45 protein-coding genes, 1 tRNA gene and 1 other RNA gene (1 of these 47 only partly in view) are annotated in these 57,671 nt (G+C 55.4%); 26 read left to right on the forward strand and 21 right to left on the reverse strand.

Annotation, left to right across the window (positions count from 1 at the left end; translation table 11 throughout):
• On the forward strand, positions 1-1,153 hold the 3' portion of the coding sequence (locus tag OHL21_RS19760) for an acyltransferase family protein (RefSeq protein WP_263419026.1). It extends 95 nt beyond the left edge of the window; the window shows 1,153 of its 1,248 coding nt (coding positions 96-1,248); the start codon falls outside the window, past its left edge; its stop codon occupies positions 1,151-1,153.
• A 71-nt stretch (positions 1,154-1,224) separates the two neighbouring features.
• Here OHL21_RS19760 and fusA read toward each other — a convergent pair whose 3' ends face one another.
• From fusA to OHL21_RS19785, 5 genes are all read right to left on the reverse strand, one after another.
• Positions 1,225-3,387: an elongation factor G gene (fusA, locus tag OHL21_RS19765; RefSeq protein ID WP_263419027.1), complete on the reverse strand. Its 2,163-nt coding sequence runs from the start codon at positions 3,385-3,387 to the stop codon at positions 1,225-1,227.
• Between the two features lie 634 nt (positions 3,388-4,021).
• Positions 4,022-5,674: a glycoside hydrolase family 28 protein gene (locus OHL21_RS19770; RefSeq protein ID WP_263419028.1), complete on the reverse strand. Its 1,653-nt coding sequence runs from the start codon at positions 5,672-5,674 to the stop codon at positions 4,022-4,024.
• Positions 5,675-5,890: 216 nt separating this feature from the next.
• Positions 5,891-7,207 carry a right-handed parallel beta-helix repeat-containing protein gene (locus OHL21_RS19775; protein WP_263419029.1) on the reverse strand — a complete coding sequence of 439 codons (1,317 nt, stop codon included), beginning with the start codon at positions 7,205-7,207 and terminating at the stop codon, positions 5,891-5,893.
• Between the two features lie 212 nt (positions 7,208-7,419).
• A complete protein-coding gene (locus OHL21_RS19780) occupies positions 7,420-9,393 on the reverse strand; it encodes an alpha/beta hydrolase (RefSeq protein WP_263419030.1) in 1,974 nt (657 codons plus the stop codon).
• Positions 9,394-9,549: 156 nt separating this feature from the next.
• Positions 9,550-12,996, reverse strand: a complete 3,447-nt coding sequence (locus tag OHL21_RS19785; RefSeq protein ID WP_263419031.1) for a TonB-dependent receptor — start codon at positions 12,994-12,996, stop codon at positions 9,550-9,552.
• A gap of 330 nt (positions 12,997-13,326) precedes the next feature.
• Here OHL21_RS19785 and OHL21_RS19790 point away from each other — a divergent pair, with 330 nt between their 5' ends.
• The gene (locus OHL21_RS19790) at positions 13,327-14,604 is read left to right on the forward strand and encodes a hypothetical protein (RefSeq protein ID WP_263419032.1); all 1,278 of its coding nucleotides are present in this window, start codon (positions 13,327-13,329) and stop codon (positions 14,602-14,604) included.
• A 482-nt stretch (positions 14,605-15,086) separates the two neighbouring features.
• On the opposite strand, the gene OHL21_RS19795 is transcribed toward OHL21_RS19790, so the two are convergent.
• The gene (locus OHL21_RS19795) at positions 15,087-15,767 is read right to left on the reverse strand and encodes a DUF2971 domain-containing protein (protein WP_263419033.1); all 681 of its coding nucleotides are present in this window, start codon (positions 15,765-15,767) and stop codon (positions 15,087-15,089) included.
• Positions 15,768-15,992: 225 nt separating this feature from the next.
• Between OHL21_RS19795 and OHL21_RS19800 the strand changes: the two genes are divergently transcribed.
• Positions 15,993-16,700 carry a hypothetical protein gene (locus OHL21_RS19800; protein ID WP_263419034.1) on the forward strand — a complete coding sequence of 236 codons (708 nt, stop codon included), beginning with the start codon at positions 15,993-15,995 and terminating at the stop codon, positions 16,698-16,700.
• Here the strand turns inward: OHL21_RS19800 and OHL21_RS19805 are convergent, their stop codons facing one another.
• The 3 genes from OHL21_RS19805 to OHL21_RS19815 all read right to left on the reverse strand — a co-directional run bounded on the left by OHL21_RS19805 (position 16,701) and on the right by OHL21_RS19815 (position 19,473).
• Positions 16,701-17,501 (reverse strand): hypothetical protein, encoded by an 801-nt coding sequence (locus OHL21_RS19805; protein WP_263419035.1) that lies wholly within the window; start codon positions 17,499-17,501, stop codon positions 16,701-16,703.
• A 331-nt stretch (positions 17,502-17,832) separates the two neighbouring features.
• Positions 17,833-17,921: transfer RNA gene (locus OHL21_RS19810), tRNA-Leu, on the reverse strand.
• A gap of 145 nt (positions 17,922-18,066) precedes the next feature.
• A complete protein-coding gene (locus OHL21_RS19815) occupies positions 18,067-19,473 on the reverse strand; it encodes a glycoside hydrolase family 125 protein (protein WP_263419036.1) in 1,407 nt (468 codons plus the stop codon).
• A 57-nt stretch (positions 19,474-19,530) separates the two neighbouring features.
• Here OHL21_RS19815 and OHL21_RS19820 point away from each other — a divergent pair, with 57 nt between their 5' ends.
• The 5 genes from OHL21_RS19820 to OHL21_RS19840 all read left to right on the forward strand — a co-directional run bounded on the left by OHL21_RS19820 (position 19,531) and on the right by OHL21_RS19840 (position 25,934).
• Positions 19,531-20,784, forward strand: a complete 1,254-nt coding sequence (locus OHL21_RS19820) for an ABC transporter permease (RefSeq protein ID WP_263419037.1) — start codon at positions 19,531-19,533, stop codon at positions 20,782-20,784.
• Positions 20,785-20,917: 133 nt separating this feature from the next.
• The gene (locus OHL21_RS19825) at positions 20,918-21,865 is read left to right on the forward strand and encodes a carbohydrate kinase family protein (protein ID WP_263419038.1); all 948 of its coding nucleotides are present in this window, start codon (positions 20,918-20,920) and stop codon (positions 21,863-21,865) included.
• A gap of 63 nt (positions 21,866-21,928) precedes the next feature.
• Entirely contained in the window at positions 21,929-23,188 is a 1,260-nt protein-coding gene (locus OHL21_RS19830; RefSeq protein WP_263419039.1) for an ABC transporter permease, read from the forward strand.
• Positions 23,189-23,229: 41 nt separating this feature from the next.
• On the forward strand, positions 23,230-24,330 hold the full coding sequence (locus OHL21_RS19835; RefSeq protein WP_263419040.1) for a beta propeller repeat protein: 1,101 nt from the start codon (positions 23,230-23,232) through the stop codon (positions 24,328-24,330).
• Between the two features lie 179 nt (positions 24,331-24,509).
• The gene (locus OHL21_RS19840) at positions 24,510-25,934 is read left to right on the forward strand and encodes a trypsin-like peptidase domain-containing protein (RefSeq protein ID WP_263419041.1); all 1,425 of its coding nucleotides are present in this window, start codon (positions 24,510-24,512) and stop codon (positions 25,932-25,934) included.
• 35 nt (positions 25,935-25,969) lie between these two features.
• Here the strand turns inward: OHL21_RS19840 and OHL21_RS19845 are convergent, their stop codons facing one another.
• Together OHL21_RS19845 and OHL21_RS19850 are read right to left on the reverse strand one after the other, a co-directional pair.
• A complete protein-coding gene (locus OHL21_RS19845) occupies positions 25,970-26,239 on the reverse strand; it encodes a hypothetical protein (protein WP_263419042.1) in 270 nt (89 codons plus the stop codon).
• 180 nt (positions 26,240-26,419) lie between these two features.
• On the reverse strand, positions 26,420-26,857 hold the full coding sequence (locus tag OHL21_RS19850; RefSeq protein WP_263419043.1) for a hypothetical protein: 438 nt from the start codon (positions 26,855-26,857) through the stop codon (positions 26,420-26,422).
• 309 nt (positions 26,858-27,166) lie between these two features.
• Between OHL21_RS19850 and OHL21_RS19855 the strand changes: the two genes are divergently transcribed.
• From OHL21_RS19855 to OHL21_RS19875, 5 genes are all read left to right on the forward strand, one after another.
• Positions 27,167-27,607 carry a CYCXC family (seleno)protein gene (locus tag OHL21_RS19855; protein ID WP_263419044.1) on the forward strand — a complete coding sequence of 147 codons (441 nt, stop codon included), beginning with the start codon at positions 27,167-27,169 and terminating at the stop codon, positions 27,605-27,607.
• Positions 27,608-27,763: 156 nt separating this feature from the next.
• Positions 27,764-28,114: a transfer-messenger RNA gene (gene ssrA, locus OHL21_RS19860) on the forward strand.
• An 81-nt stretch (positions 28,115-28,195) separates the two neighbouring features.
• Complete coding sequence (locus OHL21_RS19865; RefSeq protein ID WP_263419045.1) at positions 28,196-29,104, forward strand: diacylglycerol/lipid kinase family protein; 909 nt, start codon at positions 28,196-28,198, stop codon at positions 29,102-29,104.
• Between the two features lie 146 nt (positions 29,105-29,250).
• The gene (locus OHL21_RS19870; RefSeq protein WP_263419046.1) at positions 29,251-29,556 is read left to right on the forward strand and encodes a hypothetical protein; all 306 of its coding nucleotides are present in this window, start codon (positions 29,251-29,253) and stop codon (positions 29,554-29,556) included.
• Positions 29,557-29,663: 107 nt separating this feature from the next.
• The gene (locus OHL21_RS19875; protein ID WP_263419047.1) at positions 29,664-30,725 is read left to right on the forward strand and encodes a phosphatase PAP2 family protein; all 1,062 of its coding nucleotides are present in this window, start codon (positions 29,664-29,666) and stop codon (positions 30,723-30,725) included.
• 119 nt (positions 30,726-30,844) lie between these two features.
• Here OHL21_RS19875 and tnpA read toward each other — a convergent pair whose 3' ends face one another.
• A complete protein-coding gene (tnpA, locus tag OHL21_RS19880; RefSeq protein ID WP_263419909.1) occupies positions 30,845-31,285 on the reverse strand; it encodes an IS200/IS605 family transposase in 441 nt (146 codons plus the stop codon).
• A 127-nt stretch (positions 31,286-31,412) separates the two neighbouring features.
• The gene (locus tag OHL21_RS19885) at positions 31,413-32,123 is read right to left on the reverse strand and encodes an AraC family transcriptional regulator (RefSeq protein ID WP_263419910.1); all 711 of its coding nucleotides are present in this window, start codon (positions 32,121-32,123) and stop codon (positions 31,413-31,415) included.
• Between the two features lie 42 nt (positions 32,124-32,165).
• Between OHL21_RS19885 and OHL21_RS19890 the strand changes: the two genes are divergently transcribed.
• The 5 genes from OHL21_RS19890 (at position 32,166) to OHL21_RS19910 (ending at position 37,497) form a co-directional block, all read left to right on the forward strand.
• Positions 32,166-32,294: a hypothetical protein gene (locus OHL21_RS19890; RefSeq protein WP_263419933.1), complete on the forward strand. Its 129-nt coding sequence runs from the start codon at positions 32,166-32,168 to the stop codon at positions 32,292-32,294.
• A 132-nt stretch (positions 32,295-32,426) separates the two neighbouring features.
• Positions 32,427-33,866: a TolC family protein gene (locus tag OHL21_RS19895; protein ID WP_263419048.1), complete on the forward strand. Its 1,440-nt coding sequence runs from the start codon at positions 32,427-32,429 to the stop codon at positions 33,864-33,866.
• Positions 33,863-34,165, forward strand: coding sequence for a YtcA family lipoprotein (locus tag OHL21_RS19900; RefSeq protein WP_263419049.1), 303 nt, complete (start codon positions 33,863-33,865; stop codon positions 34,163-34,165). Before OHL21_RS19895 ends, OHL21_RS19900 begins: the two co-directional genes overlap by 4 nt.
• A 12-nt stretch (positions 34,166-34,177) precedes the next feature.
• Positions 34,178-35,395, forward strand: a complete 1,218-nt coding sequence (locus tag OHL21_RS19905; RefSeq protein ID WP_263419050.1) for an HlyD family efflux transporter periplasmic adaptor subunit — start codon at positions 34,178-34,180, stop codon at positions 35,393-35,395.
• Positions 35,392-37,497 (forward strand): FUSC family protein, encoded by a 2,106-nt coding sequence (locus tag OHL21_RS19910; RefSeq protein WP_263419051.1) that lies wholly within the window; start codon positions 35,392-35,394, stop codon positions 37,495-37,497. Before OHL21_RS19905 ends, OHL21_RS19910 begins: the two co-directional genes overlap by 4 nt.
• 37 nt (positions 37,498-37,534) lie before the next feature.
• Here the strand turns inward: OHL21_RS19910 and OHL21_RS19915 are convergent, their stop codons facing one another.
• Positions 37,535-38,128 (reverse strand): DNA polymerase ligase N-terminal domain-containing protein, encoded by a 594-nt coding sequence (locus OHL21_RS19915; RefSeq protein WP_263419052.1) that lies wholly within the window; start codon positions 38,126-38,128, stop codon positions 37,535-37,537.
• A gap of 174 nt (positions 38,129-38,302) precedes the next feature.
• Positions 38,303-39,352: a PI-PLC domain-containing protein gene (locus tag OHL21_RS19920; protein WP_263419053.1), complete on the reverse strand. Its 1,050-nt coding sequence runs from the start codon at positions 39,350-39,352 to the stop codon at positions 38,303-38,305.
• A gap of 532 nt (positions 39,353-39,884) precedes the next feature.
• On the opposite strand from OHL21_RS19920, the gene asnB reads away from it, so the two are divergent.
• The 4 genes from asnB (at position 39,885) to OHL21_RS19940 (ending at position 46,064) form a co-directional block, all read left to right on the forward strand.
• Complete coding sequence (asnB, locus tag OHL21_RS19925) at positions 39,885-41,840, forward strand: asparagine synthase (glutamine-hydrolyzing) (protein WP_263419054.1); 1,956 nt, start codon at positions 39,885-39,887, stop codon at positions 41,838-41,840.
• A gap of 17 nt (positions 41,841-41,857) precedes the next feature.
• Positions 41,858-43,540, forward strand: coding sequence for an ArnT family glycosyltransferase (locus tag OHL21_RS19930; RefSeq protein ID WP_263419911.1), 1,683 nt, complete (start codon positions 41,858-41,860; stop codon positions 43,538-43,540).
• A gap of 308 nt (positions 43,541-43,848) precedes the next feature.
• The gene (locus tag OHL21_RS19935) at positions 43,849-44,910 is read left to right on the forward strand and encodes an acyltransferase family protein (RefSeq protein ID WP_263419055.1); all 1,062 of its coding nucleotides are present in this window, start codon (positions 43,849-43,851) and stop codon (positions 44,908-44,910) included.
• 296 nt (positions 44,911-45,206) lie between these two features.
• A complete protein-coding gene (locus tag OHL21_RS19940; protein WP_263419056.1) occupies positions 45,207-46,064 on the forward strand; it encodes a class I SAM-dependent methyltransferase in 858 nt (285 codons plus the stop codon).
• Positions 46,065-46,076: 12 nt separating this feature from the next.
• Here the strand turns inward: OHL21_RS19940 and OHL21_RS19945 are convergent, their stop codons facing one another.
• Genes OHL21_RS19945 through OHL21_RS19955 form a run of 3 tightly spaced genes read right to left on the reverse strand, consistent with a single transcriptional unit; the run spans position 46,077 to position 49,295 of the window.
• Complete coding sequence (locus OHL21_RS19945) at positions 46,077-47,228, reverse strand: glycosyltransferase family 4 protein (protein ID WP_263419057.1); 1,152 nt, start codon at positions 47,226-47,228, stop codon at positions 46,077-46,079.
• Positions 47,225-48,175 carry a glycosyltransferase family 2 protein gene (locus tag OHL21_RS19950; RefSeq protein WP_263419058.1) on the reverse strand — a complete coding sequence of 317 codons (951 nt, stop codon included), beginning with the start codon at positions 48,173-48,175 and terminating at the stop codon, positions 47,225-47,227. The genes OHL21_RS19945 and OHL21_RS19950 overlap by 4 nt, the downstream gene beginning before the upstream one ends.
• Positions 48,162-49,295 (reverse strand): NAD-dependent epimerase/dehydratase family protein, encoded by a 1,134-nt coding sequence (locus OHL21_RS19955; RefSeq protein WP_263419059.1) that lies wholly within the window; start codon positions 49,293-49,295, stop codon positions 48,162-48,164. The genes OHL21_RS19950 and OHL21_RS19955 overlap by 14 nt, the downstream gene beginning before the upstream one ends.
• A 195-nt stretch (positions 49,296-49,490) precedes the next feature.
• Between OHL21_RS19955 and OHL21_RS19960 the strand changes: the two genes are divergently transcribed.
• The 4 genes from OHL21_RS19960 to OHL21_RS19975 all read left to right on the forward strand — a co-directional run bounded on the left by OHL21_RS19960 (position 49,491) and on the right by OHL21_RS19975 (position 53,142).
• On the forward strand, positions 49,491-50,030 hold the full coding sequence (locus tag OHL21_RS19960) for an acyltransferase (RefSeq protein ID WP_263419060.1): 540 nt from the start codon (positions 49,491-49,493) through the stop codon (positions 50,028-50,030).
• Positions 50,027-50,614 carry an acyltransferase gene (locus tag OHL21_RS19965; RefSeq protein WP_263419061.1) on the forward strand — a complete coding sequence of 196 codons (588 nt, stop codon included), beginning with the start codon at positions 50,027-50,029 and terminating at the stop codon, positions 50,612-50,614. The genes OHL21_RS19960 and OHL21_RS19965 overlap by 4 nt, the downstream gene beginning before the upstream one ends.
• A 105-nt stretch (positions 50,615-50,719) precedes the next feature.
• A complete protein-coding gene (locus OHL21_RS19970; protein WP_263419062.1) occupies positions 50,720-51,589 on the forward strand; it encodes a hypothetical protein in 870 nt (289 codons plus the stop codon).
• Positions 51,586-53,142 carry an MATE family efflux transporter gene (locus OHL21_RS19975; protein WP_263419063.1) on the forward strand — a complete coding sequence of 519 codons (1,557 nt, stop codon included), beginning with the start codon at positions 51,586-51,588 and terminating at the stop codon, positions 53,140-53,142. The genes OHL21_RS19970 and OHL21_RS19975 overlap by 4 nt, the downstream gene beginning before the upstream one ends.
• 11 nt (positions 53,143-53,153) lie before the next feature.
• Here OHL21_RS19975 and OHL21_RS19980 read toward each other — a convergent pair whose 3' ends face one another.
• The 3 genes from OHL21_RS19980 to OHL21_RS19990 form a co-directional block, all read right to left on the reverse strand.
• The gene (locus tag OHL21_RS19980; RefSeq protein ID WP_263419064.1) at positions 53,154-54,401 is read right to left on the reverse strand and encodes a GumC family protein; all 1,248 of its coding nucleotides are present in this window, start codon (positions 54,399-54,401) and stop codon (positions 53,154-53,156) included.
• A gap of 65 nt (positions 54,402-54,466) precedes the next feature.
• A complete protein-coding gene (locus OHL21_RS19985; RefSeq protein WP_263419065.1) occupies positions 54,467-55,582 on the reverse strand; it encodes a glycosyltransferase family 4 protein in 1,116 nt (371 codons plus the stop codon).
• Positions 55,583-55,783: 201 nt separating this feature from the next.
• A complete protein-coding gene (locus OHL21_RS19990) occupies positions 55,784-57,040 on the reverse strand; it encodes a hypothetical protein (protein ID WP_263419066.1) in 1,257 nt (418 codons plus the stop codon).
• Positions 57,041-57,671: the final 631 nt, after the last annotated feature.

Below are 57,671 nucleotides of genomic sequence, written 5' to 3' on the forward strand. Positions count from 1 at the left end.
TGTAGCCGTCGATGCCTACCGCGGGCTGGTCATGTTGCTCATGATGGGCGAGGTTATGCGCTTCGCGGATACCTACGCTGCCCATCCCGGCAATCTGTTCTGGCGTATTCTCGCCTACAACCAAACCCACGTCGAATGGGCCGGCATGAGCCTGCACGACATGATTCAGCCGTCGTTCACGTTCCTCGTCGGCGTTGCACTTCCTTACTCGATTGCTTCGCGTACGCGCAAAGGCCAGACCTTCGGCCGGCAACTAGGTCATGCTCTCTGGCGTTCGTTGTTGCTTGTCTTCCTGGGTATCTTCCTGCGCTCCATCGGCCGCCCTATCACGTACTTCACGTTTGAAGACACACTCTCGCAAATCGGGCTGGGCTATACATTTGCCTTCTTACTGTATTTCTGCCGACCGCGTATTCAGTGGATAGCCTTTGCCTCGATCCTCTTCGTCTATTGGCTTGCCTGGGCTCTCTATCCCGCGCCCGCTTCCAGCTTCGATTACGCCACCGTCGGCGTACCTTCGGACTGGCACCACAATTTCACCGGCTTCGCTTCCCACTGGAATAAGAACTCGAACTTCGGCAACGCCTTCGATGTTTGGTTCCTGAATCTTTTCCCGCGTGAGTCACGCTTCGCCTTTAACCGTGGAGGCTATCTCACCCTCAGCTTTGTTCCTACATTGGGGACGATGCTCCTGGGCCTTATCGCGGGCCGCTGGTATCGCGAATCCCCCGAGCGCGTTCCCCTCAAAAAGTTCTTGTTCGCCGGCGTAGGTCTGGCCGTGCTGGGACTCGTCCTGCACTTCACCGGCATCTGCCCAATCGTGAAGCGCATCTGGACCCCTGCCTGGACGCTCTGGAGCGGCGGCATGTGCTTCTTCTTTCTCGCTGCTTTTGCCTGGGTCATCGACATCAAAGGATTCCGCCGCTGGGCATTCCCTCTCGTCGTCGTGGGCCTGAACTCAATGGCCGCCTATCTTATCGCGCATCTATGCGAAGAGTTCATTCTGAGCTCGCTCCACACCAATCTTGGCGTTGCCCCGTTCCGCATTTTAGGACCTGGCTATGAGCTCTTTCTCATCGGCGTGGCGGTGATGCTCATCTATTGGCTCATGCTGTTCTGGATGTATCGCAACAAGATCTTCGTCCGAATCTAAATCGAAACCAAATCCCTCCGTCAAAGCACGTGCCGGCCATGCTAAATGGCCGGCACGTATCTACGGCAGCTCTATTCTTCCTCTTCTTCGACTGGCCGCCTGGCTGTTGCCACGATCTTCTCCGCCACCGGTTGCGGAACGATATCGTAGTGATCCATCTCCATACGGAAGCTGCCCCGGCCCTGGGTCAGAGAAGTAAGGGTCGTGCCGTAGCTAAGCATCTCCGCCATAGGAACCTCGGCTCGAATCAAGGTGTGTTTTCCGTGGCTCTCCATGCCCTGGACGCGTCCCCTGCGTCCATTCAAGTCGCCCATGAGCGCTCCGGCAAACTCCTCCGGAGCTTCAATCTCTACGTGCATGATTGGTTCCAATAAAGCAGGCTTGGCTTGTTCCATGCATTTGCGGAAGGCTAGTCTTCCCGCCATCTTGAAGGACATTTCGTTGGAATCGACATCGTGGTAACTGCCGTCGTACAGAATCACCTTAAAGTCGACGACCGGATAGCCGGCCAGGTAGCCGCGAGCTGCTGATTCCAGAATGCCTTTCTCCACGGCGGGAACGAATTGCCTTGGGATTGAGCCACCAAAGATGTCGTTCACGAATTCAAATCCGCCTCCACGAACCAGGGGCTCCATTTTGATTTTGCAATCGCCGAATTGGCCGTGACCGCCAGTCTGCTTTTTGTGGCGACCCTGAGCATCCGCCCGTCCGCGAATGGTCTCGCGATAAGGGACCTTGGGAGCCTTCAGCGTGACCTCCGTGTGGTAGCGCCGTTTGAGCTTGGAGACGATGGCCTCGATATGCGGCTGCCCGGAGCCGGCCAACAGAAATTCGTTCGTCTGTGGGTCACGGAAGAAGCGAATCAGCAAATCTTCTTCCATGAGCTTGTGAATAGCCGGAGCCAGCTTATCTTCGTCGGCACGCGTTTTTGGTTCAATGGCATAGGTCATCGCCGGTTCGGGCATGGTGAGGGGTTGGAGGAAGATGTCCTGCCCCTTCGCCCCCAGCGTGTCTCCGGTAAGAGTGACACGCAGCTTAGCAACCGCGCCAATATCTCCGGCATGGAGTTCGCTGACTTCGACGGCCTTTCGGCCCTGCATGATGCTTAGGTGAGCCAGGCGCTCCTGTTCCTTGCGGGAATAGTTTTCAACCGTAGCGTCGTTCTTGACCATTCCGCTGATCACCTTGAAGAAAGAGATTCTGCCCGAAAAGGGATCGGTCATGGTCTTGAAAACGTAGAGTGCCAATGGCTGCTGGTCATCGACATGGCGCACAACCAGCTCATCCGTGGCTTCGCCGCCATTGCTGTTACCGTCGCCGTTGGCGTGAACGGCAACAGCCTGTTTTTTAAGGGAACGTGCCGCCACCGGCTCGCGCTCGATCGGAGCAGGAGCGTAGACCTTCAGAAAGTCGAGCAGATGGTCCGTGGCAACATTGCGGCCTCCACTGGTGTAGAGCACCGGGAAGATCCGGTCTTCGCGAATGGCTTCATGAAGCGCAGTAATCAGGTGCTGCTCCGGGATGGTGCCTTGGCGGAAGAACTCTTCCATGAGTTCGTCTTTGCCTTCCGCGACCAGTTCGACCAAGGCCTCGTGGGCTTCCTTCGCCCGGGTATGCAAGGGGCCGGGAATCTCGCCGATCTTCCCTCGTCCGTCACCATCTGGGGTGTAGTAGAAGGCCTCCATGGTGACCAGATCGACGACTCCGTGAAAACCCGATTCATCGACGATGGGGAGCTGAACGGGAACGAGGTGACGTCCCCAGCGCTCACGCATGTCTTCCAGCATGGCCTCCCGTCCGCTGTAGCTATCGGCTTTGGGATGGTCGACCTGATTGATGACGACAACGCGAGGAAGATCGAACTCCTCCGCGTATTTCCAAACGCGTTCCGTAACGGTTTCTATGCCATTCTGCGCATTGATCACCACGACGGCCGATTCGACCGGCACCATGGCCGCGCGTGCTTCGTGACAGAACATGTGGAACCCGGGAGTATCGAGAAAATTGATCTTGACGCCTTGCCACTCCGCGAAGGCAACGGCATTTTGCATAGTTGTTCGTCTGGCAACTTCTTCTTCGTCGTAGGCGGTAACGGCTGTTCCGTCTTCAACCCGTCCTGGCTTGTCGGTCATTTTGGCGGCATGCAGCAACGCGGAAATCAAGGTTGTCTTTCCACTGTGCGCATGCCCAACTACAGCTACGTTGCGGATCTCACTTCCCTGGTACGTTTTCATGGATGTTCTCCTTTGCATGGATCAAGTTCTTCCACCGCTGTGCATAGCCAGACTGGCCATGCAGTATATGGCGGCTGCGCGACGGTGGGGTGGATTTTGCCGGGGTCAAGACGCGAGGAACGAACTGTACAGAACGTACTAGAGAGACGAGCAACGAAGAGATCGGGAAAATCCGCCCCGTCCCTGCGGGTTGTGGCAAAAATGAGGCCATACTGCACTCCCCAAAGACACCGTCCATCGCGGGCGAACCATGCTTACACAAAAGCCGGTTCATTGGAATATAAGCGTCAAGATTTGGAGCGCCCCACCCGGCTTCCCAAGGGAGACCGACCGAGGCAGATCGCTGATGGCGTGCCAGCTATAACGCTGTATCACTGTGGTGCCCAGAGGCGAGTTGCCTCACAAACCTTTCGGGTCCGCGGATTTCAACTTCGCCAAGTCTGTCGATTACCCTTTATTTTCAGTTATTTACTTTCGAAACATGTAAGAGAAATATGCCCATCCGAACGGACACACGGCCTGCGGAAATGGCCCGAACGAATTGGGTGACTATGGCGGCGAACCGTTGACCGGATTCACGCGATGATTAGACATTCTGAACGTTGTGGCCAGTTCCCGATCGATATTGTCGTTTCTATGTGGACAGGTTTCCGCTTGCGAACACAGCACTCGGTAGCACGCTGCCATCAATCTGAATTCCCTTTTCTGCATGATGGAGGTCACAATTTGAAACCACGAGTCCATCTGTGGCTGCGCCCTCGACCGCAAGAAAGAGGCCGGTTTTGGCGGGCGCCGATGCTCCGGATATCCACGTATCTTTTGTGTTCGTAACCTTGATGAGCGGTTCCGCTCCGACGATCGCAGCGCTTGTGAATCCGGTGATCCGTGCGCCGTTCACCTGGTCAAACATAATAGCCGGTCGAGTTTCTCCTGCAGTTGCCGCGAGCGATATGTCTGCTAATTTGAGCCCACGGACATGACGCGCATAGAGTCCCGAAACCGGTAGCATTCCAAACATCCGCGCCTCCGGATATCCACGTTCCATCTCAGGAACAACATGCCCTATCCACTCCTGTCGAGCCGGCAATACATTTTCTATTCGAATATTTGAGAGCGACACATCCTCAACCATAAGCTCCGGAACCCCAGTGATGGAGCTCGCTAAAACCGTCTCGGATGCCTGAATACCATCGATCATTACCCCGCGCAAACGAGGCCGCACAGACGTACGCGGTTGCGAACGCTCGCCGAGGCGTATAAAGATCGGTGTTCTCGTGCGTTGCATCTGAATCCCTGAAATGGCTACCCCTTCGATCCATCCGCCATCAACAACTTCCAGGGCAATTCCAGAGATCACTCTATTTTTGAGAGCGCCGGGATCGCTATAGACCGCGGAGTTGGAAAAGGTAATGTTTTCAAAACCTCCAATCGATCCGATTCCGATCTTGAAGCCGTTACAACATGTTGTTAGAACGCAATTGGTAACAGTGATATTTCGTGCTAACCGCGGGCCTTCTCCGGTAGGGTCCTCGCTTTTCAAACAGATGGCATCATCTCCGGTTTCGATCGAGCAGTTTGAAATAAATACATTCTGACAACCGTCCATATCCAAACCATCTGTGTTGATACCGGTTATTGGGTTCTTTATTGTTACCCCCTGAATCGACACGTTCTCGCAATTGATCATGCTCACAGTCCAGCCGGGTGAGTTTTCGATGCGAAGGTCCTCGATTTTCAGCCAGCGACATTTGACAAACTGCAGCATCGGACTCGGGCGGCCGGAATCCTTGGGCCTCCACGCAAGCGAAGCCACTTCCGCCCATTCGTTGTCTGCGCTTGCCGGCGGCCTACCGGAAGGCTGCCAGAAATGGGAGCCTTGACCGTCAATCCGCCCCGGGCCGGCGAGGCATACATTGTCAGCTTCTTTGGCGTAGATCAAAGATCTTGGCTTCGTATTTCCAGTGCGAAAGATCTCACCAACCTCATCGTAGTCATTCAGCTCTAAGCTTCCTCGAATCACAGAGCCGGCTTCGAGATACAACGTGACATTGCTTTTGAGATGGAGCGTGCCAGATCTATAGACGCCGGGCCGAAGATAGACGACGCCACCACCGGACCGCGCGCAGGCATCAATCGCAGCATTGATTGCGGATGAGTCGAGGGTCCTACCATCCCCCGTTGCGCCGAAATGCATAGGATCGAAGAGCGAGGGGACTACTCCACTGTGTGGTGTTTCGGACGCAACTGTGTGGCCCTGTACAGTCGATGCGAAAGCACCTGTCAACATGAGCATCTGTCTTCTATTCATCACAATCTTTCAAATGGCGGCAATAGAGCATTTTCCCTGTTGCTGGGTTTTCGGAAGTGTGTGCGGCGGCGTTTTCATTGCGGAAAACACCCATAGATGCGGATGCTCTGGACTACCCTCACAGGGAAAATACTCCAGCCTGCGTGGGATTTGATGCCCCACGCAGGCCATTCTGAAGAAATAGTCGCGAATCTCCTATTTTGTAAAGTAGCTATTCCACTGGACAACGTTGCCGGAACCACCCAGCAGTATGTCGGTTCCCACAACATAGCCATTGGTATCCTTCTGCGTCAGATTGGGGTAATTGATAGCAGCGGAATTGGGCTGAATGCGGTTGTTACCAAAATTATTGCTCCAGGTACCGTTCTGACCAGGCCCGCCTACCGTATAGTTCGCGGTCCCCGACCCTAACTCCACACCATAGTGACCGTTCTGAAAGAAGGCGTTGCCATAGACCGTTCCAGTGTCGATGACTCCGTTGGTGCCGACCTGGGTTGCGATACCATCCCAATCGTTATAGGTAAACAAACAGTTAAGAATGTTCACATTGGTGATGCTGGTGCCGACTGCATATAACTGAATGCCATCGCTTGCATTGCCTCTGAGAACGCAGTTGTCAATCGTGACATTGCTTACATTGTCTGTTCCCTGCGGTTCAATATCGATGCCATCTCCGGGAGCTGTTCCGCTGGTATAGCTGAACTCCGAGTCATAGACGGAGATGGAATCGCCTGCAGTGATACTCAAACCCTGCCGCCGATTCCCCGTAGAAACCACATCGCAGAGAACGACGTCAGACGGGGCAGCACCGCTGTTGCTACCAATACAGATGCCATCCCCGGTGCAATCTGAAACCATTGTTCCTCGGATCGTTACGCCAGTCACTCCGAGAAGCTGGATTCCATGGCACCACTCATCCGTTCCGGTACTAAGACCAGAATAGACATGGGTATAGCGCTCTCCAACAAGCCATCCATTGGCAATCTCAACATCGTGGACTCCAACACCATACATCATGTATGCCCGGTTAGTGATCTTGCTGGGGTCTCGATTGATTGTCATCGCCTGCAACTTCACGCCCGGTTTAAATTGAAGACGTACATTGGAATTCAGCCGAATCCCATAAGAGGTCGAGCCGCTTACGACTACATTCGCCTGCGGATCGATCATGTAGATGCAGCGATTTTTTCCTGCCGTCTTTTGCCAGGGGATGATGACCGTTCCACCGTTCGATCCCAAACTGTCAATCGCAGTCTGGATAGCACCCGAACAATCTAATTGTTCCGTAGTATCGAGACCACTGACGATCACGGACGCCGTTCCAATTGCCCGCGACGGCAGCACTCTGTTGGGGATAGGCTGGCGGACGTCTTGCTCTGATGCTGCTTCCACTTTTGTGGGCGATGCGACTTCTTCTACCGCAACGGGGATTGCCGCCGCCAAAGGTAAGGTCAAAGCCAATGAACCGGATTGGCCGAGGAACTTTCTCCGAGATGTTTCAAGCTTCTTCATTTCTGCGTCTCCTCTTGGATGAAATGCGTATTTGCATGAATCATTCGTGCTATGTACGTGCCGTCTTTGTCAGATCGGAAAAGCATTTGTGATGACATCCGGTGATGCACATTACTTACAAGCAGCCAAAGTGAAACAAGGCCTTCGCCGAGAGGTACAGATTTCGCTTCACGGAAATCCTGTGTCATTGAGCGCGGTGAATTGAGATGGGGTCAGGGTTCGATGCGGACCCGTGAGCCAAGGGCGCGTGTGAGATCTGGAACGTCAAAGTCGCGCAACACACCGGGAACAATCACTTCGGGTGAAATCTTGAAGAGCGGCAATTGGGTCATTGCGAGATAGGACATCGGCTGCTTATCGCACGCTACTGTATGGATGTGCGGTTCAATCGTCGCCGCGAAAAGTCCGACGTTGCAGGCAAAACCCGAAGTGTGTAACGAAATCGCGTTCGGATCGACGTCCGGTCTCGAGCTGAGATAGCGAAACGCGCTCAACACGTCCAGCGTCTGCATGCCTGGAACCGGCTTGCCTACCAGGATCGCGTGCATCGCGAGCTGGTAATCGCTCCGATAACCGGAGATCATTCGGTTGGGCGTCGCGCTTTCGCCCCAACCGCGCGGATCGATTGCCAACACGACATTGCCCTGCTCAACCATTCTCTGAATGGGGCCCTCGGTCACGGTATCCGCCATCATGCCGGAGGGATTGATGTAGAGAATTGCAGGCCTGCGCGCCGCCATCCCTGAAGGCTCGAACAAAAGAGCCGGTACGGTGATGCCAGGCTCTGTGTGGATCTCCAGCTTCTTTCCCGTCAGAGTCCCTTGCGTGTAGGTGCCTGTCGTTTCCACATCCGGCTCCTTCACGAATTCTGGAAGGCCCAAGCGCTGTCGCACCCGTTCAGCAAGCTCTGCCGGGCTCCCTTGAAAAGGCCTTGACCGTAGGTGTTCCGCCAGAGAGGCATTCAGGGATTGCACGGTCTGGGCATCGGGATAACTTGTGAGAACCTGGCCGGTCACAGTGGCATTCAGAGCTGCCGGGCTATCCACCTCCACGTCTGCTTCTTCCGAAGAACCAGGGCTCCCCTTCAGCCAGCGCGAGAGCCATGTGTATGCGGCAATGCGCCGCGGCTTCGACCATCCATGAGGATCATCCGCTTCGAAGAGTGCAAGATTATCCGTCTTACCCAAGAGGTCGAATGTGTGCCGTGCTTCGTCAAACGTTGCGTGCGCCCCTGCGATCGGGAAAAAGTCACGTGTCGCAACTTCCATTTCAACGGGCCGGGGAGCGATGTTCGTCAGAAAATCTGCATAGTCGAGATGGTCAGCTAGAAAATGATCGAATACTTGTTCGGAATCCTGCGGTCCTGGATCCGCCCACATCGCATCCCAGGCACTGAGATAACACGAGATGATGGAAGTGGCGACTCTCTCATCGAGCGTGGAGATATACGCAGACTGCGTGCCGCCTCCGGAGTTCCCTGCGACGCCAATTCGTGTTTTGTCCACATCCTCCCTGGACTGGAGATAGTCGATGCCACGCATGCCATCCCAGATGAAATACCGTGCAATGTTCGTGCCTGTGAGCAGCACAGGCAGGCCGTCAGCCATGTGCTCCGGTGTCCCGCCAATCTGTAGCAACGGCCGGCGGGTTGTTGGATCGAGATGCTCGATGCGCTCGCCCTGTCCGACAGGATCAATGGCCAAAACCAGAAATCCTCTCCTTACAAGGGAGACCCATACCGTCTGATACCCGGCGAAGGATTTACCATCTCCACTGTGCCCCGCGAGTCCCAACACCGCTGGGAATGGCTTCTTCGCGTTCTTTGGAACATAGACACTCCCGGTCACGTAGAAGCCAGGCAGACTTTGATAAACCAGCTTTTGCACCACGTAATCCGGATGTTCGATGGTTCCGGTAACCTGGGCGTGCAGTGGCGTCCTTTCGGGAAGCCCACCAAGTTCCTGAAGCAACATACGCCGGATATAGGCTTGTCGGGCGATTACGCCCTTTCCATCCTTGATGTTGCTCACTTCTTTACGGCGGGCTGCAAGATCCTGCCTGGCGATGTTGGCAAGATAGGCATCGGTTTGCGCGGAATAGTCCGGCGCGGTTTTTGCCGCTGTCTGACCGCACGCCGAGATACCTATCATCACACCAAACAGACAACCTACGAGGGTACGGATCATCACAAAGGTCCTCATCTTAGGTAAGTGGTTTTCGAACCGATCGATCGCAAAGTGCCCATAAGCCATTCGAGCTATGGCCGCCGTTCTTCTCAATTCCCCCTCCGGTGCATGGCAAACAATCTTTCCGCCACGCCCGGAGGGGCATTCGTTCTCGGCTCAGAACTTATACTTCGCCGAAAGCTGTATGTTCCTCGGCGCAGACCGCGTGCTTGTGATTTGGCCGAACGTATTGGCGCCAACCGTTGCCACAGGGTTGCCGTAACTGGGGATGTTGAACACATTGAATGCCTCGATACGGAACGAGAGAGTCTGACCGTGCTCCGTAGCAAAGTCCTTGAAGGCGGCAGCGTCATACTGCTGATAACCGGGGACGCGCTCGGAATAGGGATGCGCCGGGGAGATCGTACCCGGTGCAGGTACGCCGTACGCGCAAGTACCGTTGTCCGCTCCCTGCGTGCTGCAGCCCGTAGCCGAAGGATCATCGCCGAACCAGTTATTGAGCGTCCGGTGATGGATAACGAGGCGCCGATAATGCAGGGCGCGCTGCTGTGGCGAATTCACACCGGCATTATTTGTGTAGCTGATTAACGTAACCGGGAAGCCCGAATAGGCGTACCCGGAGACGGAGACATGCCATCCTCCTGCGACCTCGTCCAGAGCACGGTTCATATTGCCGCCAAAGCGCTGGCTGCGGCCAAACGGCATGAGATACGTGAAATGGAAATTCACGCTGTTTGTGCTATCCGTGGGAGCAGGGCCATATTCCAGGCTCCTGTTGGCAGGGTCTTCCGGGAACGAAGTGTTGTTTTGAATATTAAGGTTGCTGCCAAAGAATCCCGTCGCATTGGTCATCGCTCGGCTGTATGTATAGTTCGCCGTAGCCTGCAGGTTATGAGCAAGACGTTGCCGGAAAGTAGCCTGCAGGGCGTTGTAGTTCATCATGCCTTCAGAATCGGTAATACGTACCAGCCCGCTCTGGCCGACCAACTGATAAAACGGAGCCTTGTTGACCGCAAAACAGTCTGCGCTGTTGTAGGCCAGCAGGGTGGAACCAGAAAAACATGGATGGCTAAGCTGGTTACCGTTGTTTGCGCTGATGAGGTGCACGCCGGTCTCGCCGACATAGCCGATCTGGAATGATGCCGTATTGCTCAGCTGATATTCCGTCGTCAGGCTAAATTCGTTGATCGTGGATGGCCGCAGAGTCTGTGTCCAAACGCGAAATGTCTGGCCGCACGATGGGTTGGTTGCGAACGAACACGCAGCGCTGTTCGATGAAAACGCAGTCTCGGCAGTCGTAAATGCTCCAGTGCTGGTAAGGCTGGCCGGCGCCGCGCCTGTGTAGGTAATGGAAGGCTGGAAGGGTGGATTGATAATGAGGCGAAGATTCGCCCCCGTCCCTTCCATGAAGATGGTGCTGCCGAAGCCGCCGCGCAGAACAAACCGTCGCAGTGGGTTGTACGAGAACCCGATGCGAGGCATGAAATTCGTCCAGACCGAGTTGTAGAGCGCACGGCTATTTCCATTCTGCCCTGCGATCTCCACCTGCCCGGTCTGCAGATTCAGGTTTGACTGCTTGTTATTTACCTCGTAGATTGGCTGATCCCACTCCCATCGCATGCCGAGGTTGAGCGTGAGATTCGGCAGCAGTTTCCAATCATCTTGCGCAAACATTGCATCGCGCCATTGGCGCTGACCAACATAGCCGGCTACGGAGCCTCGGCCCACCGAGTACACACGATCCATATTGAAGTCGGCCAGACCGTAGCCAGTGGCGAGTGGCGTGTTGTTGTTCGAGGGCAGGAACGGATTCGATGAGAAGACACCACTGTAGGTCAGCACGCCTTCCGCTCCACTCACGCCGCTATAGATGATGTTCTGCTGATAACGGAAGAACTGTGCACCGAATTTGAATGTGTGCCTTCCCTTCTGCCATGTCAGGTTGTCTCCATAGGTGAAGTTGTTCATCACGTTATCGGAATAGGTGCCGTTATTTCCCGGGCTCGTGATTCCGCTGACGGCCTGCTGCGCAAACCCAGGCGCCTGATTGCCTCCCAGGATGCCAACCGTTGCATCGCCATGATTTCCAAACACTCCCGTCGTGTCATTTGGAACACCCTGATCCCAGACAATACGGAAGTATCCAACCCGCAATTCGTTCAGGAGATTGGGTGTAAACGTATGGATCGAGTTCACGCTGAAGCCGCGCGTTGGATAGAAGGACGCGCCAAGGAATGTAATCGCCAGAGGACTGGTTCGGGTATCGCCAGCGACGCTCTGACTATAACTACCGAAGAAGCTATCTTTGTCGCTGAGCTTGTAGTCGAGACGAAAATCGAACTGATCGTTATAGGTGCGCGTCTTCGTAGGCCCCATATAGTTATTTGCGATCGGCGTGCCTGGATTCGCTGGATGGTTTGGCAATGGGTAAACCTCGGGATGCGAGTATAAGAATTTCGCCACCGGGTTGGTGAGAGGCACATTTTGATTGTTTACGAAGGGAGCATATCCATTCTGCGAATCGTAGAGCTGTATGTACCGATGAGGGCAGGTCGAAGTCCCAAGGCACATGATGGTGGGATTGAGCAATTCCGAGAAGTCGCCCTGACGCATCAGGGCGTCTGCCACGGTGGCTGTTGCCATCCCGCCGGCGTGATAACGGCTACCTTGATAGTCGGTAAAAAAGAACAGGCGATTCCTTACGATAGGGCCGCCCAGCGTGCCGCCGAAGATGTTGCTCGTGGAGCTTGTCTTCGGAATCCCATTAAAATCATTGGCCCAGGAGTTTGCGGCGAGTCTGTAGTTATTCACGTAGTAGAAGGCACTGCCGTGAAATTCGTTCGTACCATTCTTGAGCAGGGCGATCACATCACCGCCGTTCACGTTGCCGTACTCTGCCTGCGCATTCGCGGAAACAACCCGGACCTGAGAAAGCGCGTCGGGACTCGGGTTATAACCGATGGCATTATTGATCGTTTCGTTGATCTCGACGCCGTCGAGCCTATAGTTGTTCGTTTGTGCTCGATTGCCGTTCACTGAGGTGGACGAGCCCCCAATCGTGTCACGCTCCGTTGCGTTAGCGCCGGTGAAACTCGTCGGGTTGGTCGAAATGGCTCCGGGCGCGAGCAGGGCGAGTGCCGCAAAGTTCCGGTCCGGCAGGGGGATGCTATCGATTGCGGTGGCGTCCAGAATCGTGCCCAGTTCTGCATTTTCCGTATTGAGCAGGGGCACCAGCCCCTGGTTCACAGAGACTGTTGAATTTTCTCCCGTCACGGCAAGCCTGGCATCAAACTTGGCGATCTGACCGGCCTCAAGTGTGAATGGCCCAAGAGTGGCTGAGGTGAAGCCCTGGGCATCAACCTTGACCGTGTAACTGCCCACCGTCAGAAACTGAATGCTATATACGCCCTGCTGGTTGCTCTTCGCAGTGGTGGCTATATTTGTGGCGACATTCACGGCCGTAACCCGTGCGCCGGCGATCACAGCGCCTGACGGATCAGTGATCGTTCCATTCACGCCGCCGGTTATAGTCTGGGCACCGGCTGTCACGCTACAGATGGCAAGAAGTGCTCCAGCCACCCAATCATGTGATTTGAAATTCATCCAGGTCTTGCCTCTCAAAAGAATCCTTCTCCTACTGCATCGAGCTCGATTGAAATTTCGAACTTCTCAGGGTGGTGCTCACAGTAGTGATTGCAGGTATCCGATGAAAGGTGCGTAACGGTAGGCCTCGCGCTTTACTTCGTGCAAGTCATAGATATAATGGAACTTGCAATTTGAGGCACGACAGGTAATTTACCTCTAAGGATGGGCAGGAAAGTCCACTTGACCTCCAATTGCGCAAAGCGGTTTGGCAGCGATATCCTTTGCTCCTTGATGGGACGAGGTTGCAAAGGGGTCGCTCGGCAGACCCTCCGGTGACGAGAAGCCAGAATGGACGACAATGTGATCGCAGCCGTCGATCAGTTAACGGAGCAGGAAATCCGTTCGCAACTGGAACGGATTCTTGTGAGCTCCCCATTCCGAAGCAGCAAGCGTCACCCGAGATTTCTCCGCTTTGTGGTCGATAAGACCCTATCCGGAAACGCGGAAGACATTAAGGAACGCACCATTGGGATCGAAGTCTTCGATCGGGAGATACACTACGATCTCTCCAATGATCCGATCGTCAGGGTAGCGGCCGGCGAGATCCGCAAGCGTCTCGCTCAGTACTACATTCAACCTGGCCACGAGCGTGAACTCCGCATCGAGCTACCGCCGGGTTCCTATGTCCCTACGTTTTACAGGCCACGCGGGGTAGATGACGGGCCGGTCTATGAGATGCCCAAACCGGATCCCGGAATTCAGCTCTCCCCAGTAAGCAATGGCTACACCGCTTCGGAATTCACGGTTCCCGCTTTCGATTCTGCAACGTACGACCTAAAAACGGGGAAACGAAATCACATCTGGATAGCGGTTGCATGCGCAGCGCTTGTTCTCCTCGCGATTTCGGCTGCCTTCCTATGGTCCCATGAACACCGGCGTTCCAACGACCTGGATGTATTCTGGCAGCCGCTATTAAGCAGCGGTTCGGACACCATTCTTTGCATTGGAGATCTCAACTACCTTATCGCTGATCAGTCACCGACTCTGCCTCAAGATGTCAACCGCATGTTGGCCGCTCGCGATCACGTGTCGGGCAAAGATGTCGCGGCACTGGCGCGGATCGTGGGGTACATGGGAGGGAGCGGCCGGTACGGTTCCGTTTTGCTGGCGGACAACGCGACACTCACAGACCTGCGCAGCGAACCCGCCGTCATCATCGGCGCTTTCAATAATCATTGGACGCAAGAGCTGCTCTCGAAGTACCGCTTCCAATTCGTGCGCGATACGGTTAGCCAGGTGGGTTCGATCCGCGACACCCGCAGCCCGACGCAAGCGTCCTGGCGGATTGATCTAAGGTCACCTCCGGCTGAAGTTCATAAAGACTATGCCTTGGTGAGCCGCATAAAAAGTCCTATCACCGAGCAAACGGAGCTCATCATCGCCGGAATCGGACCAAGCGGAACGGTAGCAGCAAGTGAATTCGTTACGAACCCTCGCTACTTCAACGAATTCGTCAAGCTTGCTCCCCCGGGCTGGGAAAAGCATGAGGTCGAAATCGTAATTACGACAGACGTCATCGGTGAGCGCCCCGCTCCGCCACATGTTCTGGCATTTGATGTCCGCTAGAGCAATCGTCGATTTCACTACTTGTGCAAGTCGTCCCATCGCTAGAAATTACCTAGGTTACGTCCCGTCTGTCCCCAAGTTTCGTCCCCAAGTTTCCCTAGTTAGGAGCCTACGCGGCCTCGAGTTCCCAAACGAGACAGGATGCTATCGGCCCGCCCACACCCTCTGGCGCCCACTGAAAGCAGCGCGAGGACGCTTGGCAATCCCATGCCCTCCCATCCTCTGTAACTAACTGGGGTTGCGTGAAGAGGTCTCTTCCATCGGCTGGCCACATTCAAGACAAGTTGGGCGTTGCAATGATCTGTCTCCTGTGAGGCACTTTAGCATTTTCGGACACGCAATCTCGGAGAAACCTTGAAAAGAAAAATGACCGTTCCGGCGCATCCGGGAAACGGCATCGCATCGCCCGACAGCGTTTTATACCCGCGCCCGAGGACGATCAAAGTCGTGCCGGACGACTTTGAGGAGTTTCTCCGACGACTTCACCGGCGACTTACTATCGCATGCCAATATGGCGGATGGTCTTCCTTGATCAAGAGAAAAGCATCTCGGCGCATGCCTGCCCACCAGCACTTCACAGCGTCGCCATAGGGTTTTACTGATTCCTCTACCTTCCGGCTGTCAATTGGAGAGCACTGCGCACCGATGATGACTTCCTTTAGCACTAGGTGCGGACTGAATTCAATCCAGTGAAGCCCATTCGCATCCGGAGGATCGCCGAGGTCGACGAACATCCGAACCTCTTGTTCATAGCTCCAGCTCTCGTGCTTGGTGCGAGGTAGTCGATTCGCGACGTCGAGCACATCCTCCGGGCGACGGATTTGCAGAAGATTCGGCTGGTAGTGGACGTCGGTGTCGTAGTTGCCGTCGGGATCGTCGTCAGAGATGTCGAAACCGAGGCAGATGCCTTTATGAGAATCGCCGTAGTGGCTCCAGAGTAGAAGGTTGTCCCAGTTCCGGCTAAAGCAGAGGATGCCTGTCGTCTTCCAGAAATTCACGGTGACGATATCCACCGCCTCCGAAATCTCCGGATCGGTAGTATCGAGCGGACAAAGGTCAAATGGGTCATTCAGGTCAGCTATCGTTGATAGCTTGAGCCGCTTCTCGTTTAGAGAGCTAATAGCGTGCGTCGCGCGTGTGAATTTGTAAACGCGTTTACTCATGGTCGAGTCCTCTTATAGCACGCCTGACGGCCCGTTCCTTTCCCCACCCTGAAGGCCACTGACGCCACACGGGCCAACGTGGCGCGAATTGGGCAGTCTATGCGACCTCATATCTGGGAGTGATAAAACGATTGGGGGTCCTGCGACGAACTGGAACGGGTGCTCGGGGGAACTCACCAGCCTTCGAATGGCGTCAAAGTTCGATGGTGCGGAGGACATTAGACGATGAACGAACTTTTGCTGGCAGCACCAGGCGTGCTGAAGGAGCTAGCAGTAGAGCTTACGAGACGTGCCGACGAAGAATATCGCAAGGATGAGGAATCACAAGTGTCGGCTTGTTTTTTGTTGGCTCTCAGATCTATTTCCCTACTTTGCGGCATGGGAGGCCTGTTGCAGCCACAAACCCGCGACAGCATGAAGGTGCTCATCCGCGGATTTCTTGAGTCCCGCGATCTCCTGATGACGTTTCGATTTGACGACAAAAGCATCCGGAACAAGATCGCCATTTGGTTTAGAGGGGAACTCGATAGCACGTGGAAAGCCGAGCACAAGCGGAATGAAGCCTATTTTGACAAGATTGGGTTTGCCGGCGCTGAGTTCGCCAAGCGATGGAGCGCGATCACTACGCTCGCTCATCCAACCCGGTATGCGGCGCAGAACTCCGCGGCTTGCATAACCCTGTGGGCCGCTACCCCGCCGCGCCAAGATAACTACGTTTCCATGATGGAGTCCGAAGTTGCCGATTATCTGACGAGCATCGCGTCCTTCATTGTTCTCGCAACCCATGATCTCCCAGGGCTTATATCACTCAATCTCGACCTCAATCGGATGCCGAATATTGACCAATTCAGAGCCACTGTCTATGCCATAGCCGTGCCGATCCTCGACAAGAACAAAGACGGAAGCCTTCCACCGGAGAGCTATCGCGCATAATCAAGGTTTCTTAGCGCCCCGCGGGTCATGATTTCCACGTTTACTTGCCTCGATCATGATCTTCATTGTGGCGTCGAGGATCTTCTCTTCGCAGCTTCGCGCGACGATGACCTCTTTCTCTCCATTTATCAAGCAGGCTCCAGCCAACTGCGGGGGCATTCCTTCCATTCCACTGAGACAAAAATTGAGCCCCCTAGTTTGAAATGTCCAGGTGTATGGCATTTCCATATTCCCTTGGCTCGGCTCATAAAAGACATTTTGAGCATGGTAGTCGGTACAAACATAAAGAAGGATCGCCATTTCCGATGGGAACGGGGCTTCTTCCATGAGGTACTTGCGGATAGGCTCTTCATACATGCCTAGGCGCATTATCGGTTCTTTCTGTTCGGGACGATGCCAAAGATGCACTGCCGCCCGCCAAAAGACACTCATCGCAAAATACGCAAGCTTCCGCCGATCGACTCCGAGTGCTGATGTCTCGTAATAGAACGTGAACCCGCCTGCTGACTTCATATTGGTTGAAGTTTGGAGTGTTTGAAGGAGCTTGAATCCTTCCTTTCGGTTCACTTGCAACATTGTGTATCGTTCACCGTTGCGAGAGAAGCGCTGCTCGCAGTCATGGCAGAAGACGTAATCCTTTATTTGCTTCGAGGTTTGAACCCGACCGCGCAAAGAGATAAGCATGGGATTTGGGTTCGCCGAACCTTCCCAACGAGACATCCGATACAACGCCGCAGGCAGCAGGTGGCTATCTTTGAGTACCCGATTTTGGAGGCACAGCTTGCAGATACTTACCGGCATACATCGTCACCCTTATTTCCCCCAATCCTACCGCAGCTGCAAAAAAAGCTAGACCCAACGATGGTCTTCGCGTTCGTGGACCTGCCGCTTGTCAGCCCGTGATGGACTTCAGGGACACCGCTAACTCCTTCAGGATTGCCAGCTCTTCCGCGTCGGCCCTCGCCGCAACGCAGCCTTCGCAGGAGTCGCCATCGCATTCGGGGCACTCGTCGGTGCAGCTCGCGCAATCGCCAAGCACGCAGTCATCACACTGACAGAAATGCGGCGAATGCAGGGGAATGCGGGGACAGACGGGAATGCGGGGACAGACGGGGCGTTCCCAAAGAAATTCTGGTGCCCGGAGGGGGACTTGAACCCCCACGCCCCGTTAAGAGCTGCGGATTTTAAGTCCGCTGTGTCTGCCGATTCCACCATCCGGGCACGCCTCTTAGATGCTATCGCAACTAGAGCATTTTCCCTGTAGGTCTAGCGTATGGCTTTCGCATCTGCAGATGTTTCCGCAATGAAAACGCCGCTGCAGTCCTCTCCCGGGATACCCAGCAACAGGGAAAATGCTCTATCGCAACTAAGCGATCCAATCCGGATGGTCGTAAACCAGGTGAGCCACCATCTCGCCAAAGAGAGTATTCGCCCAGGCAAACCACGAGCGGGTGAACTTTGCCGGGTCGTTCTTGAAGTAGCTCTCGTGGATAAAGCCGGTCGCACGGGCTGCTGTTTTCAACATTGCCAGCGCACTGACAGCCTCTTCCTTCTTAGTACTGGTCAGTGCATAGATGGTCTGCGACATTGGCCAGATCATGTCATCGCCGATATGCGGTCCGCCGATTCCCTCCCCTGCCGATCCGCGGAAGAACCAGGGATTACGCTCGCTCCACACAAAGGCACGTGTGCGCGCATATATCGCCGCATCCGGAGATGCATTGAGATACGGCAGAGCCAGCAAGCTGGGTACGTTGGCATCATCCATCAACAACTGGCTGCCGAAACCATCCACCTCGAAGGCCCAGATCGTGCCCGTATCGAGCTTCGCCACGGCGTATTGCCGAAGAGCAACTTCAACCTCGGCAGCGAGGCTCTGTGCCTCCTGCGCTGTTGCGCTGTCATGCACGATCGTGTTCATCATCTCGGCGAGCTGGCGTAGTGAAGTCACCGCAAAGAGATTCGACGGCACCAGAAACGGAAAGACACACGCATCATCACTCGGGCGGAAGCCGGAGAAGATGAGCCCCACCGGCTTGATCGGATTACCCTTGCCGGCCCGTGGCAATGTCTCCGTCGAGCGGTCTGACTTACGCAGGAAGGTGTACGGTCCATCGCCGTTCTTGCGCTGCTGTACCCGCATGGTGTGCACGACGGTGCGCATGGCTTCTGCCCAGGCGTTATCGAATGGCTTCGTGTCTCCTGTCGTCTTCCAGTAGCCATAGCTGAGACGGATGGGATAGCACAACGAATCCAATTCATACTTGCGCTCGCCAACACCGCGTTTCATCTCGGTCTGGTCAGAGCGGCCCCACTCCAGCGGCGGATCATCCAGGTTGGCCATAAAGGCATTGGCATACGGATCGATCAGGAGACAGCGAGCCTGGCGACGGATGACGCCTTCGAGCAGAGCGCGTAATTTCTCATCCTGCTTTGCCAATGGAACGTAAGGCCACACCTGAGCGGAGGAGTCCCGCAGCCACATTGCAGGGATATCGCCGGTCAGCACCACCGTATCGGGCTTACCCTCCGCTGTTCCCGGCTGAACAGTCGTATCCAATGTGTTGGGGAAGCAGTTAATGAAAAGCTGACGCAGCTCCGGATCGTTGATTCGCTTCGCGGTCTCGGCGATATATCGCTCTACGGCCTCCGACGTAAACTTCCGGTCTGCCGGCGCCGGCCTGCGATCCAGCACCTCTGCCTGCCGTCCAACGCTCTGCCCTGCCAGTGCAAAAGCCCCCAGCTTCACCACTTCTCTGCGTGTCCAATGCATATCTTAGATTCTGCTCCATCTGGAACTTTCCAGCCATGGACATCGTACCTATCTGGCATGCCGATTCGCGAGATCTTCCTGCAAACGATCGCCGCACTGTGGGCTACTAAGCTTCGCAGCTTTCTCACTATGTTCGGCATCGTGTGGGGCATCACCTCGGTGATTCTGCTGGTTGGATTAGGCATTGGGTTCAGCAAAGACCAGCATGAGCGCATGAAGGGATTAGGTACGGACATCGCCATCATCTGGGGCGGCAAGACCGGAGCGCAGGCCGGTGGCTACGTCGCCGGACGCGATATCCGGCTGGAATATGGTGATGCGGTCGCCATACGAGACCAGGCAGCGCTGGTACAGCATGTCTCTCCGGAGATCAACCGAACCGTCAACGAGGTCTCACAGTACAACGCCGCTAACCGTGCTGTCCGCGGAGTATGGCCGGAGTATCAGGCCTTCCGCTCCATCAAGGTCTCAGAGGGCCGCCTGATGACCGAACGCGATGAGGCTGACGGCGCTCGCGTGGTTCTTCTGGGCGACGACACCAAGCAGCAGCTCTTTCGCTCGAACCAGGCGGTTGGACAAACGATCTCCATCGCGGGCTATCCCTACGTGGTGATCGGCATCCTCCAGAAGAAGAAACAAAACGGGTCGTATGGGTCCGGTCGGGACGGCACACAGCTCTTCGTTCCCTACTCGTCGATGGAACGTGATTTCCCGCCCGCGCGCAAGGGAGTCTTTCCGGGATGGCTGAACGATATCGTCGTCCAACCGGTCTCTCCCGACAAGCATGAGGCCGCAGTCAAAGAGGTCTACCGCATCCTGGGTGAGCGCCACCACTTCAATCCCGATGACAAAGAGGCTCTCTGGGTATGGGACACGCTTGAGGGCGCGAAGTTCGTGGATCGCATCTTTGGCGTGATGACCATCTTTCTGGGAGCCGTAGCCCTGCTTACCCTGGCGCTGGGCGGTATTGGGGTGATGAACATCATGCTGGTGGCTGTGACCGAGCGTACCCGGGAGATTGGTGTCCGCAAGGCTCTGGGCGCCCGCGCCGTCGATATCCACAGGCAGTTCCTGGCAGAGTCGGCCATCATTACCCTGGTCTCCGGTACCATCGGCTTCCTGCTCGGAGCCGGTGTCTGCATTGTGATGCGCTATATCCCGATGCCGGATTTTGTGCCGCATCCGGTTATTTCGCCAATCGCCGTCGTGCTTTCCCTGCTGACACTTACCGGGATAACGCTGTTTGCCGGCACCTATCCCGCGCGGAGAGCCGCAATGCTGAGCCCAATGGAATGCCTCCGAACCGACTAGAGCATTTCTCCTGTTACTGGGTATCCCGGAAGGAGAGTGCAGAGGCGTTTTCATTGAGGAAAACGCCCATAGATGCAAAAGCCCTGCCTTACACCTACAGGAAAAATGCTCTAACGGCGTTTACACTAGAAGGATGGAGAGTACTCGGAAGGTCGACCTGGTTGGTGTTGGCCTGAATGCTACTGACACCGTCCTAACCCTTCCTACCTTCCCCGTATTTGGCTCCAAGGTGGAATATCACCATTCCGTTGTTCTTCCCGGCGGTCAGGTCGCCAGCACCGTAGTTGCATGCCAGAACTGGGGTCTCACCACTCGGTATGTCGGTAAGCTGGGAGACGATCAGGCAGCCGATCTGCACCATCGGGCTTTTGCCGATGCCGGCGTCGAAACCAGGATCGTGACAGTACCCGATTCCCACTCTCCACAATCACTCATCCTGGTCGATCCAAGTGGTGAACGCACGGTGCTCGTCCGTCGCGATGATCGTCTGACGCTGAAGCCGGAGGAGATCCGCCGCGAGTGGATCACCGATGCCCGCGCCCTCCATGTCGATGGGCAGGACACAGCCGCAGCCACCCAAGCAGCACAGTGGGCTCGTGAAGCGAACATTCCTGTCGTTGCGGATCTCGACCTTCAGTTCCCTGGGATTGACGACCTTCTCGTCAACATTGACTACCTGATCGTCAGCCGGGACTTCCCCTCCCGCCTGATGAACGAGCCTGACCTTGAGACGGCTCTCAAGAAGATGCAGCGCCGTTACGGAAACACTCTCGCCGCCGCGACCCTGGGACCAGACGGTGTGCTTGCCTTCGATGGAAAGTGTTTCTGCTACCGCCCTGCCTACCGTGTCCATGCTGTCGACACGACGGGCGCCGGTGACATCTTCCATGCAGGCTTTATCTACGGCATGCTGCAGGACTGGGCTCTGACCCGGCAGCTCGATTTTGCCTGCGCCGCCGCAGCACGTAACTGCACGGCCGTAGGAGCCCGCGGAGCCATCGACTCCCGCGATGCGATTGAAGCTCTGATCACCGCAGATGAACGTTATCCGTCGCTTTCGTTTGATTCCGTAAACGCCTGACTCTCCGTACCACCTTACGAGGGAACTCCTCTCCCCTGATCTGCGTATCCTGCATCACGCGCCATGATGCAGATCAAGGAAACCGTTCAGCAATCGATCCAGTCGCTTCTGCGCAACCGTCTGCGTTCGGGCCTGACCATGCTCGGCATAGCCTGGGGCCTGGTGACCGTCGTCCTGCTCATCAGTTATGGCGCAGCTCTCGGGCAGACGATCCTGATGGGCTTTCTCGGCATCGGCAACAACGTCATCATGGGCTGGGGCGGACAGACCTCCATGCAGGCCGGCGGCGAACGGTCCGGCAAGCGAATCCACCTTACGGCCGAAGACGCCGACGCGGTCCGTGAACAGATGCCGCTAATCCGCGCCTTCTCGGTCGAGAACGACACGTCGTACAGCTTCAAGTGGAACGCCAAGGCGGTGAACATCCAGGTCAAAGCTGTTGAGCTTCCCTACGACGGCATGCGCAAGCTGGTTGTGGAGGAAGGCCGATACTTCGCGCCGGATGACTTCACAGAGCATCGCAAGGTGGCGATCTTCGGACCACATGCCGCACAAAAGCTCTTCAACGGATATCCGCCTGTGGGACAGACCGTCCAGGTGAACGGACAAACCTTTACCGTGATCGGCGTACTAAGGAATAAGATTCAGGACTCCTCCAACAACGGTCCGGATAACGAAAACGTCTTCCTCCCCTTCTTTACACTGCGCGATCTGGAGAACGTCCGCGATCCTTCGTCGCTGGTCTATCAGCCCCTCTCGCCTGAGTTGCACAAGAAGGCAACCAGCGCTGTTCGCGCCATTCTTGCCTCGCGTCACCACTTCAATCCTGCTGACGATAAGGCTTTCTCTACATGGGACACGATTGAAGACTCGGGTGAGATCATGCAGTTCTCTACTGCGCTTGAAGTCCTGCTGGGCATCATTGGAGCGATGACACTCGGCGTTGGCGGCGTGGGTGTGATGAATATCATGCTGGTCTCCGTAACAGAAAGAACACGTGAGATCGGGCTGCAGAAGGCGCTCGGCGCCAGACGGCGCGATATCCTCGCGCAGTTTCTCCTCGAAAGCCTGACCCTGACCTTCCTTGCGGGCATACTAGGAATGCTCGTTGCGATCGCCATCGCCCATATCATCCCGCCCATGCCGCTTTACTCAGATATGTACAAGACGGCGAACAGTGAAGGCGATATTATCCTCCGGCCTAACCTGATGATCGCGCTGATCTCCTTCGGCATCCTGGCGGTTGTGGGTCTGGTCTCTGGCCTTCTGCCAGCCTGGCGCGCCAGCCGCCTCGATCCAGTCGATGCGCTGCGCCATGAGTAGTAGCGTCTGGAGATGAGCCGCGTCTGCTGCTAACGTGGTTCATGCGCTTCTCGCTCGCTCTCGCGCTTCTTACAGCCACAGCCTCCGCCCAGTTCACGCTACAGCAGTCAAACTCTACTGCCAGCTTCCGCGGCATTTACGCAGTAAGCGATAGTCTTGCATGGGCCTCAGGCACAAACGGCACGGTACTGCGCACCGTTGACGCTGGTGAACACTGGTTGGCGTGCGCTGTTCCTCTGGGCGCAGAGAAGCTTGATTTCCGTGGAATTCAAGCCTTTGACGACAAGACAGCCATTGTGATGTCCAGCGGTAAGGGAGACGCTTCACGCATCTACAAGACCGGTGATGGATGTAAACACTGGAAGCTCGCAATCACCAATACCGAACCTGAAGGCTTCTGGGATGCACTCCATAGCGACTCCAGCGATCACGTCTGGGTGATGGGAGATTCGATCAACGGTAAGAGTGTCATGCTGGAGATTCGCGCGCTCGACGATGCTGAACCCGAGCTTGAAATGTCTCTTTCGAATCGCGAAGTGGATCGTGGAATCTCCAGCTTCGCCGCCAGCAATTCAACGTTGCTGATCCTGAAAAATGATGTTCACGAGCCCGGTTGGAAGTACTCGCGTTGGTGGGCCGGCGATACTCCGGAACACGCGTACGTCTATCGCCTCCGCCAAGAGAGCAATGCCATGTGCAGACCATGCCAGGAGTTCACGGACAAGGTTGAGGTTCCGATGGCACAGGGAGTCTCCACCGCAGGTATCTTTTCCCTGGCCTTCCGTCCGGAGAAAACGTTAGTAGCCATCGGCGGCGACTATAAAGCCCCAGAATCGCCGATAAGGACCGCAGCCTGGTCTTCGGACTATGGCAAAACGTGGACCCTGTCGACGAAGCCTCCGCACGGCTACCGCAGTTCGGTCGCATGGTCGAATCGCCTGCAAGCCTTCCTCACCGTCGGCCCAAATGGCACGGACATCTCGTATGACAACGGAAGGACCTGGCAATCGGTTGGCGCCGATCCCGAGAGAAGTAATGACTGGAACGCGCTCTCGCTTCCCTTCGTTGTGGGACCAAAGGGCCGCATCGGAAGACTCAATCCCGCTGACTTTCCCAAGAAGCCGATGCGCTCGGATCGCTAGAGCATTTTCCCTGTTCCTGGGGTATCCCGGAAGAGGCGTGCAGCGGCGTTTTCATTGCGGAAAACGCCCATAGATGCGGAAGCCCCACTCTGCACCTACAGGGAAAATGCTCTGGCGAAGACCTGTCCGTCGCGCATATTTCGCTGCCTTTGCGGCGTGTCACCTGCTACCGTGGGTGCATGCGTTCCCGCGCATTCCTGGCCATCTTCCTTCTGTTGCCCGTTTCCAGGCTGCATGCGCAGGCCCCTGCCGCAAAGTCGCCGCTGGTGCAGTTTTCTGACGATCTTGAGGCACTCTCCTCGCGGGTTATGCCAACCGTTGTGCGTATTACAGCGCACGTCTACGTCGGCGACCACGAAGACAGCACACCGATAAACCCGACAGCAAATAACAGCAATAGCAGCCTGCCCGACACGGGGCTGGTCACGGCCGGCACCGCTCAAGGATCTGGCGTACTGGTCTCGGACGATGGCTACATTCTGACCAACGCTCACGTCATCGCCGGAAGCGCCAATCTGCGTGCTGAGGTTCGCATGGTCTCCGGCAAACTTCGCGTGCTGCCCGCTGCCCGTGTTGGTCTGGATGAAGATACCGACTTGGCAGTCCTGAAGATTAATGTTCCAGAAGGCGAAGAGCTTGCCTTCCTGGACATTACTCACCTTCCCCCGGCGCACCAAGGCCAGATAGCCATTGCCTTCGGAAGCCCCTTCGGGTTTGAACGCTCGGTCACCATGGGCATTGTCTCCGCGGTACGGCGGCAGTCCTCGCCGGATGATCCCAGGTTGTGGATCCAGACGGATGCGGCAGTGAATCCAGGTAACTCCGGCGGCCCTCTTGTGGATGTCCGTGGCCGTCTTCTCGGCATCAATACCCTGATCTACTCCGAAAGCGGCGGCAATGAGGGTATTGCCCTAGCTATCCCTGCCGATACCGCCCGCACCGTTTTCAATGCCATCCGAAAGAATGGCCACGTCACCCGTTCCACGCTTTCGATCACGACCCATTCGCTGTCGCGCGATCTGACCCGTGGGTTGGGATTGACTGGAACTCAGGGTGTATTGGTGGAAGACGTGTGGCCGGCAGGCAGCGGCGAGCGAGCCGGGATTCTTCCCGGCGATATCGTGCAGGAAGTGAACGGCAGGAAGATTACGTCGATCGTGAACTACACCCAGGTGGTCTCCGCACTGGAGCCGAAGAAGCAGGTTCCCATCACAATCGCGCGCGGTGACAAGACTCTGAATCTTATGGTTGAGCCAGACCGTGCCGGTTCGCGGGCCCGCTCCCTGACCTCCGACATTAGTTTTGGGCGTAACCTGATTCCCCGCCTGGAGATCTTCGGCGTGACGGTCGACCCCGATACGCCAAATGAATGGAATCCGATCCGCAGTCCGCAGGGGGTGATGGTTGTAGCGCGATCGAGCGCCCTGCGTGTCGCTGAGAGCAGCCTGCGCCCGCATGACGTGATTCATGCCGTAAACGGAAAGCCGGTTACTTCGGTTGAGACACTACGCCGGGAGCTGGCACAGATTCCAAATCGCGAGTCGCTGGTGCTGCAGATTGAGCGCGATGGAAACCTGTCCTATGTCGTCGTGCCTCCGGGCTAGACTAGTCCGGAGAAATGGCATTGGGGTAAGAGACGTTATTGTGATCGCCTGAAGGCGATGTGGTTGTCCTCGTCCACAAAATACTCGGCCGAGCAGTTATCTCCACCGCAGATCATCGGCTCCAGACCAAAATACTGGCTACGTTTGATAAGGCCCATGCAGCCACAGCGGGGACATGCCAGAACGGCGAAATAAGGGTTTTCCTCTGACCCAAAACGCCCTTCTCCGTCCAGGACAAAGACGGTTCCAGGGGACATCTGCTCAGGGATCCATGCTTCCAGGAATTCCAACTCCGTCACGACCATTGCCTGCCTCTTTCCGTTATTGCAACGTACCTTTGGCTAGCCTCGCTTGCTGCTGCGGGGAAGTGCGGCCGGTGCAGCCACCAAATGCGGGCTGCACCTTGTTTGGTGCAAGAATACAGGCACATCGCTGCCTGTCAAATGAAAGTTGGCTCCTGCAGGGAACCGGCATGGGTTCCGGTTCTATTCCAGGAAATCTGCTTCGCGCTTCTTCGCCCAGATGACAAATGCAATCGATATACCGGTATAAATAACAATCCAAAGCAAGGTTCGAAGACTGGCATTTACGATCAGACCCCATCGCGTCCAGGTGTGAACGGACATATCAATGGTCGCCACCCACCGCTGGTAGGCGGATGCGACCCCGTCGACAACCAACCCGATAAGCCCGGCGTAAAACAATCCCTTCTGCATTTCGTCCGAACGCCGGAGGTTCTGCCAGGTGATGGGGCTTGTAAGAAAAGCTGTGACGAGGGCGATCAGCGCCCAGATGCCGGCAACAACAACAAAATGCTCATTGATATAGTCCCATTTCGTCGCGAATCGAGAGCAGACCGGCCCTAAGGGATTGATAACATAGAAGATATCCGATGCAAGGAACTCGGATACGGCCAGGATCATGGAGAGCGCCAATCGAAAATTCAACTCACTAACCTTCCGAAGCGGGGGGAGGGAGAGCCCGCCTCAGTTTCTATTTTCCATCGCCAGCGAACTTTTCTTTTAGTGTAGACGCAACTTCAGCATTAAATTTGCGTCCTAGCTAATGTAACGCCCACGATGTGCTATTCTCGTTGGGTAAAGGATTTATCCGAACAGATGTTTCGACGTTCGGAAACAAGTTGCGTCACTGGCCTCCCGGCACGAGCAGCGATGTTCGTGCCGTCTTTTTTCCTTGCCTGCCGTCTAACCCCTCAGAGATCGATCTTTCCTATGAAGAAGCGTGTTCTGACCGTAATCGGTATCGCTGTTTTCACCCTGGCTGCCTATGCCCAGTGGTCTAATCCTGCCAGTGACATTCCTGCATACAACGCAGCGCCACCCAAAGGAGCGCTGCCGCCGATCATGGCCGGCAAGCAGCTCACCGGCGAGTACTTCTCGCACCCCTATCAGGTAAAGGCGTATCAGATGGCTGCGAAGGTTTCACCGGTACTGCACCAACTTCCCTGCTATTGCCGTTGCGATCGTTCGATGGGGCATAACAGTTTGCATAGCTGTTTTGAAGGGACCCACGGCGCCGCCTGCTCTACCTGCATGAAGGAAGCCGTCTTTGCCTATCAGCAGACCAAACTTGGCAAAACACCAGCGCAGATAAGGGCTGCCATTGAACGGGGCGAGTGGATGAACCTCGACCTGGAAAAGGCTAGTCTGTAGAGCACCTTTCCTGTTGCTACAGGGAATGCTCCAGGGCGAAGAGAAGTGGTAAAATCAGTAGTTGAGGAGTGATGAGCCAGCCCCTGAACCCTCGGGGCTGGCTTTCGCGTCTCAGGGCAGCTCCCCAGGGAGCACCAGATGGGTCTTTCACAAGATGGGGGCGTCACGGTTTCGACGGGATTGCGTGCGGCTGAGAGGCATGCCGGGGTGTGAACACCCGTAATCGCTCACAAAACTATAAGTGCCAACAACAACCTGGCTCTTGCTGCTTAATTAACTAAGTAGCCGACCGCTTGGGCTTCGCCTATGGGCCCATACCGGTCGTCGCACAGTAGGCTGGCCCAAAGCGTTCCGCCTGGACGCAGAGGGTGAGATCGATCAGGCTGGTTTCGAGCGTATCTTTGTCCGTTCTTAGCGCTCGTTACGAGATTTAGAACAGGAAAAAGCATGAAAGCTCTTCGTCGACAGTAGTTTCGGACGCGGGTTCGACTCCCGCCGCCTCCACCATCCTTACCCTTCAATCGCTTACGACAAAACACCCACGACAATCCATGATTGTGTTCATACCGATATTTTCAATTCACCATCGTGGACGAATCGATCGATACTGGTTTCGGTGTGCGTAAACGATTCTGCGTAGTCCACAATCCCAATGCCGGCACCCGTGGACGCCTGCTGTTTCGAAATACCGTTCGCGAGCTGCAGCGGGCTGGCTGTCACATCTTTATTGTCGATACGACGCAGCATGAACGCGGTGAGCGTATCGCCAAAGACGCAGCGCTAAGTGGACGGTTCGATGCGATCATTGCTGCCGGTGGTGACGGAACGTTGCATGATGTGCTTTGCGGCATTGCCGGCTCAGACATTCCACTTGGCCTGATCCCTTCAGGGACCGCCAACGTCTTCAGCCGGGAGATAGATCTACCAACCACGCCTATTGCCCTCGCGGAAGCCTTGATGCATGGCCCTGCCTTCAATGTCCCCATCAGTACTTGCAATGGACGCCCATTCACGTTCGTCGTGGGTGTAGGCTTTGATGCTGCAGCAGTCCAAATATTCGAAAAATATCGAGCACGCCGCTTCGGAATATTCGGAGTAGTAGCGGCGGCCCTGGCCGCCCTCTTGATACATAACGGACAAGCCATTGCAATTCGGACCGCTGAGGAGGAGTGGATCGCTCACTGGGTCCTCATCACGCGAATACGGCGTTTTGCAGGTCGTCTGAAATTAACGCCGCATGCAGATATAGGGCGATCGGCCTTCCAGATTGTAAGTTTCAAGCAAAAGGGAAAACTTAGCCTCGCCCTTCAACTGACCAGAATGCTGTTTGCCGCGCCTCCTCAGAGCCGCGATATTCGAATCAGCGAATGCCACCAGGTCTTCCTTAAAGGAAGTGGATCAATCCCAGTCCAGATCGACGGGGAACTCATTGAAGGGTTGCCTTTACAGTGTCAATTTCTGACACGTCACGTGCCAATTATTACCGGCAATAAATAAAGCACCTCTCTGCCCAATCTCCGTTGTGCTCCCGGCTGGATCGGCAAGCCGATCTCTCATTTGAGAGCAATCTGGATGATCAGAGAAGCCAGATATTTCCTTAAAGCCCGCCAGGCGCATCCTACTTCATCAACAAGAGGTTAACCATGACGCGGCTTCTCAAATCCGTCGCTATGTTTTTCCTGATAGTGACGTTTCTTACGCCGCTTCTGGAGTGTTTCGATGGTTGGGACCGTCCAGGACTTACCAACGACATCGAGTTCTCAGGCTTCCTCATCGTGGTATTGATCATGCTCGCGTTGCTTGCCGTTGTAGCAACCGCGCGGCGATTCTTGGATGCGCAGTGCTATTTGACAGTAGCCGAACTCCGATGTGTGATGCCTGGGCGCTTCTCCTCTTCAACGAAGAGCATCGTCATTGCTCCTCTCCTCATCCTGCCGTTGCGTACTTGATACCTGGATCGAAGTGTGCCTGCCGCGCTTCATGTGAAGCGCTCAACATGCTGCACCCTGCCCGCGAACTCGCGGAAGGCCCTCTTCTATATCCAGGATCTGAACCGATGCGAATCACAAGTGCTGTGCGTTTTGGCGTCCCGAGTCTTCCGATAGGTGAAGTACTCTCTTCTGTCTCCCTTCCGCAGACCGCAACGAACGGCTTGGCTATCAATGCAACTGCTCTACAGGGCTTGCTCTCATTCGTGATATTTGTTTTGATTTGTGCCGTCCCATCGATCGTCGCACAGGACAATTCATCCACCTCACAATCACAGCAGAACTCGGTTCCGGCCGACCAGAACAAGCCCCCACAGCAGGAAACGCCACAGCCGCAGAAAAATCCAGCTGCCCAAGCCAACCTGCCGAACGCGCCATCTTCGCTTATCACCGCCAAACCGCATGGTCTGGGACAGATTCCGCTCGAAGACGTCCCCCACCCGCCAGTCACGCTCAAGCGAATTCCGCTTAATGTTGTGGGCGATACGTATCGTATCTTTACTTCCCCGATCTACATCCGCAGGACCGATTTCAGGTGGATACTTCCGCTTGCAGCCGCGGCAGCGGTCTCACTCAAGCAGGATAGTCACGTTGCGCGCGATATCGTCAGCCATGATCCGGGATTCAACAACGCTGCCGACAATGTCTCCTACGCTTTGGAGTACGGCTATGTTGCCGGGTCGGCCGCAATGTTTGGGATGGGAATCGCTCGCCATAACGAGCACCTTCAGGAGACAGGTCTACTCTCCGGTGAGGCGGAAGGTGATGCTCAGATCTTTCAGCAGATCGTTAAGTTCGCTTCTTTCCGCGAACGCCCCAATGTCGATAACTATGCTGGCAACTTCTACCAGCTTTCCTCGGGGACGAACTCCTCTTTCATCTCGGGCCACTCCATCACGGCATGGTCCGCCGCCGCGGTGATCGCTGCGGAATATCCGTCACCGTGGAAGCAAGTCGCAGTTTACTCCGGAGCAACCGCCACTTCTCTCACACGTGTTCTTGCCGAAAAACACTTCCCCACGGATGTCCTTCTTGGCTCCGCGGCTGGATGGATGATCGGTCACTATGTCGTCCGAGCCCATCATCACTTTCCGATTTATCGACATCATGGAAACCAGCCGCCAGTCTAGCTTCGACCTCCAAGCCCAAGCTAAACGACCACCGGCTGAAAGCCGGTGGGTTTGATTGCGACTGAAAGTCGCCAGTTTGCGGCTGAAGCCGCCTGAAGGGTGTCCGGCTGAGAGCCGGCTTAAGGCTCGCTCGGCGCTGTGATCTTGAAGTTCTCACCGGGGTCTTCCCACTTCTGAGTTTCGATGTAGCGCTTGACTGTCTCCTCGTCCACCGCGCCTACGCTCGCACAGAAATACCCCCGCGCCCACAGGTGTTGGCCCCAATAACGCTTTTTCAACTGGGGAAATTCCGCCTGCAGCATCCGGCTCGATCTCCCCTTCATGTACTGCACCAGCTTGGCGGGCGCTAACTGCGGTGGCACGCTCACCAGCATGTGCACGTGATCCGGGCTCACTGCTCCCTGCACGATAACCACCTCACGACCTTGGCAGATCTGACGCAGCAGATCTCGTGTACGCTCCGCCACCTCGCCGCTAAGCACCTTGTAGCGGTACTTCGTCACCCAGATCACGTGGTACTTTACATCCCACACCGCGTGCGAGTTTTGTCGATACTCCACCATCCTCGCCATTATCTAGCAAGGAGGCTGGAAGCTATCCGCCTAAAGGCGGAGGGCTTAGACCTGGAGGCGGAAGCTAAAGCATCTGGCGGATCTCTTCTCTCACCTCGACGCTTCAACAAGCAACTCAAGCTTGGGCTGCACGAGCGTACTGGCCAGGAGTAACGCCAAATATCCGCTTGAAGTGGCGCGTGAGATGACTTTGGTCGACAAACCCAAGTGCGCCTGAAGCATCCGATAATGGCACACCCGAGTGTACGAGCGATTTTGCACGTTCCACGCGCAGTTGCAGCAGGTACGCGTGCGGCGTCAGGCCGACAGTCTTTTGGAACACCCGTGTGAAGTGAGATACACCATACGGAGAATGCTGCGAGAGTTCCTCAAGGCTCAGGTTTCGATGACAGTTTGCTTCGAGATATTGCAGCGCGGTATCGACTGCCGTCGCGTCCGCTCTGACATCTAAATCAGTGGGCTTCCTATCCACATATCGATCAGCCAGATCGTGAAAGATAGAGGCAAACGACGATTCGAATTCGAGCCGTTGACCTTTGGACTCCAGAGCAACGTGGAGATGGAATAGTTTGTTGGCCAATTCGCGGTCTTGAACAAAGGCGCGCTTAAAGGTTGCGACATCCGGTCGATTGCCCGGCGAAAGCGCCGTAAGAAACGACGGAGACAGATAGAACATCCTGAAACTCCAGCCCGACTCGCCGGCTGGTGCAGGAGCATGGATTTCGCCGGGATTGAGAAGCAGTACCGTACCCGAACCGAGGACGTGCTCTTCTCGCCGACAGAAGGTTCTCATCGAACCTCGATCGATGACTCCAATCGCAGGAATACGGTGGAAGTGTTTGGCGAACTGGTACTTCCGGTATGAGCCATGAAAAAGTTCTACTTCGCGAAGACTGGTGTGGCGCCAGAGCTTGGCGTGGTCCTCTTTCTGCAGCGGCTCTTCTTCGTGGTCGCGCAGAATCTCGGAAGCAGACGATACGACAGGATGGCTGGATGAGAAGAAAACAGAGGATTTAGCACTACTGTCTGGATCCATATCCATACCTTAATCGTACAGTAGTTTTTCCCGAAAGCTTCAAAAGCGTTTTTGTACAAGACATCGGTGCCGTCCTGTTTCCAAACTGGTTCTGTGCAAAAGTATCGAGCATTTCTGCTGCCATTAGCGTTCCTGTTGACGTCAATTCCGATCGCTTCGGCACAGAAGGCCCCCTCATCCCCAGTTCAGCCATGGCAACCGACCCACAGTCTTTTCGGAAAAGAACCGGTACCTCTCTACCGGCATGAAGCGGAGCTCGACGGCGACACCGTTTACACCCTTGGTCAACTGATCGACTTCGCCGAAGACAACAATCCATCCACCCATGCGGCATGGGCGACAGCACGAGCCGCTGCTTCGTCTCTCGGCATCGCCCGGAGTGAGCTCTATCCGACGGTGATTGCCTTGGCAGGTGGAAGGACTTTCCTCAATCCACCTCTTCTCTATTCATCGTTCTACCTGCAAGACATCGGCGCATTTGAAACCGCATTGAATCTGGATTACACCCTCGTTGATTTTGGGGCCAGGCGCGATGAGATCAATGCGGCGAAGGCTCGGCTCCTGGCTGCGAATCTCAATTTCAATAACGAGCATCTCGTCCTGATCCAGAAAGTATCGGCGGCCTACTACCGGTTGCTCAATGCCATCGGGCTACGTAAAGCAGCAGAAGTCACGCTGAATGACGCCCGGACCGTTGAGAATGCCGTACGTGATCGCAAAGCGAACGGTCTGGCGACATTGCCCGATCTCCTTGAGGCGGAGGCAGCCCGCGCCAAAGCCGAGTACGAGTTGCAGAGCATGATCGGTAATGAAAAAACAGCTTTTGGCGACCTCGCAACGGTTCTCACGGCCTCTCCCGTAAAACCGTTCAAGGTGCAGGAGCTAAGTAATATCTCCATCCCGGATGCATTGGACCATAGCGTAGAAGACGAGATTGAGGCTGCGTATCAAACTCGTCCGGACCTGCTTGCAAATATTGAGCAGGTAAAAGCGTCCGATGCTGAGATCAAGCTTGCGCGCTCTGCATACTTCCCCAAGTTGACCTTCGATGGCTCGAAGGGATGGCTGCGGGCGTGGGGCAAACAGGAAAAGAATAATGGGACCTACGGAAAGACATTTACCTATGACGCCAAGCTGAGCCTGACATGGACCGTCTTTGACGGCTTCAAACGGGAAAATCGTCTGTCCCGAGCTAAGGCCGAACACGACGCGGCGATTGAAGAAGTTCGCGAAAAAGAGGACGCCATTGCCGATCACGTTTGGGCAGACTACGCCAATGCCCAAACGGCGCTCGACCAGAAGAAGGCCGCGGCATCTTTACTTAATGCCTCAAACGAGTCTTACTCGGCGGCCGTTGAATCTTACCGCGATGGCGTTCGCAACATCCTGGACGTTCTTTCCGCAGAACGCGACCTCGCAAATGCAAGAGCTATCGACGTGACTGCTCGCACACAGGTGTTGCAGAGCTTTATGAATCTTGCCTTCAGAACCGGAGCACTTCTGTCTGAACACCCGAAAGGTAACCACCCGTGAATAAGAATCATCCGGAGCGTACGACCGGCACGCCCGTTCCGAAACTGTTGACTGTTTTAACCATCTCGGTTCTCGTGGCCGGGCTGAACGGCTGCTCCTTCTCGCCATCCATAAACGTATTGGGATCGTACTTCCCGGCATGGATCATCTGTTGCGTCGCCGGAATCGCCGTTACGGCGGTAGCGCATTATCTCTTTGCGCGCTGGAAGCTATTGGATGAACTGTGGCCGCTTCCGATCCTTTACCCGTGCCTGATCAGCTTTACAGCCTGCACTCTCTGGCTTGTCTTCTTTCGATAACGAGGACCCACATTGAACGACAAAACGACATCGCACTCTCGTACGCTACGTGGAACCATCATCAGCAGCGTTATCGGAGCGGGGGCCCTCATCACTGCCGCCCTGACGCTCTATACCGTCAACTCATATCCCCGGACCGATGATGCCGAAGTTGTGGCAAACATCATTGGCATGGCTCCTCTTATCGCAGGCCCGGTCGTCGAACTACCTGTACACGATAATGACTTCGTAAAAAAAGGCAGCCTGCTGTACAAGATTGACGACCGCCCCTATCTGTATGCGTTACAGGACGCGCTGGCAGCCCAGGAGCGCCTTGAAGGAGAGATTGAGAATGAAACTCGACGGATCTCCTCTCAGGTCAGTTCGGTGGATGTTGCGAATGCCGGCAAGCAGAATGCGCTTGCCAACGAAACACGCGCGGATGACGAAATCAAGGTAAGCGAAGCCGCGATTGCACAGGCAGACGCTTCGTTGAAGCAATCACAGGCGGATGCGGACTACGCTGTCAGCAATTTGCATCGCATTGAGCCCCTTCTTGCAAAGGAGTTCGTTACCCCGGACGACGTACAGCGTGCAAGATCTTTAGCGGAAGCAAAGACTGCTGCCGTCGAGCAGGCCCGGTCAGCGCTTGCGTTGGCCAAAGGAAAACTTCTCTCCGCGACTGCGCAAAAACAGCAGGCGATCGCACAGCTATCCCAGGCTGATGCTCAGGTCAAACAGTCTTCGCAGGCGGTTCTTGTCCTTGCGCCGCTCATTGCACAGCGCGAAAGCCGGGCAGCCGCTGTTCGTCTTGCACGATACAACTACGAGCAGTGCAGCGTTGTCGCACCGTTCGATGCAATTGTGACCAATCTGACGATCTCAGAAGGGGAATACGCCAAGGTTGGCCAACAGATGTTTACCTTGATCGATACACGTAAATGGTGGGTATTAGCTAACTTCCGTGAGACCCAGATCAAGGACCTTCGTGTAGGAACGCCGGCAAATATCTTTCTGATGGCCGATCTCCATACTCGACTTCAAGGATATGTCGAGAGCGTTGCATATGGCGTTACGCCTGATCCTGATGTCGTTGGCAAGTTGTCTCAAGGGTTGCCCGACGTTCAACGAACGCTTAACTGGGTCCGGCTTGCGTCACGTTACCCCGTGCGCATCAGAATCTCCAATCCGCCGCAACAATCGCTCCGCATTGGAGAAGTTGCTATCGTCGGAATGCGTCCAAAATCATGAACGAGAATGTTGCCGACATTACGCTTTCTGATAGTTTTGAATCGTCTTCCTCGTGGTTCAAATCATTCGGAGAGCTACTTGAGACCGAATTACGGCCGTATCCCGGACGATTGCTCCTGACGTTGCGGATCGCCCTGGCCTGCACCTTCGTCATGTTTTGCATCGTCGTGTTCCGGATACCTGGCGGTGTTCTCGGAGCATATTCTCCTCTACTGATTTCGCGGGATAGCTTCCGGTCCACGAAGCGTTCGGCATCCTGGATCGCGGCGGCATGTACCTTAGGTGCAATCGAAGTGGTGCTCGCGGCAATGTTGTCCGCGGGATCGCCCTTCCTGCACCTGGTGTGGGTCTGGACAAGCCTGCTGGCTGTGTTCTACCTGGTGGCTGTTCTGCGTGTTTATGAAGCATCCCTGGCGCTTGGCCTGTTCATCACGAACACGATCAGTGTCTGGGACCAACCAGCGTCCGCTGATCTCAGGCTGAGACAAACTCTGTTTATGCTTCTTGCCATTCTGATTGGCTGCGGCATTTCGGTACTGATCGAGCTTCTTTTCATCCGTACCCATTCCCGTGATGCTGTGGTCACAGGCATCCAGGAACGGCTTCAACTCGTCCGCCAGACGCTTGAACAGATCTCCTCGGATGAAGGAGTACAACCGAGGTTGGTTAGAGACCTGCGGCGTTATTCCGCTCGGGGAACAGCATCTTTAAGAAACTTTATCTCACACGGCAATCGAACCTTCGAGGAAGAACAGCGCCTCTCCTCGGCAATCGCCTTCACCGGCAGGCTGGTTGACCTGAGCCGTACCGTCGTTACAACAAATTCCTCCCGCAGCCCAGGTGACGAGGCGTTCTGCTCCGCCCTTATCTGCCAGATTGACAACTTAACGCAGCATCTCGCAGATTCCGAACCTTTGGACTGGGTGGAGCTCAACACCATACTTCCCGCAAGCAATCCACTCCTCGTGGAGATAGAACGCACTCTCGAACTCCTGACAGACTGCTTTACTCAAACCGTATGGGAAGCAAACGTCGCCACCGCCCAGCATACTTTGATGGAAAGGTCGGCGGGCCACTTCTTCCATCCTGGATCCCTCAGAAACACGGGGACATTTAAATTCGCGATCCGCGGAGCGCTGAGCGCCGTCCTTTGTTACATGCTGTACATGAGTCTGGGATGGACCGGGCTGAACGCGTCAATTGCAACGTGCATTCTGACGGCACTACCTGAAACAGGCGCCGCCAGGCATAAACAGCTTCTTCGTTTCAGTGGAGTGGTGCTGGGCGCGTGCGTGATCGGGTTCGCCGTACAGATCGTGATTTTGCCGCAGATCGATTCCATCTTTAGCTACATGCTGCTTTTTTCGGCGGTGGTATTGCTTGGCGTATGGATCGCAACCTCTGGCCCACGCATTTCTTACTGTGGCGTCCAGGCTGTGCTGGCATTCGAATTGGTGAATCTTGGAAAATTCTCTCTCAACTCCTCCCTGATACCCGCTCGAGACACAATCCTGGGGATCGCTCTCGGAATCCTGGCCATGTGGCTCATCTTTGACCAACTTTGGGCTACCTCCTCTATCGAATCGATTCGGGAGATGCTGCGCGACACGATCCACCAGGTTGCGGACTTATCAGGCATTGATTCTGCCGAGCCGGCGACACGGGAGGAAAATCTTGAAAGGCATACACGAACAATCTTCGAAAGCTTTGAAAAGATTTGGTCCATGATGGATGTCTCTGCCTTCGAGGCTTTTCCAAAGAAGCAAGCGGACAAGATCGTCTTAGAACGAGCTCGCGTCTACTTACCTCAATTGCGCGCCTTGTTGTTGCTGAAGACAGGTCTGATTCATCACGAAATCGTGTCCGACAAGCCTTCCAGCACAAAGGCTCTTCAAGCTCATGATCGGTGTAAGTGGGCTCTATACAATCTTGCTCATACCGTCAGTGAAAACGAAGGTGCTCTTCGCGAGTCATTCTCAAAACCAGAGTATGCTGGCCACGTGGATCTATGTGATGGTTACGGCCAAGGGACTGTCGATCTAACGGAAAGCCGGCTTATCGTTGGACTCAATGCCCTGATTGACCAAATCGAAGCAGCATAGGCCAAGCCATGTTCGGGGCTGGATTTGATAACGCTGGTCACGTTCTCTTATTCGAGCAGAGAACGCCTTCCACTCCAACAACTTGATCGAAAAGATTCGGTTGCCATTCATGTCTCTTCCTCGGCCGCGTCCATTCCTGCTTGATTTCTTCCATTGTCTTTCCAGTAATACTGTTCGGCTGCTCCAGCAGGATGCACCTGCCTGCCCAGCTTTCGGAAAACTCATCGGCGTGTTTACAAAGCGCCCAGACTGGCCGTGAATCAGCTCTCACGATATTTGTTCTGGTAAGAGTCCAATCGCCTTGTAGCTTCTCTCCGTGCAGCGTGAACCGCAGCCTCCCCTTACGCACACTGGCGCCGACATCCTCACATTCCGGGTAGGCCTCCCAGGTTCCTCGATCCCAGAGCATAATCGTTCCGGATCGATGGACACCTTCGAACTGCAGATATGCCACGCGGTGATCGTCCATCTCCACGGCCTCTCGAAGCACTCCGGCTTGCATGCTAGGTCCCTCACGCAGCGCCCAGCTCAATAACACCCCGTTCCATTCCAGCCTGAGGTCATAGTGGAGGTACGTCGCATCGTGCTTCTTCATGCCGTAAGCACGCTTGCGAAAAGCAGAATGGGTCACCCGCTGCTTTCATCTCGCAGCTCCTCCTCCCTCGGTTGTGTGTCAGGCATCTGAGGACAACTTAGAACATTTTCCCTGTTGCTGGGTATCCCGGAAGACGGTGCAGCGGCGTTTTCATTGCGGAAAGCGCCCATAGAAGCGGATGCTCTGGGCTACACCTAGAGGGAAAATGCTCTAGCGAGATGAACCTGGCCGCAACGACTTCTCAATCTGCGGAACCATTGTCGCGAAGTCTTCATATTGATCGGTTGCAACAAAGTTCACACCCGCGCTAATGGCAGCTTTCCAGCGTGGAAGGACGGCCTCGCGCGATCCGAAGTTGTAGCTCGCACCCCATCCCTGGTTCTTCTGTGGGTCAAAACCATCGAGTGTGTAAAAGCGGATCCAGAAGCCCTTGTTGTGGGCGTGATCCACAATCTCGCGCAGCCGCTTTTCATCCTGTGCGGTCCACTCACCGGCATTGGCTTGTCCCCCCTCTTCCACCACGGCCCAGGAGTTATTCCACCAGCGGCGATAGTTCGTCGGAGTCTCGGTCAGGAGATTCGCGGGTGAGGTTGTGGCTTCCCAATGGGCAAGTTCCGCGCGGGAGAGATTCTCAGGATGGGGAGCACTGTGTGCCGAACCAAAGATCCGCAGCTTTGCGCCCACCGGGACGCGATCAAAGAAAGCTTTCTCCTGTGCGTCATTGTCTTCTGTAATGACCAGAATCGGCTTCTTCTGAATGGGAGAGATCTGATGCGGATCCGAGGTCTTTACCGCCGTCGATAACCATGGCTCATACTCTCCAAGCAGATTCCACACGGCCTCATGCAAGGCGGGCTGATTGTCCTTGAAGTCGAAGTGCAGCACGATCAGAGGCCACTCACTTTGCTTGTTTTCTTTGAGGATCTTCTCGACAACCGGCTTCACCTGTTCAAAGAAGTAAGCCTTGAGCGTCGGCTCCGTTCCGGTTGTCTTGGGAGTGTGCGAAACGACAACGCGCCCTTTGCCCGTCGCCGGATCGGCATACCAGGCCAGGTCCTGCTCGATGGATACCGGGAACCCCGAGTTCAGGGCACGGCTCACGCGGTCCTGCCATTGCCCTTCGTAGGGGTAGCAGTTGTGAGCGTCCAGCATGGAGCGATTGTCATTCAAAAACTTAAGATCGTTTGTCTGCGCGGCGGCAGTTCCCAGAGAGGCGGCAAGCAGCACCTCAACAAAGGCAAGAGCTCTGAACTTCAGCATGATGAATCTTTCTTCCAAGCGCAAAATCTGGTGGAGTTAATATGCCTCAAAAGCTTAACTGAACAGGAGAAGACGTATCCTTCGAGGCCGTTAAAAAATGCGACCGGGCCATCCTGTCTGCGAGACAGACTCGGTCTTCTCTTCCCATTCCGGCAAGCCGGCTGCCTATCTTTCGATAAGTTCGGAAGAAATCCACGCTTTCACTGGAATACTTATAAGAGATCGGTTCTTCCAGTTCGTCCAAGATTTGGAACCGACGGAGACCGCCGCTGCGTCTCATTGCGACGTAGCCCTGAGCTTGCTAATGCCTTTTATTGGTATGGAGACAGGCTTTAGACGTATTTTTCCTAAAAAAGTTTCGGTCAAAAACTTTTTTCGAGCAAAAAGCTGTGACGGTCAGGCATAATGACAGACAACTTTACACGCGCTCCAGTAGTGGGTCTGTGCGATAAGTGACCTTACCTCTTTCTGATGAAGGGTTTGGCCGGACTGTTGTGCATGGCGGGCTGGAGTCGCAGGGGCCTGCCTACTGATGTGTGGAATCGTTGGATACTCTCATGTTCGCAGGCCACTGCCAGAAGGCGTGCTCGCGCGGGGTCTAAGAAGCCTGATACACCGCGGACCAGACAGCCAGCAGGGGTTTGTGACGAGGCACGCATCCGTTGGTGCGACGCGGCTGCGCATTGTAGACGTGGAGCACGGCAATCAGCCGATGCACAATGCCGAGCACCAGTGCACGATCGTCTTCAACGGCGAGGTATACAACCACGGGGAGATTCGTGAGGACCTGGAGCGCCGGGGTTGGGACTTCCGAACGCACTGCGACACCGAGGTAGTGCTGAATGCGTTTCTGGAGTGGGGCCTGGAGAGTTTTGCTCGGTTCCGGGGAATGTTCGCTGTCGGAATCTGGAATGAGCGCGATCGCAGACTGACGCTGGCGCGTGACCGTGCAGGCATAAAACCGCTGTACTACCGGTGCCAGGATGGAGAGATCTTCTTCGGGTCAGAGCTGAAGGCAATTTTTGCGCACCCCGAAGTACCGCGGCGGCTGGATCTGCATGGGCTGAACTGCTACCTGTCGCTGAACTACGTTCCCGGCCCATTCACCCTTGTGGAAGGCATTAAGAAGGTGCCGGCAGGGCATGCGCTCGAGTGGTGCGAAAGCGGGATAGAACTGCGGTCTTATCTCCCGGTTGAGCGGCAGAAGCCAGCGCCCGCGGATCTGGGGGAGGCCTGCGCCGAGTTGGATGGGTTGCTGAGGAGCGCTGTAGGGGAACAGTTGCATAGCGAGGTGCCGTCGGGGATATGGCTGAGCGGCGGTCTGGACTCCTCGACGATCACCCACTACGCCGCACAGATCAGTTCTGAGCCCCTGAGGACCTTTTCAGTGACCTTCCGCGGACGGGAGTTCGACGAAAGCAACTACGTGCGGGCGATGGCCCAACATTATGGAACGAACCACACTGAGTTCGACCTGAATGAAGATGCTGACCTCGCCGACACGATTGCTGAGTTGAGCTTCTACTCGGATGAGCCAAGCGCAGATGCAGGCGCCATTCCGGTCTGGTACTTGGCTAAGATGAGCCGGCAGCAGGTTACAGTCGCCCTGAGCGGCGAAGGTTCGGACGAGCTCTTCGGCGGATATCTGACCTATAAGGCCAACCGGCTGAGGAACTCCATCGCGTGGCTGCCAAGGCCACTTCTGAAGGGAGCTCTGACAGCAGCGCAGCGGCTACCGGCGACGGACCGGAAGATCGGCCTGGATTACAAGCTGAAGCGCTTCCTGGAGGGCTCGCTGCTCTCGGCGGAAGCCGCACACGTATTCTGGAACGGCACGTTCACGGAGCTTGAAAAGCAGCAGGTATCCCAGTTTGCGCGTAAAGGGCCGATGGCGGACCTGCTAAGCACGATGCGGGGCGGAAACGCGATGGAGCGGTTCCTGGACTTCGATCAGCGATACTCATTACAGGACGCGCTGCTGTATAAGGTCGACCGGATGAGCATGGCGCATTCAGTCGAGGTGCGGCCGCCGTTCCTGGATGACCGGATTGTGCAGTTTGCGAACCGGCTCCCGATGAAATGGAAACTGAACGGGCTGGAGACGAAACGCGTTCTTCGGAGGCTGATGCGGGACGCGCTGCCGCAGTCGGTCCTGCAGCGATCGAAAGTAGGGCTCGATATTCCGATTCACGCGTGGTTCCGCGGAGTGTTGCGGCCGCTGCTGGAGGACACGCTGACGGAGGCGTGGCTCCGTGAGTCTGGCGTATTCAACTGGCCGATGGTGCGAACCCTGATGGACCAGCACCAGGAGCGGAAGGCGAATTGGGGGTATCACCTTTGGGGTCTGCTGACGCTAACGATCTGGATGAAGCGGTGGAACGTGGAACTGCCGGCGGCGCTCACATCGGTTCCGTCCGTGGAGGAAGAGCAGGTCGTGGAGGACTCTTCGTCGTCCTGGCAGCCTGTCTCGTGTTCTGTGGAAACGTAATCAGTCCACCGCGGCTGATGGACGATGTAGACGCCGTTCAGGCGCAAATTGCTCGCACCATGCTGGAGTCCGGCGACTGGGTAACGGCCAGGCTGGATGGAGTGGCATACCTGGAAAAATCACCGCTGATCTACTGGATGATGGCGGGCTCGTTCCGTGTATTCGGGGTCCACGACTGGGCCGCGCGCATTCCGCTGGCTCTTTCTGTTGTGCTGCTGTGCTGGGTGACGTACCGGTTCGGCCGCTGGGCAATGGGCGAGCAGGCGGGCGTCTTCTCAGGCGTGGCGCTGGCTACGTCGGTCGGCTTATATCTGTTCACACGAATCCAGATTCCGGACGCCGTCCTGACTCTGACGATCGCGGTGGCGCTGTGGGCCTGGATGCGGCTGCTGGAGCCGGAGGAGGCAAACCCGCGCGCGTGGGCGATGCTGATGGGGTTCGCCCTGGGATGTGGCCTGCTGCTGAAGGGGCTGATTGCCATCGTATTCCCGCTGGGCGCCGGCCTGGTGTATATGGCAGTGACGCGGCAGTTATGGTCCGGCTCGGCGTGGAAAAGGTTGCAGCCATGGCTTGTACTGCTGGTGATGATGGTAGTTGCCGCGCCATGGCACGTGCTGGCAGCGCTTCGCAATCCTCCCTACTTTTCCTTCTCCATGCACAGCGGTCCCGGCGAGTATCGCGGGTTCTTCTGGTTCTACTTTTTCAATGAACACCTGTTGCGGTTTCTGAACCTGAGGTATCCGCGGGACTACAACACGGTGCCCCGAGCTTTATTCTGGGTGCTGAACCTGGCGTGGCTGTTCCCGTGGTCGGCATTTCTGCCGGGTGCCGTGAAGCTGAGCTATAACCGTGAATCGCGGGCTGGACGGCTGCGGCTGATGTTGCTGTGCTGGATCGGCGTGGTGATGGTGTTCTTCACATTCTCGACCACGCAGGAGTACTACTCCATGCCGATCTACCCTGCGCTGGCGCTGCTGGCGGGGGCGGCGATCGCAGAGGGCAGATGGGTCCGCGCAGGACGCTGGTTTACTGTTGCGATCTTTGGCTCACTGGCAGTTGTGCTCGGGACGGTGCTTTTCATGGCGGCAAAGCTGCCGGCGAATGGTGAACTGGCCGACGCACTGGCACAGCATCCGGAGATGTACACGCTTTCACTGGGTCACATGCTCGATCTCACGCTGGGAGCGTTCGCTTACCTGAAGCTGCCGCTGGCGTTGGCGGTTGCAGCATTTGCAATTGTGGCCGTGGGAGTGGCGGTTGCGCGGAGGCGCGCCGGAGCGATGGTTGCCGTGATGGTCGCGGGCATGGTGGTGTTCTTTCAGGCGGCGCGGCTGGCGCTGGTGCGATTCGATCCGTATATGGGGTCGTACCAACTGGCCACAGCGCTGCTGGAAAGCCCGCCGGGCACACTGATCGAGTCAGATGCGTATTACGCGTTCTCATCGGTCTTCTTCTACACAAATCGCAAAGCGCTGCTGCTGAATGGCAGGAGCGCCAACCTGGAATACGGGTCATATGCGCCGAATGCGCCGCAGGTCTTTATTGATGATGCGGAGTTCATCCACAGATGGCAGTCGGGCGAGCGGTATTACCTGCTGACCGATAACGGTGACCTGCCCCATCTTCGCGAGTTGGTAGGCGAAGCGCACCTGCACGTGGTCAAGCAGAGTAGTGGGAAATCCCTGCTGAGCAATATGTAGACACCACGTAATTCGCGCCCGTGCGCCTTACTGGATAATTATCGCGAATATGGTATTAGCCGCTAATTAAGCGGCTCGGCAGCCATCTACATCGTTCGCGGATACGCGCGAGAGAACATCTGCCAGAATCCGATTGAATTGAGTCGTCTGCACCAGTGAAAGGAGATCAAACGCAATCAACCTTCAACATCGCGCTTTGATCATGGAGGCCGAGCCAGCATGCTGATGTTCGGACGATCGCCAGTGCAGGATGCCCTCGTTGCTTAACAAGAATTGGTATTATTTATCGCAAATAGATGCTTATGCGAATGCGACACCACAATAATTTTGATTTACTTCGTCTTGTCTTGTCTTGGATGGTTGTGGGTGCTCATTGCGTTGATCTATCTGGAAGTCAGGCACTTCACTTGATTCGATGGTTTGCGCATTCAAGAGAAGCCGTTGAAGGTTTTTTCGCAATCAGTGGTTGCCTAATTGTCGCCAGTTGGGACCGGTCCAAATCCCTCGCTGATTATTTTCGCAAGCGGGCGCAACGTATCCTGCCTGGCTACTGGTTAGCATTGGGATTCTGTCTCGTTGTCGGAAGTTTTATGACAACCTTGTCTTTGCCTGCCTTTTGGCGTAGCCGGGAAACGTGGCAATACATCTTCTATAACCTGCTTTTCCTTAACTTCAAAAAGCCGGATCTGCCTGGAGTCTTTCAGCACAACTTTCTGACACCGGCAATGAATGGCGCGTTATGGACAATCAAACTCGAAATCGGTTTTTATATTCTTGTCCCGTTGTTGGCATGGTTTGTTCGCAAGATCAATCCTTTCATTGTTATCAGCACAACATTTCTCCTTTCAATTGCATTCAATCTTGTTTTTGAGCATCTGGGAAAGCCTACCTTGGGCAAGCAGCTGCCGGGGCAGTTGTGTTTCTTTATGGTTGGAACTGCCGTCTATTACTACTTCAATCAGTTCCAGGCTCATAAACAATGGATGTGGGCTCTGGCATTGGCCGCAACGATCGCAGGCTCTCTAACTGGCTGGTTATTTCTGGAAGCTGTTGGTATTCCCCTTCTTGTGCTTTGCGTTGCATTCCTGCTGCCGTCATATCGCGGGATCACCCGTTTTGGCGACTTCTCGTATGGCACCTACGTACTTCACTTCCCAATGGTTCAGATGTTGATCGCACTAGGCTTTTTTTCGCGAACCCCCTTTGGCGCGGTCTCCTTGGTCGTATTGATTGTGGCGATTCTTTCCGCACTCTCATGGTTTGGTGTAGAACGAGCATTCTTGCGCCCGACCAGATTGCAACAGCAAGAGTCAGAGGTTCGGAAGCGCAGCACCGATAAAATCGATCAACCAGAACTTTCCAGCCGATAGAGCATTTTCATTGCAGATGCAGTACAGGGATCCCGCATATATGCGAGTTTTCCGCAATGAAAACGTCGCGGCACTCCTCTTCGATGAGGATGAAGATGCCGTCGAGCATCTCTTTGAAGATGGAGTGAGCGCCGAAGAGAAACGCTTAGAGACTTGTTTGCGGTAGATACTCTTCCGGAGTAGTTGCGGCCTACTCGCTCTTGATAGACTGGAAATTACACAAGATAATGCAAATCTCGTGCTACTTTGGGCGGGAGTTGAGGTTGTTTCGCTCCAAGTCATCTAAAGGATAATCAATGAGCATCAAGCAAGCACTCAAGAATACCCTGTCCGCTTCCATCTTTCATTCCGTCAGGGACATTCCATGGATGATCCGGGATTGGAGAACCAAGGCTCCCATCGGGCAAGGGCCCATTCCTCCGTTGCGTCTGATGTTTGATGGGCCGCGAGGCTATGATCTGTTTCTGAAGATGGGTCGCGAGACGCTAGGTTTTTACAAAAACATTGCCGGCATGAAACCCGATGACGTAATCCTTGACATCGGCTGCGGTATAGGCCGAAAGACACTGCCGCTACTGGATTATCTGAACGACAAAGCGCTTTATGTTGGGATGGATCTGGACCGGAGGGGAATTGACTGGCTGCTCCGCAATGTGACGTCGCGCAATCAGCGATTTGTCTTCCTGCATCAGGATATTTACAACAAGTTTTACAATCCAAAAGGATCTCTCATCCCTGGCTTACTGGTGCTTCCTTTCCCGGATGCATCGTTCGACATGGTTGTTCTATGGTCGGTATTTACACATATGTATCCCGGCGATATCGCACACTACCTATCTGAGATCGCTCGTGTGCTCAAACCGGGTGGAACGCTCGCGGCTTCCTTTTTTCTTTATGACGATGAAGTCCTCAGCCGGATGAAACGCGGCGAGACAACAATGGATTTCAAGTATGCATTGAAGGATTGCAGAACGACAAATCCGAATATGCCTGAGGACGCGCTTGCGGTAGGTTCGGAATGGCTAGATTCCGTTCAACATCAAGTCGGCCTTCAGACGCAGCAACGATTAAGCGGAACCTGGACAGGGGCTGCGCCGCATGCGGGACTTGAACTCACGAACTTCCAAGACATCGTGTTGGCAAAGAAGCTCTAGCCTCGTTCCCGGCTAAAACCGCGAATATTTCTCATCGCTGATGACATCTTCATATGATGTCAGCGTTTGCTGCGCGGTCTTACGCCAGGTGAATTTTGCGGCCTGTAGAATCGCTTCTTTGCGCAATCTCTCGTACAGAGAGGAATCGGAGAGAAGACGATCCATCGCCAAACTGATCTGCTCCTTTTGGGTCGGATCGATCAGTAAAGCCGCCTTGCCTGCTACTTCCGGAAGCGAGGAGATGTCGCTTGTGACCGTGGGAATGCCGCAGGCCAAAGACTCCAGAACTGGAATTCCGAAACCCTCATACAAAGAGGGATAAATGAAGATGGTTGAGGCGGCCAGGAGATATGGTTTGTCCTCCTCCGGAATGAATCCCGTGAACTTGACTCGCGACTCCAGACCCGAGTTTGCCACGGCCTCATAGATGCCGTCGTACATCCATCCCTTCATTCCCGCGATCACCAGGGTGAGTTCAGGATGTTTCGCAGCTATCGACACGAAGGCGTCAACGAGTCGAGCCACATTCTTTCGCGGTTCCAGAGTGCCGATGTACAGGGCAAAATTCGTTCCCAGTTCATAGGTTCGCCGAACCCTTTCGATCTGACCCGGTTCAAGATTGGCACGGAAGGCCTCGCTCTTACCGTGATGAATGACCCAACTGCGATTTCGATAATGATTGAAACGGGATCGGAAGTCGCGCTCGGCCGAATGCGAGACGAAGATAAGTCCGTCGGCCAGATGTGCCGAGGCCCAGATAAACAAGCGAAAGTAGAAAACCTTAAATCGATCATGAAATTCAGGCATGTTGTAGAACGTCATGTCGTGAATCGTCACGATTCGGCGTGCCCCGAAGCACATCAGAGGCAACGAATAATGCGGCGAATGAACCACGTCGATACGGTACCAAAGCACCAGGATCGGGAGAATGATCTGCTCCAAAAGAAAGCGGAACGGCAGGATGCGAAAGATTTTCGCGGGCACGCGGATCGTACGCACGTTGGGGCGTCCGCCGAAATCCATCGAGGGGTCGTCATCCTGGACCAGGACAAAGAGTTGAAAGCTGTGCGGCATCGAAGCAAGCTCTCGAAGCAGGTTTGCAACGTAGACACCCACGCCAGCCTTATTCTTCGTCACGCATGTAGCGTCGAACAGAACTTTCATTGCGAAAGCTGCTCCAACGCCACCTTTTTCCCATCGCGCAGTCCCTTTTGTTTTACCTTCCGAGCATGACGGAAACTTTGATGCAGGATCGCGCGTGTTGAATCCTGAAGGATATGGAGCATGATCCAAAATGACGGTACCAGGCCGTGAAAGTGCTTGTGAAGAAAGAGCGCCCGCCCCCGCGCATTGTAGTAAAAGCTGAAGTCGGAGATACCTCCGCCGGTCAATCCACTTACCTTGTGCCAGAGCTTGCTCTGGGGCAGGTGGTACATGACCAGCCCTGCCTGTCTTGCCCTGTACATAAAATCGACATCGTCACCGTAAACGAAATAACGTTCATCCATCAGCCCGATTTTCGCGAAGACTTCCCGTCGAATCAGCACGCAACACGTCGGTGCATAATCGATCTTCTCCGGATGACTGTACTGGCCGCGATCTTGCTCATCGGCCCCCCGGTGGTATATCTGGAACCCGAGCCTCGGCTCGAAGCGACCTCCCGCCGTCCAGATTCTGTCTGGCGGATCCATGTAATAGATCAAAGGCGTGTCCATATCGCAGCCAAGGTCAGCCAGCCCTTGCACTAACTGCGCAAAGAGTTCCGGATTGAATACCACGTCATTGTTAATCAGCAGGACATATTCGCAACCCATTTCAATGGCCGCGCGAATTCCCTGGTTGTTCGCCCCCGCCACACCGACGTTAGTTGGGTTCGCGATGACAAGCTTTTCCACGCCGGAATAGGCGTGGAGCAGGGGAATAGTGCCATCGGTCGAAGCATTGTCTACCGCAATCAGGCAGAACTCACTATGGGTCTGGGCGTTCAACGATGCGAAGAACTCATCCAGCATCGCCGCACTGTTATAAGTCACGGTCACCACCCCGATCTTCCGTTGAACAAAGGCTGAGGGAAGATTGATGGTGGGATCCAGGTAACTAACTCCGCCCATGAAGCAGTCCCTTTTCCGCCATCTCTTTCAAGGACTGTTGGTAAGCGTCCAACTGGGGCTCGTATCGTTCCGCCCATTCCAGGAACTGGCGTAGCCCGTCATCGAAGCGCCATTGGGGTTCATAGTCGAGCAGAGCCTTCGCCTGCCCCAGATCGGCCAGCCCATGGCGAATGTCTCCATCCCGGAACGCGCCGGTGACTTCCAGGGTTGAGGAGCTTTGGTAAAACGACTTGACTTGCTCCGCCACGTGCGCCACCGTAGTGCGCTCGTTGGATCCCACATTGACCACGTGACAACCGTTGGCCGTAACCTCAAGACACCGGGCAGTGGCCCGCACGACGTCGTCGACATAGACGAAGTCGCGGCTTTCCTGGCCATCTTCAAAAATTTCGAGCTTACGTCCAGCCCGAGCCAAATTGCAGAAGATGCCAAGAATCCCGGTGTAAGGATTCTTGAGTGACTGTCCAGGTCCATAGACATTCTGGTAGCGCAATCCGAAGGAAGGAATGCCGAGTACCTGGCCAAACATCATGGCGGTCTGCTCCTGCACCTGCTTCGTCAAACCATAAAAGGACGAGGGCTGCGAAGGCGCCGATTCCGTGGTGGGAACCGTCTCACAGGATCCGCCGCATAGCGGACAAAGAGGATCGAACTTGCCCGCCATCTTATCTTCAACCGATCGCGATGACGGATACACAATGCCATCCTTTTCGCACCGGTAAGCGCCTTCTCCATAGATCGCCCGCGATGAAGCGACTACAATGCGCTCCACCTTATGACGCGGGTTCTTGGCCAGTAACTCATACAGGGTAGCCGTCCCACCGAGGTTCGTCCGCTCGTAACGCATGACCTCATACATCGATTGACCGGTGCCGGTCTCCGCGGCCAGATGAACGACACTGTCCACTCCCTGCAGCGCAACGCTCATCGCGGACTGATCGGCGACGTCTCCGGTAACAAGGCGAACGTGCGGAGCAAGATCAGAAGGCAGGCGCTCTTCTCCGGCATGGACTTGAGAAAGAAAGCTGTCGAGGAGGGTGACTTCTTGGCCCTTTGCCAACAGGAGGCGCGCCAGATGTGTCCCGATGAAGCCCGCGCCGCCGGTGATAAGTGTATTCAAAGATCAACCTTCCGCAGGATGATGTAGGTGTTGAACACCCAGCATATAGTATATAACCTCTGGCATGTGCCGAGGCCGCTGATGAGACGCTTGCAGGAGTTCTTGAATTCTCCCTTTTTTGAAAAATTGACGTTCTTAAAATTCGTTTACCATCACGCTAAGACACGTTTTTTTTACCGCTACGTGGTGGGTTCCATGGGCAAGCGCTGTGTGATCATCCGACCCGCCTCTCTCTATAACGCCCGTTTCGTTCACCTCGGAGATCGGGTGCGCATCAACTACGGAGTGCGTCTCGATGCCATCCTGGACAGGCCATCGCGTGCCCCGGAGTTGCGGATCGGCAGCAATGTGAACATTGAACAGAACGTTCATATCATGTGCCACTCACGCATCTTGATCCGCGATAACGTCAGCATCACGGGTCACTGCGCGATCGTGGACATCACGCATCCTTACACAGACATTCGCGACCCGCGTCCCATCGGACAACGCATCCTTGATAACGATTCCTTCGTAGAGATTGGCGAGGGTTCGTTTCTAGGCTTCGGCACAGTGGTCCTGCCCAATGTCCGTATCGGCAAATACTGTGTCATCGGCGCAAACTCCTGCGTTACGCGGAGTATTCCCGATTACTCGGTCGCAGCCGGCAATCCCGCCGTGGTTATCCGGCAATACGATTTCGCAAGTCACAGCTGGGTGAGTGGAGGGACCTCTCGCGGGATGGAAGTGTCATGATCGCCAACGTAAAAGCCGCATTGAGGAGGCATCTCCACCGGCCTCTTTCCGGGATGCTCGCCGGACAGGATGTCCGTATCGATCGCCCGCACCGCATCTCCGCTCCTCAATGCATCAGCGTGGGCGACCGGTCCTGGATTGGCGCCGACGCGCTCATCACACCGATTGTCGAGTACGCCGGACAGCGCTACTCGCCGCGCATCTCCATTGGCCGCGATGTCTACATCGGTCCGCATGTATATCTTGCTGCGATCCATAGCGTCATCATTGAGGACGAATGTGTTCTGAGCGAACAGGTCTACATCAACGATTGTTCCCATGGCTTACACCCCGATGCCGGACCGATCATGGCCCAGCCTCTGTTGCATGGCGGAGATGTCCGCATCGGCAAAGGCTGTTTCCTGGGCTATCGCGTCGCGATTCTTCCCGGAGTCGAGCTGGGACCACACTGCGTCGTAGGCATCAATTCTGTCGTGACCAAGTCGTTCCCAGCTTATTCCATGCTGGCGGGTTCGCCTGCACGCATCGTCAAGCAGTGGTCCGCCGCGGAGCAGGCGTGGCTGGCACCGGCACAGCCCATGTAGAATTGGGATAAGTCCGCGTCTATTTACGCTGCCTGAATTTATGGCGTTCAAGGTAGAACCTGACCGCTATCGTTACGCTATGGCTGAAGGAGCCTGCAGGGATTCATGATTGATCTTGCTATCGCTTACAGAGTCTACCCGGGTGTTTCCAAAACTCCGGCCGCCTGGAGCGACGACAAGTTAAAACTCTCTGCATACTGCCTCTCCTCGTTCAAGCAATCCCTCGGTTCACTTCGGGTCAAGATTTGGGCACTCCTCGATGGCTGCCCGCCCGCCTACGAAGCGCTTTTCCGGCAATACTTCAGCTCCGACGAGCTGGTCGTGGTCAACCTGGACAAGATCGGCAACCATGCCACCTTTGCCATGCAGATTGACCTGCTTTCTCAACAAACCGAGGCCGAACTGGTCTATTTCGCCGAAGACGATTACGTCTACGCTCCAGGCGCGCTTGTTGACATGGTCGAGTTTGCCCGGGCAAATCCCGATGCTCACTTCGTCACCGCCTATGACCATCTGGGCAACTACGATCTGCCCATCCGCCAGGAACGGCATCTTATCCGGCCATTCGGTTCCCGTCACTGGCGGACCTCCACTGCCACATGCCTGACGTTTCTCGCTACGCGCACAGCCCTCCTGCGAGTTCGCCGTACCTTCGCAACCTACTCACGACACAGCGAAGATGGCAGCATATGGATGTCCATTACCCAGAAGGTGGGCTTATTCAATATTCCTGTATATGGCAGCACTCGTATCATGTTCAAACTTTGGCTAAAGGCCTGGTACTGGGGATGGACTCAGATCTTGTTTGGCGGCAGGCTGCGCCTCTGGGGGCCGATTCCCAGCCTCGCTACTCATCTTGAATCCACGTGCCTGGCGCCAACGATCGACTGGAATAAGGAATTCGACCGCATTGAACAGGAATTTATCGATCGCCACGAATCGCTTTCGTTTACAACCGGGCGTGGACAAGTGTGACCTCCCGTCGCGAAAAGTTCCTCATCGTCAAGAACGCGATTGCCAATCTTGTGCGCGGCGGTGCTTCCGCCCTCGTTGCCGTCCTTCTTCCCTCCTTTCTTACCCGTTCCATGTCTACCGAGGCCTTCGGGGCATGGTCTCTCGTGCTGCAGTTGAGCGCCTACGTCAGCTATCTCGATTTCGGTATTCAGACCGCAATCGCCCGCTTTGTCGCCCATTCTTCTGAACGCGGGGAGGGCGAATATCGCGATCGCATCGTCAGTACGGCCATGGCCTGTCTTGCGTCATCGGCCTGCATTGGTTTGCTCGGTCTGGTACTGCTGTCATTCTTTATCCCTCGCCTCTTCCCTCATCTGCACGGGGAACTCTTGTTGAGCGTCCGGGCTTCCGTCATCCTGGTCGGCGGCTCACTCTGCATCGGCCTGCCTGCATCCGTCTTCACCGGAACCTTTGTAGGGCTTCAGCGCAACGAAGTTCCGGCCGCGATTATCGGAATTTCAAGGCTGCTGAGCGCGGTTCTACTGGTCGTCGTAGTGCGTCACCGTGGAACCATCCCTCATATGGCGTTGGTCATGGCGCTGGTGAATGTGGGATCGTACGCTGTGCAATACGTCGCCTACCGCAGACTCAGCGAGAGTATCGCTCCGCCAATTCGACTCTCTCTTTCCAAGATTTCCAAGGCGGCGGCCACCGAACTCTTCGACTATTGCTTCAGCCTCACGGTGTGGGGATTGGGAATCCTGCTGGTGACGGGTCTCGACCTTACCATCGTCGGCATCTACAGTTTCGGTGAAGTAGCCTACTATTCCATCGCCGCTACCGTGGTTACGTTGCTGGCAGGCTCGTTCGGCGCCATCTTTGGTGCCATGGGATCCACCACTGCCGTAATTCACGCCCGCGGCGATCGAGCCGGCCTGGGCAAAATGGTCCTGGGTGCCACTCGCATGGGAACAGTGATGTTGCTGGCCACCGGATTACCGCTGATCGTCTTCGCGCATCCCCTGCTCCGCGTCTGGGTTGATGCTCAGTACGCTGCCAACGGCGCGATCTTGTTACAGGTGTTGGTTGCCGCGAATATCATCCGCATGACCGTGACGCCTTACGTACTGGCAATGATCGGGAGTGGAGAGCAGCGCCGCGTCATCCTGACTCCGTTGCTGGAAGGCGTGAGTAACCTGCTCTTTAGCGTGCTTCTGGCTCGTTCGTTCGGAGCAATCGGCGTTGCGGCCGGGACGATGGTCGGTTCGCTTGTCGGTCTTGGCGGCAATCTCTTCTACAACATGCGACGGACGACTGAGATCCAGATGAGCATCTCAGAATACTTCTTCTCGTCGCTGCTTCGGCCCAGCCTTTGTTTTCTGCCAATAGGCCTTGCGGCCGCGGTGTGGCGATTCCTTCCCATGGACCTTATCGCGGTTCGTTTTATCTGTGGAGTCCTTGCGACGGCTATCAGCCTGGGAATGCTTTGGCGCTTTGCACTCCAGCCCGAGGAGAGAACCAAATTGGTCGCGACGATTCGCGGAAGACTTGGGCGCGAGATCGCTCCCTCCTGAACCGCTTTCCGTCAGCTCCTCATGCGGAAGGAGTTGCGTAGCTCCCGCAGCCGCTCCGCCGTCTCCGGCGTATCTCCCATTCGCTGAAAGCCCGGGCGCAGCATGACCCACGCTATCCCCAGAATGAATCCCGCAAGCCCTCCACCGGCCACGATCAACCCACGAGGCGGGCCCGAGTTCTTGTCCGGCGGGGTTGCCGGGTCAACTACCTGGACCAGAGGCGATGACTTCCCTTCGTCGATGCGCGCCACTTCATACTGTTTCAGCAGAAGACTGTAGAGCGCATCGTGGTACTTGACCTCGCGCAGCTTTCGCGAATACTCGAGCGTCGCCTGGGCAACCCGTCCCGTCGGCACCCAGATGTCTCCAGGAGACTGCGCTTCCTGACTATTCTCCAATGTCGCCAAGTGGTCCTTCATAGAAGCGATCTCGCGAGAGAGTCTCTGCACATCCGGATTTTGATCGGCGGCGAAGGTCCTCATCGACTGCAATTCGACTTCGCGATACGTGATCTCCGCGCGGAGCTGAGCAATACTGCGAATGATCACTTCCGCCTGACTCGACACCTGAATGAGACCCGTCTTCTGCGCTGTCGCCTTGAGATCGTTCTCTGCTGTCTCGAGCACAGCCTTCTCGTTGGCCACCTCCTGTTCGAAGAACATCCTTCGCTGCGCTGCTTCCGTAATGGCCAGTGTCGAGTTCAGTTTGTGAAGCTCGGCAACGTAGCCATTGGCAAGATCGCTTGCGCGGTGTGCATCGTGGTCAGTCACGGTGATGGAGATCAGTCCATTCTTTTCCGCCTTGAAGACTACATGGTTCTTCAGCGACCCACGGGTGTCCACAAGCGTCTTTGTGTGATAGATCGAACGCAAATTGAAGCGGTCGATCAATCGATCCGCAATCGCATTGCTCTCCAGAATGCCGACGTAGAGTTCTCCCGGATTCTTGAACAGGTTTGCGGCCGCGGCTCCGCCGGTGATTCCGGCAAGTGCGCCGAGTTGTCCCGTTAATGCCGAGGCCGAGGATTGTTGCTGCGCCGGGGGCAAGATCACGGCCTGGCCGGTGAACGTCGTCTTAAGCAGGAAGGCGACCAGGCAACTTGCTAAAAAGAAGACGAGTGCCGTCAGCAGAATCGCCCGCCAGCTCCGAGCCAACACCAGCAAAGCATCCAACAGGTCAACGTTGCGTGGACTGGTCGTGATCGGCGCAGCTCCGGCTAGTAACTCCGAGCGTTCAAAATTTCCAGTGCCCAATGTCATATCCACTTCCCATCGTATCTCAGTCGATCGGTACAGCCTTCGCTGACGTTTCCCCGAAATCGTATTCACTGAGACAATTGCTTGGCCATTGCATCCACCTGGCGTGCGGCCAAGGATTCCGCTTTTATCGCGGTAAAGATTTCCATCATGCGGGCCGCCCAGCTGTCCCAGTTCAACCTCGTCTCATACTCGTTGCGCGAGGAGATGCACATTTCGCGATAACACCCCGGGCGATCCAGAACTTCGCGGATGCGCGCCGCATACTCTGCCGGGCCCGCGCCTGCCGGCAGGAGCAATCCGTTGACTTCATCTCTGACCACACTTGAGATGCCGCCGGTGTCGCGGGTCACGGATGGCAGGCCGCAGGCCGAAGCCTCCCCAAACACAAAGCCCCAGGCTTCCGCCTCGGAAGGCACAATCAGAAATGTCGAGGTTAGTAAGAGATTCCTAAGTTCCAATACTTCCGCCGGATCGTCTTTGCGCAGGAACGGAAGCACCCGCATCGCCGGATGTTCGACACCTGCCGGAGGCTTGCAACCGCAGATCAGCAGCTCCGCCTTGACGCCGCTCGCAAGCAGCATCTTCAAGGTTTCAAGCGCCAGTGGGCCGCCCTTCCGCTCCCAGCTCACACCGAGCAGAAGCAGCCGGCAAACACTCACATCCCGTTGTGCCAGGGCCTCGTCTCGCGTCGGTGGATTGTCCAGATTGGCGCCGTATGAGACCACATGAAGGCGCGAAGGGGGGTATCCGTAGTCAGCTTGGAAAGATTTCGTAACCCAATCGGAAGGAGCAACGATTGCCGTTGCTCGTGCCGTTGCTTTTTTCTCGATCGTCGCTCCCTCGCGGTCGGTGAATGGCAGCAGGTTCGAGAATGAATTGTAATAAGACTTTCCCGAAGCAAACGTCATGTCCGTCAGATAGACGATCGGCAGATTTGTTTCAAGATAGGCGATCTCCGTCGAAGCAAGTGGCGCATAGATAATGTCGTAATCGCCATGCTTCAGACGCCGGGCAAACTCCCGTCCAAATGCCCGGGAAGCCAGCAGATTGTGATGCCAGTCATAAGTCCGGCCCAACATTTTCGAGGCTCCATGTAGGTACCGTGCCGCTCTAAGCCATCGTGACGAGACCGGGCCAAGCTGTGTTACCTCCGCCCCCCGCCTCTCCAAAGCGCGAATCATGAAATGGCTGGCTCCCGAGAGCACTCGGACGTTCCGCGTATCCAGATGATTTACTACGGCCACTTTCATTACTGTTCGCATGATCCTCTCTCAAATATATGGATCGGATGGATCGATTCACTCCGCAGTTCGTCCCGATCGCGCTGGAGTGTCCGGCTTATCGATGTTGTGCTTGCCCGATCGGTCAAGGGATTGTTTCCATTACTTCGCTAAACTCTTCAACTTGGCAAGTCCATACTCTCGATCGCACAAAGAGGCATGATATTGCCGGTAGTTCAGCATGTAGAGCAATACAAAGAAAAATTGTTCGGGATTGGAGTAGCCTCCACCGCGGAGCAGCTTTTGGAAGAAACACGTCAGAATGGCGCTGCTGATGTCGGCGTGACCGCTCTCACCCTTGACGCGGAAGTGAATGATAAACCAGAGGATACCAAGAAAACCCACGATCCCCAACTCGGAGAGCGAGCGCAGGGTGAGGGAGGCGGCGTCACGGGTGTTGAAGCCGGCGTCCCAGCCTGCTGCCTCGACAAGGTCTTCGCCCGGCACATCTTTGACGAATCGGCGGCTGGAGATCACATGGGAACCCAACCCATTGCCGAGGACTGGATGCTCGGCAAGCACGCGACCAGTCACATACATATTCGAAACGAGAGCATATGTGCTTACGTTGGTATCGGATACATCATTATTGGCGATCGCTCCAAATGTGTCATCCACTCGCATGCGAACATTAGGAGAGACTAGGTAAAGCCCCACAAGCAGAACGGCAACGAGTCCAGTCGCCATAACGATTCCGGTAAAGCGTTTGCCGAAGAGAAGCAGCAAACCGACGGCGACGGCGGTATATCCGATGGAAGAGCTTGAGAAAGCAACCGCCAGCGCCATCCAGAGAGTCTCCTTCCGGCATTTGCCGAAGCGAAGCCACTGGCTGGCATACCAGTAGAGGGCAGGCATGGTCAGAAGGCAGAAGGCGGCCGGTTCAGTCGCCATTCCCTGAAGCCGCACCAGGCCATGATGGTAGATGCATTGCGCCGGCCATATCAGGATGCCGATCAAGGCAAACAGATAGGCAGCCTTTATATAGGTCTTCCAAGCGCGATTGACGAGATTGCCTTGGGCATGAAAGAAGTTAGCGAAGTAGAACGCGCTGAGGCTAATCGCCCCAAGTTGTTTGAAGGTTTCTCCGAGAGAGTCCGTGCCCTGGATCGTCCCGACGATACCGGTGACGAGCAGATAGAGAAGAAATCCTACAAGCCAACTAGGCAACACAATAGGCGGTTGAAAGGCCCAGATCAGCAGGAGGTTGCTCAGCATCACGAGGTAAAAAAGAAAAATAGTGGGACCGGCATGCCAGACCAGGAAGCCGCTGAAGATACCCCAGACCGTTGAGAAATAGATGTACCGTTCGATGGAGAGGGGAGCGACTTCTGGTTGATCCCGCATGGCTGCTGTCGACATGATCCCCGTTCCATTTGAGACTTCCGCGGCCGGTTCCGTGGCGCTACTCCTCGGAATCAACCAGCATCTTAAACATTAGCATTTGAATGTAAATGATGAACCGTTCGGATGCCGGAGCTGCCCTCTGCATGACTCCATTCGATATCTCTCCTTGACAGCTTAGTTACTGGCCCTCCACTCCTCCTTATTAAGTAGGAGAGTGTGTGACAACGTAGGTTCAATTGTTTTCGGATTTCTCCCGGCCCTCTGCCGGGGATTTTAAAGGAAATTTGTACAGTCATCCTGCACAGCCGAAATCTAGCCTTCTAGGTCAAATGGAATCAGAAGGTTCTGAATTCTTTCTCACCTACAGGCGACTCGCCCTTCCAAAATTGGACAGTCTACTCCTCGGCACAGTCCTCTGCGGGAATGGGACGGTATTCGATCCCCGTCGCTGGGACGACAACAATCATCGATACAACGGCTTGTGTAGTTACAATCGTGGTATCACCGTAGGGATGAATAGAGATAATGGCCGAAAGTTCATGGAGGATACGGCGAGCTACCCACGTGTGGGCCCGCAACGTCTCTTTCTGGAAATTCTCACTGCTTGGATTGTTCCTCCTGGGTTGCGGAAGCGGATATATGGGTG

The organism is Terriglobus albidus, from assembly GCF_025685425.1.
Classification (GTDB): domain Bacteria; phylum Acidobacteriota; class Terriglobia; order Terriglobales; family Acidobacteriaceae; genus Terriglobus; species Terriglobus albidus.

Coding starts and splice junctions, on each gene's coding strand:
- fusA (WP_263419027.1), bottom strand. CDS start 3,387: ATGAAAACGTACCAGGGAAGTGAGATCCGCAACGTAGCTGTAGTTGGG.
- OHL21_RS19770 (WP_263419028.1), bottom strand. CDS start 5,674: ATGTTGACAGGTGCTTTCGCATCGACTGTACAGGGCCACACAGTTGCG.
- OHL21_RS19775 (WP_263419029.1), bottom strand. CDS start 7,207: ATGAAGAAGCTTGAAACATCTCGGAGAAAGTTCCTCGGCCAATCCGGT.
- OHL21_RS19780 (WP_263419030.1), bottom strand. CDS start 9,393: ATGATCCGTACCCTCGTAGGTTGTCTGTTTGGTGTGATGATAGGTATC.
- OHL21_RS19785 (WP_263419031.1), bottom strand. CDS start 12,996: ATGAATTTCAAATCACATGATTGGGTGGCTGGAGCACTTCTTGCCATC.
- OHL21_RS19790 (WP_263419032.1), top strand. CDS start 13,327: ATGGACGACAATGTGATCGCAGCCGTCGATCAGTTAACGGAGCAGGAA.
- OHL21_RS19795 (WP_263419033.1), bottom strand. CDS start 15,767: ATGAGTAAACGCGTTTACAAATTCACACGCGCGACGCACGCTATTAGC.
- OHL21_RS19800 (WP_263419034.1), top strand. CDS start 15,993: ATGAACGAACTTTTGCTGGCAGCACCAGGCGTGCTGAAGGAGCTAGCA.
- OHL21_RS19805 (WP_263419035.1), bottom strand. CDS start 17,501: ATGCCGGTAAGTATCTGCAAGCTGTGCCTCCAAAATCGGGTACTCAAA.
- OHL21_RS19815 (WP_263419036.1), bottom strand. CDS start 19,473: ATGCATTGGACACGCAGAGAAGTGGTGAAGCTGGGGGCTTTTGCACTG.
- OHL21_RS19820 (WP_263419037.1), top strand. CDS start 19,531: ATGCCGATTCGCGAGATCTTCCTGCAAACGATCGCCGCACTGTGGGCT.
- OHL21_RS19825 (WP_263419038.1), top strand. CDS start 20,918: ATGGAGAGTACTCGGAAGGTCGACCTGGTTGGTGTTGGCCTGAATGCT.
- OHL21_RS19830 (WP_263419039.1), top strand. CDS start 21,929: ATGATGCAGATCAAGGAAACCGTTCAGCAATCGATCCAGTCGCTTCTG.
- OHL21_RS19835 (WP_263419040.1), top strand. CDS start 23,230: ATGCGCTTCTCGCTCGCTCTCGCGCTTCTTACAGCCACAGCCTCCGCC.
- OHL21_RS19840 (WP_263419041.1), top strand. CDS start 24,510: ATGCGTTCCCGCGCATTCCTGGCCATCTTCCTTCTGTTGCCCGTTTCC.
- OHL21_RS19845 (WP_263419042.1), bottom strand. CDS start 26,239: ATGGTCGTGACGGAGTTGGAATTCCTGGAAGCATGGATCCCTGAGCAG.
- OHL21_RS19850 (WP_263419043.1), bottom strand. CDS start 26,857: ATGATCCTGGCCGTATCCGAGTTCCTTGCATCGGATATCTTCTATGTT.
- OHL21_RS19855 (WP_263419044.1), top strand. CDS start 27,167: ATGAAGAAGCGTGTTCTGACCGTAATCGGTATCGCTGTTTTCACCCTG.
- OHL21_RS19870 (WP_263419046.1), top strand. CDS start 29,251: ATGACGCGGCTTCTCAAATCCGTCGCTATGTTTTTCCTGATAGTGACG.
- OHL21_RS19875 (WP_263419047.1), top strand. CDS start 29,664: ATGCGAATCACAAGTGCTGTGCGTTTTGGCGTCCCGAGTCTTCCGATA.
- OHL21_RS19890 (WP_263419933.1), top strand. CDS start 32,166: ATGAAAAAGTTCTACTTCGCGAAGACTGGTGTGGCGCCAGAGCTTGGC.
- OHL21_RS19910 (WP_263419051.1), top strand. CDS start 35,392: ATGAACGAGAATGTTGCCGACATTACGCTTTCTGATAGTTTTGAATCG.
- OHL21_RS19920 (WP_263419053.1), bottom strand. CDS start 39,352: ATGCTGAAGTTCAGAGCTCTTGCCTTTGTTGAGGTGCTGCTTGCCGCC.
- asnB (WP_263419054.1), top strand. CDS start 39,885: ATGTGTGGAATCGTTGGATACTCTCATGTTCGCAGGCCACTGCCAGAA.
- OHL21_RS19930 (WP_263419911.1), top strand. CDS start 41,858: ATGGACGATGTAGACGCCGTTCAGGCGCAAATTGCTCGCACCATGCTG.
- OHL21_RS19935 (WP_263419055.1), top strand. CDS start 43,849: ATGCGACACCACAATAATTTTGATTTACTTCGTCTTGTCTTGTCTTGG.
- OHL21_RS19940 (WP_263419056.1), top strand. CDS start 45,207: ATGAGCATCAAGCAAGCACTCAAGAATACCCTGTCCGCTTCCATCTTT.
- OHL21_RS19945 (WP_263419057.1), bottom strand. CDS start 47,228: ATGAAAGTTCTGTTCGACGCTACATGCGTGACGAAGAATAAGGCTGGC.
- OHL21_RS19950 (WP_263419058.1), bottom strand. CDS start 48,175: ATGGGCGGAGTTAGTTACCTGGATCCCACCATCAATCTTCCCTCAGCC.
- OHL21_RS19960 (WP_263419060.1), top strand. CDS start 49,491: ATGGGCAAGCGCTGTGTGATCATCCGACCCGCCTCTCTCTATAACGCC.
- OHL21_RS19965 (WP_263419061.1), top strand. CDS start 50,027: ATGATCGCCAACGTAAAAGCCGCATTGAGGAGGCATCTCCACCGGCCT.
- OHL21_RS19970 (WP_263419062.1), top strand. CDS start 50,720: ATGATTGATCTTGCTATCGCTTACAGAGTCTACCCGGGTGTTTCCAAA.
- OHL21_RS19980 (WP_263419064.1), bottom strand. CDS start 54,401: ATGACATTGGGCACTGGAAATTTTGAACGCTCGGAGTTACTAGCCGGA.
- OHL21_RS19985 (WP_263419065.1), bottom strand. CDS start 55,582: ATGATTCGCGCTTTGGAGAGGCGGGGGGCGGAGGTAACACAGCTTGGC.
- OHL21_RS19990 (WP_263419066.1), bottom strand. CDS start 57,040: ATGTCGACAGCAGCCATGCGGGATCAACCAGAAGTCGCTCCCCTCTCC.